This is a genomic window from Micromonospora sp. NPDC005197, assembly GCF_040608295.1.
Taxonomy (GTDB): Bacteria; Actinomycetota; Actinomycetes; order Mycobacteriales; family Micromonosporaceae; genus Micromonospora.
Map to the genome: position 1 here is coordinate 1 of NZ_JBEXHY010000038.1, position 50,629 is coordinate 50,629.

Genomic DNA, 50,629 nt, shown 5'->3' on the forward strand with positions numbered 1-50,629 from the left:
TTTTTTATAAACCCCGGAGTCTTCCTCCAAACCCGCTTCAAGTTGTGGTTTTCGGGGGAAGCCCGCCCCGCGCAGGGATCAAGCCTGACCGCCCGGAGCGGGGCGGGCTGCCCCGGAAACCCCCAACCGCAACCAAAGATCAGACGTGACGCCGCGACTGCACGATCCGGAACCGGTTGGCCACGTACGCCCCGTCCGTCAGCGCCGAGTTGGCCGCCGCGTTCGCCCCACTGCCGTGGAAGTCGGAGAACGCCGCCGACTGGTTGACGAAGACCCCGCCGGTGAGGTTGCAGGACAGGTGCACCCCGACCTCGACCGCCACCGCCTCGGTGGCGTCCAGCACCGCCTCGTCGGTGGAGTAGACCGCCGCCGTGAGCGCGCCCTTCTCCCCGACCGTCCGGCGCAGCAGTTCCAGGCTGTGGGCTGTGGAGTCGGTGGCGATGGCGAACGAGATCGGCCCGAACCACTCCCGGCCGTACGTCTCGGCGTCGTCCGCGCCCAGCTTCACGATGGTCGGGGTACGCACCACCGCGTCGGCGTACGCCGGGTGGGCCACGGCCCGTGACTCCAGGACCGGCTCACCCACCTTGGTGACCTCGGCCAGCCGCTCCAGCACGCCGTCGTTGACGATGGCGCCGGTCAGCTCGACGCCCCGGGCCGGGTCGGCGGTCAGCTTGCCGACCGCCGCGGCGATCCCGCCGGCCACCTCGTCGAAGCTCTTGTGGCCCTGGTCGGTCTCGATGCCACCGGCGGGGATGAGGATGTTCTGCGAGGTGGTGCACATCTGCCCGCTGTAGAGGGTCAGCGTGAAGCCGAGGTTGCGGCACATGCCGGCGAAGTCGTCGGTGGAGTCGATGACCACCGTGTTCAGCCCGGCCTTCTCGGTGTAGACCGACGCCTGCCGGGCGTGCGTCTCCAGCCAGTCGCCGTACTCGGTGGAGCCGGTGAAGTCGACGATCTTGACGGACCGGTGCAGGGCCAGGTCGCTGGCGAGCTTTTCACCGGGCGCCTCGGCCGCCAGCATGATCAGGTTCGGGTCGAAGCCGGCCTCGGCGAGCACCTCCCGGGCGTACTTCACCGTGACGGCCAGCGGCAGCACCGCGCGCGGGTGCGGCTTGACGATCACCGGGTTGCCGGTGACCAGCGAGGCGAACAGCCCGGGGTACGAGTTCCAGGTCGGGAAGGTGTTGCAGCCGATCACCAGCGCCACCCCACGCGGGACCACGTGGAAGGTCTTGGTCATCCGCAGCGGGTCGCCCTTGCCGGCGGCCTTCTCCCAGCCGGCCGTGCCGGGGTGCCGGGTCATCTCGGCGTACGCGTACGCCAGCGCCTCCAGCGCCCGGTCCAGCGCGTGCGCGCCGCCGGCCTGGAAGGCCATCACGAACGCCTGCCCGCTGGTGAACTGCACCGCGTTGGCCAGCTCGAAGATGTGCTTGTGCAGCCGGTCCAGGATCTCCAGGCAGACGCCCACGCGGGCCTGCGGGCCGGCGTCGCGCCAGACCGGGAGCGCGGCGGAGGCGGCGGCGATCAGCTCGTCGGTGCCGGCGTGCGGGTAACGCACCGCCAGCTCGACCCCGAACGGGCTCGTCTCGGTGGCGATCCGCTCGCCGGCGCCCGGCTGGTCGAGCGGAAAATCACCGCCGAGGTACGCCTCGAAGGCGGCCTTGCCGTCGGCGGCGGCGGTTTCGCCGTACACGCGGGGGCTGGGGGACTCGGGATAGGCGGACCAGTAGCCCCGCTCCGTGATCGCGGTCAGCGCTCGGTTGAGGGTGTCGGCGTGCCTGTCGTACAGGGGATGCGGGGTCTCCGTCATGCCAGCCATCATGCAACAGCCAGGTCCGCGAGCAGTAGGGGCGGATGCCAGACAGAGGTTCATGCCTGAGCCAGGTCCGCGAGCAGTAGCGCCGATACCCGTCAGAGGGTGAGCTGCCAGTTGTTCCAGGCGTCCACCGGGCGGAAGCCAAGCTGCTCGTTGATGGCCACCATGTAGCTGTTGCTGGCCGCGTTCCAGGTGTCGATGACGCGTACCGCCGGCTCGTGGGTGAGCAGGTGGTGCAGGTTCTCCGCCTTGGCGATCAGGCCCAGGCGGTGCCCACGGTGGGCCGGGTCGACGATGGTGATCTGCTGGAAGGCGTGCCAGTCGGCGGAGGCGCCCACGTCGAGCAGGGTCCAGGCGACCAGCCGACCGGACGTTTCGTGCCGCATCCCGAGGTGGTAGCGCCGCCGGCCCCGGGCGTCCAACGCGCGCTCGTTGCCCCGGATGCGCTCGGCGTCCACCTGCTCCGGTTCCCACTGCACGTCACCCATCGGCGCGTCCATCAACAGCCGGCTGTCCAGGTAGGCGATGTCCGCCACGTACTCCTGCGGCGTGGTGCCCTGCCAGCAGACCGACCCGTAGCCCTCGGCCCGCGGCTTGGCCTCGGCGAGCGCCGCCCGCAGGGCGACCCGGTCGATGTCGGCGATCTCCAGCCGGCGTCGCACCTCGGCCAGGGCGGACTGCGCGCCGGTCGAGGCGGCGAACGCGTCGCCCGCCCCGGAACGGGCCGCACCGCCGGGCAGCGCGCGGACGGTCATCGCGACCACCCGCTTGCGGCCGTGCTGGCGCAGCAGACGCACCCCGTACTCGTGCAGTGCCCGGCCGACGCCGCGCCGCCGCAGCTCGGGACGCACCGTCAGCTCGGCGGTGGCGTTGTCGGTGTTGTCGAGCTGCGGCAGGTCGAGCTGGAGGTACCCGGCCGGCACACCGTCCAGCCGGGCCAGCGCCCAGAGCGATCGGGTGCCGGGTGCCGGCGTGTGGAACAGCGCGTCGAAGCGACGCCAGCAGAAGGGCGGGAAGTCCGGAAGGTCGACCTCGTTGGCCGCCACCCCGACCCGGTACGCCTCGTCGACCGCGGCCCGGTCGGCGCCGTCGAACGACGTGATGGTGATGCTCATGCCGGGGAGCCTGACAGGCGGAAAAGCGATGGGGCCAGCGAATTATTCGCTGGCCCCATCGGACGTGGTCGGGAGGGACACTCGCACAACGCCTCCGGCGTTGGGTCGCAAGAACTTCAAAAGTCTCCGGCGAAATGCCCTCCCGCACGGAGCATCTTGCGCCGTCCGGTTCCTGCCGTCAAGTCCAGACCGGCGGGTTTTCCATACTCACAGCTAAAACCCAGTTACTGGCCGGTGGGCCCGGCGCGGCCCCAGAGTCAGCCGAGGAGGCCGGCGTCGCGGGCGGCGCGAAGGCTGGGCTTGATGTGGTGGGTCGGGCCGACCTGACTGGCCACCGCGTCGATGGTCTTCAGGCCCTCGCCGGTGTTGAACACGACCGTCTCGGCCGTCGGGTCGAGCCGCCCGGACTCGATCAGCTTGCGCAGCACCGCCGCGGTCACCCCGCCCGCCGTCTCGGCGAAGACGCCTGTGGTGCGTGCGAGCTGGCGGATGCCGGCGCGGATCTCGTCGTCGTCGGCGTACTCCATCCAACCGCCGGTGCGGCGGACCGCCTCCAGGGCGTAGAGGCCGGCGGCCGGGTCGCCGATGTTGAGCGACTTGGCGATGCCGGTGGGCTTGACCGGGGTGATCGTGTCCGTGTCGGCGTGCAGCGCGGCGGCGATCGGGTTGCAGCCGGCCGACTGGGCCCCGAAGACCTTCCAGCCGCCGGCCGGCGCCTCGACCAGGCCGATCTCGACCAGCTCGGAGAACGCCTTGTCAATCTTGGTGAGCAGCTCACCGCTGGCCATCGGGATGACCACCTGGGCCGGGATACGCCAGCCGAGCTGCTCGGCCACCTCGTAGCCGAGGGTCTTGGAGCCCTCCGCGTAGTACGGCCGGACGTTCACGTTGACGAACGCCGTGTCCTCGAATTCGTCGGTCTCCACAAGCTCACCGCAGAGCCGGTTGACGTCGTCGTACGACCCGTCGATGGCGACCAGTTCGCCGCCGTACACGGCGGTGGTGATGACCTTGCCCTGCTCCAGGTCACTGGGGATGAAGACCACCGAGGGCACACCGGCGCGGGCGGCGTGCGCGGCCACCGAGTTGGCCAGGTTGCCGGTCGACGCGCAGGCGAACCGGGTGAAGCCGAGTGCCTTCGCGGCGGTCAGCGCCACCGAGACGACCCGGTCCTTGAACGAGTGGGTCGGGTTGGCGCTGTCGTCCTTGACCCACAGCGGTGCGGTGATGCCCAGCTCGGCGGCAAGGTGCGGGGCCGCCACCAGCGGGGTCAGCCCCGGGTCGAGGGTGACCCGGGTGGCCGGGTCCTGGCCGGCGGGCAGCAGCGCGGCGTACCGCCAGATGTTCTTCGGGCCCGCCTCGATCTGCTCCCGGGTGACCGTGGCCAGGGCCGCGAGGTCGTAGTCCACTTCCAGGGGGCCGAAACACTCGTAGCAGGCGTGCTGGGCGGCGAGCGGGTAGCGGGCCGAACAGGCGCGACAGACCAGGGCGCGGGCGGGGCTGGCGGAGGTGTCGATGCCGGGGGCGGCGAGCGTCGACGTCATGTCGAGAGTCCTCTCATCTTTCCCCGCATCGCACGGTGCGGCGGGGACGGAATTGGCACCTGCCCCGCGGGTCGCTCAGCGGTGAGCGCGCGGGGTGGTTGCCGGGGCGTCGTCGGGCCGTATCCCTCAGCCCCTCTGGATGAGGTATGCAGTTGTGCCGTCGAGTCTAGGCAACGTTGCCTGTCGCCTCCACCGGGTATCCCAGGGAGTGGGTCAGCGAGCGGCCACCGCCACCGGGTCGACCACCGCGGCCGGGTCGGTGACCGCGGTGGGTCGCGGCAGGGACGACGACCGGGTCCGTGCCCTGGTGGCGAGGTTCGCGGCGACCAGGGCGGCGATGGTGATCGCGGCGCCGACCAGCTCGATCGCCTCCGGCCGGTAGCCGCGGACGATCTGCACGACGAAGGTGGTCACCGGGACCAGGTTCATGAACAGGGCGGCGTTGGCGGCGCCCAGCCGCTGCACGCCGGTGTTCCACGCCAGCACCGCGACGACGGCGGCGACGATCACGGCGTACGCCAACTGTGGGGTGATCGCCACGAGGTCGGCGGCGGCCGGCGCGTGCTGCCACCCGACGGCGTCGGCGCCGATGCTCGCGGCCAGCATGGCGGCCGTGCCGGCGAGCGCGGTCAGCGTGGTGAAGCGCAGCGGCGACCAGGCGCCGAACCGGCTGGCGCCGTGGGTGTAGATGCCCCAGCCGAGCACCGCGCCGATCATCATGAGCCCGCCGAGACCGAACTGGCCGAACCCGACAAGGCTCCCGCGGGTGATCACCAGGCCGACTCCGAGGAGCGCCACCAGGGAGAGTGCCAGCAGGAGCGGCTTCGGTCGTACGCCGTCCCGGGCCCACCGGACCAGCTGGGTGATGACCGGCGTGGTGGCCACGAAGAGGGAGATCTGCTGCGGGGCGGCGTGTTCGAGCGCCAGGTTGGTGAGCAGGTTGAAGCCGGCGAAGCCGACGACGCCGAGCACCACCACCTCGACTCCCCGACCGCCGAGCCGCAGCGCCGCGGGGCCCTCGCGGAACAGCAGGATGGCGACCAGGATGACTGTGGCGAACAGGTAGCGGGCGGTGGTCAGGTTGAGCGGATCGACCCGGCTCAGCGCGCTGGCCAGGATCGGGAACATCGCGCCCCAGGCGAGCACGGCGAGCAGCGGATAGGCGGCGGCGCGGGATCGCATCGGCAGCTCCCTTGTTCGAGTATTTTCGAACCAACGACACCGACCATAGGGTGTTGTTCGAGAGTTGTCGAACAAGGGTTACACTGGTCACATGGAGCCGCACGAACCCGACCTGACCGCCGTACCGGTCACCGCCGTGCTGGCCGCACTCGCCGACGACGTGCGGCTACAGATCGTGCGGGCGCTCGCCGAGGGTGGCGAGGCCGCGTGCGGCAGCTTCGACTTCGGCGTCTCGAAGGCGACCCGCAGTCACCACCTCAAGGTGCTGCGCGAGGCCGGCCTGACCCGGACCCGTGCCGCCGGCACGAGCCGCCTGGTCCGACTGCGCCGCGACGAGGTGGACAAGCTCTACCCCGGCCTGCTGGACGCGGTCCTCGCGCCTCGCCCTCCGGCCTGACCCCTTTACGCACGCGTCGCCGAAGCCGACTCGCCGAGGCTCCGGCGACGCAGTGCGCGGGTGCGGTCAGGCGTTCACCGGGCTGGGGTCCGCCATCGATGGCGTCGGGGCGTCGGCGCGTCGCCGGAAGAGCAACGCGTCGAGTGCCCAGGGCCCGGAGCCGAGCGTGGCGACCAGCAGGAACGACCAGCAGAAGAGGGCTGCCAGCTCACCGCCGTTGCGCAGCGGCAGCAGACCGTCCGGCTGGTGCACGACGAAGTAGGCGTACGCCATCGAGCCGGACGCGAGAAGCGCGGCGGGTCGGGTGAAGAGCCCGACCAGCACCAGCGCGCCGCAGATGAGCTGAATCAGGGCGGCCCACCAGCCCGGCCAGGTGCCGAGCGGTACCGCCTTGCCGGTCATCGGGTTGCCGCCGAACAACCCGAAGACCGAGGAGAGGCCGTGCAGCGTGAACAGCAGTCCGATCACGATGCGGAACAGGGACAGGGTCGGCCCGCCGAGCCGAGAGACGTTCATGGAGACCTCCATCGAAGGGAACAGATCTCTTCCATGGTGGGACCTCAAGGTATCGATGTTAATAAATTCCTTGCTAGTGGGAAGGTCCTCGGCGGAAGCACCTGGAGCCCGAGGGTCGGAGTGGGGCTTTACCTACATGCCCCAAACCTGCCAACCATCGGCGCACTGGGAGCGCTCCCGAGCCCTCAACGTACAGCCTGACCAGATATCCGTGCACCCTGTCGAGCTGCCCCAGCGTGGAGCAGGCGGCTGCTATCGGTCCGGCGAAATGTCAAGTTGCCGACTCGACCCGATAGGCGGGACTGCGGCAGCTCGCAAATGTCGGATAGTGTCCGGTCCGACACGGGGCGCGAGATCGCTTCGCATCGAAGGTCGAGGGCGTGCATGGCGAGCATCGAGGAAGTCAAGGCGGCGCTTGCACAGGCCGCCGAGCAGGGCAACGTCACCCAGCAGCAGATCCGCGCCGCAGTCGAGGCCACCGAGCAGACCTTGGCGCGGCTGCGGGCTGTGGCCGCCGGCACCGGACACCCCGCGCTAGCCGAGGCGATCGCCCGAGCCGAGCAGAGCAAGCAACGCCTCGTGGAGGCGATGACGCTGCTTCAGGGCAGCTCGCAGGCCGCCCGAAACTACATGGGCGTCCTCGGCTAACGGGCTTGGTTGCGCTTCGGCTACTGCTTGACTATAGGGAGAAGGCGTGAGTCGACAGACGTCCCGGCTGATGACGGCGGACAACCTCGGCGCACTGCTGTCGCCCCTTGCCGCCGCGACGACCGTTGGCCGAATCACCTGGACGACGAAGAGTCACGCGACCCGCGCGGGGATCATCCGGGTCGACACCTCGATCGCCGCTCTGGCCCCCTGTCGGCTCAGAATGCTAGTGAACTACCTGAAGCCGAGCGAGCCGCAGGTCCAGTACCTCGCCGGTGACGGCCGGACGGCATTCTCGGCTCGCCGGCTCTGCGTCAACACCCCGCACCGCCCGTTCGCCGGCACCCACAAGCATCGGGTTGAACCGGGCGGCGGTGAGGAGGGCGCCTACGAGCCCGACGACATCCCCGTCGTTCCGCTGCAACCACGGGTGTCACCCGGCACGTACCGTGCGATCCTGGAATCATTCGCTGCGGAATGCTTCGTCGCAATCGGGGCCGACTTTGCCTGGTCAGAGCCGTGGGAGGGATGATCGTGGACGCTAGGACGGTCATCGGCGCGGTGTTGCGAGCCACCAATGACAACACGGTCGCCCATCCGTACGGCGATGGACTGCTGGTCGACCTGCCCCTGTCCTACTGTGACGGCGATGGCGTACGGGTCCTGGTCGAGCCGATGGGCACCGGTTTCCGGGTGAGCGACCGGGCCACTGCGGCCACCATGCTGGCGATGGCCGGGGTGAACATCTCCGCCGGCCGCGCGGCCGAGGCATTCGCCGAGATCACCCGCGGCAGCGGCCTGAACGGCGTCAACGCTGTGCCGGGTGAGCTGGCCACCTTCGGAGCTGCCGATGATGTGGGCCGACTGATCCTCAACGTGGCGCAGGCGTCACTACGTGCCGATCAACTGCGGTGGCTCGCTCCCCGTCAGGCCGGCATGCGCTTCGTCGACCGGGTCACCGATCGGGTCATGCACTGGGCGGGCCGCACTCGCAACCTCCAGCGTGACGCTCCGATCCCGCTTGGTTCCGGACGCAGTCGCCAGGTGACCGTCCGAGTAGCTAACGACGGCAAGGCGGCATACGTGCAGGCGCTCAGTCTGCGGGACCCCGACCAGGCTGCCGAGCACTGCTACCACGTCTTCGGTCTGTCGACGATTGCCAAGGAAAGCAGGATCGCCGCCCTCGCCGGCTCTAAACGAGACTGGCCAGCGGCCATCGTCGCCGAGTTGCAGACGGTCAGCGATGTGGAGTTCTTCGACGACCCGTTCAGCCTTGAGCGGCAACTCGACAAAGTCGTTCCGCCCCCACAGCCCGCTCTGCGGGGCTGACTGCTACTGCGTCCTCAGTCCCGTGACGCGAGTTGAGCTGCCTCTGAAAGCAGCGCCTCTAGCTCGGCGTCGGCAAGATCTTCTTCAGTGAAGATCTTCTGGACCGTCGCCGCCTGGATCCGTCCGATCATTTCGGGGCTGACCGTGTAGTCAAGCGAGGGGTCGATGGTTGCCAGGATCAACGACTCGGCGTCGTCGGGTCGGATCTCAGGGCCGCCCTCGTATTGGGCCCGCAGGTCTGCGACAAACTTGATCACTCCGGCCCGGTCTGCGGTCTCGCCAAATCGTCGATCGACCGCCACAAAGAACAGAGCGGCAAGGAACCTGGGGAAGCCGTCCCAGCCCTCGGCATCGAGCCGGGTGCCGACGGACTCGTTAGCAGCGTAGTCGCCCTGAATCATCGTCCGGACGTAATCGATCAGGTCAGGCTTGATCATCGCTGTCCCGTCTCCTCGCTCGTCGAGTGCGGCCATAGTTCCACATCGCCTTGGCGATCACCGCCACGGCACCGGCCGCCATCACCAGCGCCGTCACGGGGTTGTCGATTTGGGGAGACGCTTGAGCTGGTCCGGGCGAGGCCGTGCCAGTGCTCGATCCGCCGCCATTGTCCTGCCTCAGGAACTTGTAGAACTGCTTTGCGCCACTCTCACTCTTCTTCAAAGCGTCTTCGCTGTCGTCCGCCTTCTGGACCTGCCGTCGCCACAGCGTGTCGGCTTTGCTGCCGCGGGCTTCGGCCTCGGTGACCAGACGCTCGCCGGAGGGCGTGGAGGCGTCGACGGACGGGTCGACTGGTGCGGCCCCGGGGGCGATGACGTTTACGTAGGCGGTGATGTGCCGGGCGGCATCGGCCAGCAGCCGCGCGTAGCGACCGGCTTTGTCCCTGGCGACCTCGGCATCTGCGGCAGCAGCCGCCAGCCGTTGATTGGTGCCACCTCGGCGAGCCTCGGCTAAATGCGCGAGCGCTTGTTCGGCGTCCGCCCGCGCACGCGACGCTGTCACCGCAGCGCTGTCGAGGCTTGCTCGTATCGCCACGAGCTGCGCGACCACCTCGCCTATGCTGGTCATCCGAGCTGCGAGCGGTAGTCGCCTACTTTCTCGGCAACGGCATCGAAGCGGCGGCGAGTCGGTTCTACCTCAGCCTGGGCGGAACGGAGCGCACTGTGGGTGCGGGTCACCTCGGCATGCTGACTGCCTCGGAGGACTCGGGCCGCCTCACTGGTCGCTGATTCGGCCTCAGCAATCGCCCGATCGAGGGTTCGGCGTCCTTGGCGGGCCGACTCGATGGCAGCACCAAGGGTTGCTTTCAGCTCGGCAATGCTCATCGGGCAACCCGTCCTCGGTTGAAGTACACCTGGTGACGGTATCGAGTATCGACACGTATCGCAGTCCCGAGCTGAGGGCTAGTCAGCCACGAAGACGCCCAGCCCTTGGTGGCCGTACAAACTCACCGGTCTCGATCAGGATCGTGATGGCTTGCCGGACAGTGGACTGGCTGCCGACGTTGTACAGGTCCGCCAACTCCTTGGTCGAGGGCAGTTTGTGCCCAGGCGGCCACTTGCCGTCGGCGATACGCCTCCTGATGTCGGCGATGATCCGCCGGTAGTGCGGCTCGAACTTCCGTGGTGAGGGCATGCGAGGTACTCCTGGCTAGGCATCCCAACGTCGAAGGACAAGCTCAAGGCTCACCTGCGCACGATCCGGCCGTCACGACGTGCCAGGGTTCTGCTCCTTGACGAACACCCCGCGCCCTGGCGCGCCGACCACGACGCCACGGTCACGCAGGAGCGCCACAGCGCGCGCAGCGGTCGAGAACGACACCGAGTAGAGGTCACCGATCTGCGTGTACGACGGCAGCTTGGCACCCGGCTGGTATTCGCCAGACTCGATGCGAGCGGTGATGTCCGCAGCGATGTCGACGTAGCTCAGCGGGATTGCGGGCATGAGTGGTCCTCCCGGGTTGGCAGCCCCATCTGATCACGCCGCGCGACTCGCCCTCAAGAACATGGTTGACCTATGTCACTAAGTGCAATACCGTTTTTATGAGCCGCCCGGGTTGGCACCAGGGCTGGTTCACCCTCCGGGCAGCCCCGGAATCGAGCTGGGGCAGCGCGCATGGCGGTTCAGGTGTCCCCCATCTGGGCTGGTTGCCGCGCTGCCCCGGCACCCCGACGACCCACGAGGAGGCCCAAACGATGACCGTGACCGAGGCGAGTGCCGCCTGGGAGGTCGAGCAGGTGGCCGGCGAGCTGCACGAGACGTACCTCGCGGTGGCTGCCGCGACAGTCCTGTTGGAGCGGACCAGCGTGGGCTGCGCCCACCCGGCGATCCGGCACGCGCGGCGTCGCGGAGACGACGCGCTCGACCTGGCCGGCGATGCGCAACGGCAGCTCAGCGACGGTGTGAGTCGGCTGCGCACTGCGGCCGGCCAGCCCAGCATCGGGGACCTGGTCGAGGTGCTGGACACCGCCCGCGACCAGTTCAGTGCCGCCGCCGCGCGAGTCGGTCAGCTTCCGGCGCGGATCACCACAGTTCGGCAGCAGCTCGCCGACGCCGGCCAGCCCGACCTGGCCGCCGAGGCGGCGAGCGGGCAGTGGTCCCGGGCCGCCGAACAGCTCGACCTGATGGCCGAGAGCCTGACGGCGGCCGTGGAGGCACTGACGTCGTACACCGAAGGGTTGTCCGGAGCGACCACCTGAAGCCGGCCCGGGGCGGGTGCCGGGCTCCGGCCGGCGCGGGTCCGGACTCCCGCCGGCCGCCCCCGCCCGCCTCGGCGCCACCGCAGCGAAGGGGAAACCATGACGGAGTACGAGGTACCGCCCCGCTGGATCGTGCATCTGCCCACGACGCTGACCAGCGTGGAGGGCGCGCGGGCGCTGGCCGAGGCGCTGCGCGGCTCGCTCGGTCACGTCACCGTCATCGACTTCGGGGAGACGACGCTGAGCGAGGAGGACCGCCAGTTCGTGCGTACCCGGGTCTGGTGCGACCACTTTCTCCCTGGCGGCGGTCGCTGCGCCCTGCCGGCGGACCATGCCGGCGGGTCGTGTCGGGCCGACCGCGGCAGCCCGTGAAAACATGCTCGGATGAGTCCCGAGAGTCGCCGCCGGAAGCGCGCCAAGCCCAGTCGGTCGGGCCAGCAGGTCCTGCTGCGGGCCAGTCCCGCCGAAGCCGGTCAATGCGACTGCCCGGCGTGCTCGGATGCTGACTTCGACCCGCAGAACTTCGTCGACGACTTGGTCGGCGAGGGTGCCAACCTGGTCAAGGCGGATGATCCGATCGAGGCCGAGTTGTTCGCCGCGACGTTCCTCTCCGCCGGTGACCTCGCCCCCGAGGATTTCGCCGAGGCGCTCAACGAGGGCCTGCTGCCGGCCGTCGCCAACATCGCTACGCCCGAAGCGCTCGCGGTCCTGCTCGCGATCGACGCCGTCCGGGAGGGCACCGTCGCCGGGGCCGCCGCCCAACGTCTGCTGGACGCAGGCGTGGCAGCGCCGAGTTGGGCCAGTGAGCTGCGCCAGCCCGTGCGGGTCGGCCCCTGTCGACGGTTCGCTGATCCGGCGGGCAGCGCGTCCATGCTCGTCTGCGACTTCGAGCGGGCCGGTCGATCGTACGGCTTCGTCGTCCACGTCGACCACCTCGACTGTGACGCGGCGGCCGACATCGTGTTCTTTCCCGCCGACGCCCTGGACAAGGTTGTCACCACCATCGCGGAGAACGGCCGTCGTGCCGATCTGACAATCGCCGAGGAATTGTTGGACCCGGCCGAGTTTCGGTGGCAGGTCGAACGGGCCCTCGACGCCCGTGCCGACCACGACCAGGAACGCGACCTCTCCGAGCTCGAAGACGAACTCGCCGACGAGGACGGGCCGGACTACCACCTGCTGGCGGTGCTGCTGCGGGCCCGGATCCGTACGCTGCCCGAGCCGAACCGGCCACCGGCCGAGCACGACGCCGACACCCGTCAGCCCACCCTCGATCTGCTGGAGATGATCAGCCAGATCGCCGGGCAGGCGCAGCAGATCCAGAGCCGCACACGACGGGGCAGCGCTGGGCGGAAGCTGCCGGCGAAACGGAAGAAGTCCGGCCCGGCCGCGCCGATCTACCAGCTCAAGGTGGGTCTGCGGGGGGCGAAGCCGCCGATCTGGCGGCGTTTGGAAGTGCCTGCCGACACCAGCCTGGCCGGCCTGCACGACATCATCCAGGTGGCTTTCGGCTGGCACGACTCCCACCTGCACGTCTTCAATACCGCGTACGGCGACTTCGGGGTCGCCGATCGGGAGCTGGGCCACCGCGCCGAAGCCCCGGTGACCCTGGAACAGGTGGCGCCCGGAGTCGGTGACCGGTTCCGGTACACGTACGACTTCGGCGACGACTGGGAACACGAGATCGTCGTGGAGAAGGTGCTACCTCGCCAGCCCGTCGCGTACCCGCGGTGCACCGGCGGGCGGCGGGCAGCGCCGCCGGAGGACTGCGGCGGCATCTGGGGCTACGCCGAACTGGTCGAGGTGTTGAGCGATCCGAGCCACCCCGAGCACCGCGAGCGGCTGGACTGGCTCGGACTGGCCTCGGCCGCCGAGTTCGAGCCCGCTCGCTTCGACTCCACCGAGATCACTCGGGCCCTGACCGAAGGGCGCGACGGGTGACCGATCCTGCCGGCGATCTCATCCTCTACCGCGCCGACGACGGCGGGTCCGTCGTCCAACTGCGGGCGACCAGGGGGACCGTCTGGCTGACATAAGCGAGGGCGGCGACACACGCTCAGCGAGGACCCAACCGAGTGATCCACTCCAGGTCGGCGATGTGGCGGCATTCGGCCGCCGGGAAAGCCCCACTTCGCCGATCGGGCGAGCGGCGACAGGCCGGACACCCCCACATCGGCGATCTGGCGGGAGAACGGCGGGAGGGCGGCGGCCGGCCGCGCCGGTGGGCGAGGATCGAGGGATGATTTTTCGGAACGCCGTCGGGCGACGGGTCGGCGTGGCGGGCGCACTGGTTCTCGCGCTCACCGCCTGCGTCCCTCGCGATCACGCGGGGCAGGGCGGCGACCCCACCGGCCCGCCGCCCAAGCCCACCTCCGCGCCCAGCGCCAGCCCGTCGGCGAGTATCGACCCGGTGGCCGAGTGCCCGGCGTCCGGCGTCCGAATCCGATCGACCGGAGGAGACGCGGCGATGGGGCTGCGCGCGCTCGGCCTGGAACTGGTCAACTGCGGCGACCGCCCCTACCGGCTCAACGGCTACCCGGTGCTGTGGGTCCTGAACGAGCAGCGCAAGCCGATCATCCTGCGGGTGGTGAACGGGGCGAAGGAGATCACCTCGGGCTTCGATCAGCCGCCGCAGCCGGTCACGCTGCGCAAGGGCGAGAGGGCCGTCGCCACAGTCCTCTGGCGCAACCTGGTCACCGATTCGACAGTGGTGGCCACCGCCGGGGCGTACCTGACGGTCGCGCCCGCCGCCGGTCAGCCGGCCGAGGAGGTCGACCCGGACGGCCCGATCGACGTGGGCAACACGGGCCGGATCGGCGTCAGCGCCTGGCGGAAGGCTACGACGTGATGTCCTTGCGGGTGAACCGCCAGAACGCCAACCCCCAGAACAGCGTCGCGTAGCTGATCGCGGAGATGCAGCCGCGTACCACGTCGTCGGTCTGCACCGGCGTGGAGAGCAGCCCCAGCCAGGCGGTGCTGAAGTGGGTGGGCAGGAAGTCGCGCAGGCCCCCCAGGGCGGTGATCTGGTCCAGGATGCTGGACAGGATCCAGAGCAGGACCGCTCCGCCGACCGCGCCGAGCGCGGCGTCCGTCGTCACCGACAGCAGGAACGCCAGGCCGGCCACCACCAGGAGTACGACCGCCAGGTAGCCGAGCACGGCCAGCAGCCGGAGCAGCCCCTCGGTCGGCTCCAGCTCGGCGGCGACCGTGCTGCGCAGTGGCGACCAGCCGTAGCGCAGGGTCCCGGCGAGCAGGGCGGTGCCGGCCAGCAGCAGCAGGGCCAGCCCCGAGTACGCGAGCGCGACCACCAGCTTCACCGTGAGCAGCCGGGCCCGGGGCACCGGGATCGCGAGCAGGTAGCGCAGGCTGCCCCAGCTCGCCTCGCTGGCCACCGTGTCGCCGCAGAACAGCGCGACGACCACGACCAGCAGGAACGACGCCGACACGAAGATCGAGAAGAGGGTGAAGTTGAGCCCGCCGGAGGTGGCCAGGTCGACCAGGCTGGCGAACTCGTTGTTGCCGTTGTCGTCGTCGCCACCCGAGTTGAACTGGAACGCGACCAGGATGATCAGCGGCAGCAGCACCATGAACCCGAGCGCCAGCTGGGTCCGCCGCCGGGACGCCTGCCGGCGGAACTCCGCCACGAAGGGCATGGTGGCCGAGGGTCGGTAGCCCCGGGCCGCACCGGCCGGGTCGGTGACGCCCACCGGCGCCTCGACGGAAGATCCAGCCATCACCGGTCACCGCTTCCCCGAGAGTTCTCGCCCACCAGGGCGAGGAACGCGTCCTCCAGGCGCCGCCGGGGCACCACCCGGTCCACCCCGATGCCGGCGCGCACCAGCTCCGCCACCACCTCGCTGCGGGCCGTGCCGTTGGTGTCGACCACCAGTTGGCCGTCGCTCTCCGGCAGCACCCGTACGCCGTGCAGCCGGTCCAGCACCGCCCGCGCCGCCACCGGATCGGTGACGTCGAACAGCACGCTCGGCGACTCGCCGACGATCTCCTGCACCGGCCCGGACGCCACGATCCGGCCCTTGTTCACCACCACGGCGTGCGTGCAGGTCTGCTCCACCTCGGCCAGCAGGTGGCTGGAGACCAGCACCGCGCGGCCGTCGGTGGCGTACCGCTGGAGGACCCGGCGCATCTCGGCGATCTGCGGCGGGTCGAGCCCGTCGGTCGGCTCGTCCAGCACCAGCAGCTCGGGAAGGCCGAGCATGGCCTGGGCGATGGCGAGCCGCTGGCGCATGCCGTGGCTGTAATTCTTGATCTTCCGGTGCACCGAGTCGCCCAGCCCGGCGATTTCCAGGGCCGTGTCGAAGTGCGCGTCCTCGGCCGGCCGTCCGGTGGCCTTCCAGTACGCCCTCAGGTTGTCCAGACCGGACAGGTGCGGCAGGAAGCCGGGCCCCTCCACCAGCGCGCCGATCCGGGACAGCACCGGCGAGCCGGGCACCAGCCGACGACCGAAGACGTAGATCTCCCCAGCGGTCGGCTGGGTCAGCCCCATCAGCACCCGCAGGGTGGTGGTCTTGCCGGCGCCGTTCGGCCCGAGCAGACCCACCACCTGACCGGGGTGCACCTCGAAGTCCACGTTCGACACCGCGACGAAGCCGTCCGCGTACTCCTTGCGCAGCGCGCGCACGGCCAGCGGGGTGTCCGCGTACTCCGGATGCACCGAGCGGTCCTGGCGGCGGTGCCGGCGGCGGACCACGGCCACGACCACGACGAGCCCGATCACGATGGCGGCGAGCAGGCCGGCGAGCACCCAGCGCCAGAGCGTCGCCGCGGTGGGGATCGGCTCCCCGCTGACCGTGGGCAGGCTGACCGCGCCGTCCGCGGCCACCGTGTAGACGGTCGGCTCGGCGGGCGTGGTGTACGCCTGGTCGGAGCTGGCCACCACCAGTCGCAGCCGGTGCCCGGCCTCGACGCGGCGGACGATCCCGGGCAGCGTCACGGTGACCGGGCGGGCGTCCTGCACCCGCTGCGGCAGGCCGGTGAGCCGGACCGGGGCGACCAGCCCGTTCGGCAGCGTGGCCGCGCCCTCGGGGTCGACGTCGTAGAGCTTGACGAAGAGCACCGCCTCCCCGGTCGGCGAGGCGGCCCGCACGGTGACGGTGGGTGCGCCCGCCACGTCCACCGCCTCGGTCAGCGGCGCCGACTCGAAGCGCGCGTGCTGGCCGGGCACGTCGCCGGCCACCCCGTCCAGCAGCGAGGTGAGGCCACCGGCGAAGGGGATCGAGGAGATGGCGGCCGGGTTGCCGTTCGGCGGGTTCGCGATCGGCTGCGCCGGACCGGCGACAGTCACCTCCCGGCGGGCGTTGCCGGCGAGGCCCGGATAGTCGGCGCGGCGGAAGCCGGTGGCGACCAGGCCCCGGTCGAGCGCGTCGAAGCCGGCGATCCGCGACCAGGTGAAGTCGTCGCCGGGCGCGTCCCCCTCGCCCTTGACGTAGTGGTCGAGCCACTGGACGGTCAGGAACTTCACCCGGTCTTCGTCCGAGCGGGGTCCACTGCCACCGTCGTGCCCCCCGGTGAACCAGGCGACCCGGACCGGGGTGCCGGCGGCGGCGATGCCCTTCGCGTTCGCGTCCGCCTCACCGAGCGGAAAGAGGGTGTCCGCCTCACCCTGCACCAGCAGGGTGGGGGCCTTGATCCGGTCCAGCACGCCCGCCGGGCTGGACCGGCGCAGCAGGTCCACGGCGGCCTGGTCGGCGCGGCCGGCGGTGGCGATCCGCAGGTACGCGGCGCACACGTCGGCGGCGAATCGCCCGCAGGACGGGTCGGCGGCGCCGGCCGGGGCTCCACCGGGAGCCGTGCCCGGGCCCTCGCCCGGCCCCGGGCTGGGCGGGCCGGCCGATGCCGGCGCCCCCTCGGGCTGGGCTGCGGTCGCCCCGGAGAGCCCGGCCGGGCCACTGCCCACGTTGCCGCCCCCACCGAAGAAGAGACCCGCCCAGCCCTTCTTGAACACGCCCTCGGTCGGTGCCGCACCGGTGCTCTCCGGCAGGAACGCCCGGGACAGGTCATTCCAGGTGATCATGGGGACGATCGCGTCCACCCGACGGTCCTGGGCGGCCAGCAGCAGCGCCAACCCGCCGCCGTACGAGCCGCCGACCACGCCGACCTTCGGATCGCCGGGGGCGTCGGTGCGCACCTCGGGCCGGGCGGCCAGCCAGTCCAGCAGCCGCTCGGCGTCGCGCACCTCGTAGTCCGGGTTGTCCAGGTGGATCTCGCCGCCGCTGCGGCCGAAGCCCCGCGCGGTCCAGGTGAGCACCGCGTAGCCGCGCCCGGCGAACTCCTCGGCGTCCGAGCGCACCGACTCCTTGGTCCCGCCGAACCCGTGCGCCAGCAGCACCGCCGGCACCTTCCGACCGGACGACGCCCCGGTCGGGAGGTAGAGGGTCGTGTCCAGGTCGACGGGCTGGTCTCCGGACGGTCCGGAGCGGACGGTGAGCATCGCGCTCTGGGTGCGTACGCCCGATTCCCGCGGCCACACCGCCCAACCGACGGCGGCCGCCAGCAGCACGACGACCGCCGCCGCGGCGATCGCGCGGCGGCGGGTGGGCAGGGCACGCCGGAACCACGCGGCCGGCGACGGCGATCTCATGCGGCACACGGTACGGGCCGCAGGCTGAGCGTTGGCTGAGATCCGCCGTACGTCCGTCCGGTTGCTCCGATCGGTGATCCATCCCGGTGCGACCGCGCATCCTCCGGCGCGGCCGGGTGAGTTGAGTTCGGATCCCGTGAATTCCGATCTTCCGCGGATATCCCCATCGATCCCTTCATGTCACACGCATCGACGGGACACAGCGTGCTCGGAACCCCGACGAACGGTGACATCGCTCGAACTGACGCAAAACTGACTCACCGGCAACCGGTCGGCCCCCACAGGGTTCGGTTAGTTTTCCGGTCCGGTGGACGGGACTTGTCGGCGAGCCCGACGCCGCGCTGTTCCCCCGCCCGACGCCCGAGGAGACACACCATGACAGTCCCCGCGCCGCGGGCCCGTCGACGGACGTCCATGCTGGGCCGGTCGTTGCCGCTGCTGCTCATCGTCGCGCTGCTGGCGCCGGTGGGGCTGCTCTTCGCATCCACCTGGCGGCAGACCGGCGACGATCGGAGCCTGGCCGACCGCGAACGGTTCGGCGTGCAGTACCTGCGCGCCCTGGCCCCGGTCACCGAGGCGCTGGTGGAAGCCCAGTCCGCGGCCGTCGCCGGACGCCCCGTCCCGGGCGAGCCGCTGAGCCGCGCCGTCGAGCAGGCCGCCACGGTGGACGCCCGCATCGGCGGGCAACTGCGCAGCCAGGAACGGTGGGCCGGGCTACGGGCCAAGGTGGAGGCGCTGCGCGACCGCAGCCCCGCCGACCCGGAGGCCGCCTACACCGCGTACGGCGAGGTCACCGACCTGCTGCTCGCCCTGCACCGCAAGATCCGGGAGAGCTCGGGACTGGGCCGTGACCCGGGCGCCGACTCGTTCTTCCTGCAGGACAGCGCCGGCGAGGAGCTGCCCGAGGCGGTGGTGGGCGCCGGCCGGCTCGCCGACCTGGGCGCGCTCGCCACCCGACGACCGGCCGCCGAACGGGCCCGCAGCCTCATGGAGCTGACCGGTATGCGGGTGTCCGCCCTGTCGCCGGCCGGGGACGTGGTCGACAACCTGCGCTCCGCCGTGGACAGCTCGGAGAGCACCGACCTGGGCGCCAACGTGCTGACCCCGCTGGACGCCTATCAGCGGTCGGTGGAGGCGCTGGCCCTGTACTCGACCCCGAGCGCCACCGGCACCATCGACCAGGGCCAACTGACCGCTGCCGCACTCAACTCGCGCAACGCCGCGCGGCAGCTCCAGCCGGTCATCCTCGGCGAACTGGACGCCCTGCTCGCCGAGCGGATCGACGGGCTGGCCCGGGACCGCTGGCTGGCCGCCGGGGCGGGCGCGCTGGCCTTCCTGCTGCTGGCCTGGCTCGCCGGCATGCTGATCGCCGCCGGTCGACGCGCACGTCGGCGGGCCGCCACGTCGGACGCCGCCAGCCCCGCCGCCCCGCCGCCCGGAGACCCCTGGCAACCGCCAGCCCCGACCGGCCAACCGGCCGACCCTCGACCGCTGCAACCGGTCGGCGCGGCCCACGAGCCGATCCTCGCGCAGTGGGGGCCGTTCGATGCTTCTCGGTAGGCTTCGGATCCGCGGAAAGCTCGCGTTGCTCGTGGTGATCCCCCTGCTCAGCATGGTCGGCCTCGCGGTGCCCGTGGTGCTGGACCGGGTGGCCGCCGCGCAACGCGCCGCCGACATCACCGAGCAGGTGCGGCTCGCCAGCCGGGTCGGCAGCCTCGTCCAGGACCTGCAACAGGAACGCATCCTGTCGGTCGGCTACCTCCTCGGCCGGGTCGAACGCTCCGAGCTGGTCCGCAAGGCCGCCGACGTGGACGACCGGGTGGCCGACCTGCGGGCCGACGGCGGCGACGCGCTGACCGAGCGGGTCGACCACGCGCTCAGCGGGGTGTCCAGCCTCATCGACCTGCGGACGGCCGTGCTGGCCCGAGCCGCGAACCCCGGCCAGGTGATGGACGCGTTCGGCCCGGTCAACCGGGGGTTGATCGAATCGCTGCGGCTGGTCTTCAGCGTGGACACCGAGACGTTGCCGGGCCGCCAGGTGCTCGCCCTGGACGGGCTGCTGCGCGCCGACGAGGGCCTGGGCGCCTGCGCCACCCTGAGCATCCTGGTCAAGGCGATCGGCAGCCCGGACACCACCGCCGGGTACGTGGCGTGCATCGCCGCCCTTCAGGTCGACAACCTGCGCTTCCGCACCCTGATCACGCCCGAGCAGCTCAAGGTGGCCCAGCTCAACGACGCGGCGGTGGCCGCGCGTACCAGCCCCGACTTCCTGATCACCAGCGCCCGGGACCCGGCCGCCGCGGTCCGCGACGTGCCGATGGACGCGCTCTTTCCGGCCGTCCGCACGATGATCCAGCTCGGCCAGTTCGTCGAGAAGAAGCTCGTCGCCGACGTTCTCGCCGAGGTGAAGGCCGACCAGCGGCGGGCGCTGACCGCCGCGTACCTGGTGGGTGCCGCGGCGGCGTTGATCCTGGCGCTGGTGGTGCTGCTCAGCGTGGCAGTCGCGCGGACGGTGGCCCGACCGCTGAGCCAGCTCACCCGCTCCGCCGACCGGGTCGCCCGGGTCGCCGAGGCCGAGCTGGTCCGGGTCACCGACGACGAGACGGAGCACGTCCAGTCGGTCCGGTTGGAGCCGGTGGTCATCCGGTCCAACGACGAGATCGGTGACCTGGCCCGGGCCTTCGACCGGGTGCAGAACACCGCGGCCCAGCTGGTCGAGCGGCAGGTCGCCGGCCGGCGCAACGTGGCGCAGATGTTCGGCCACGTCGGGCGGCGTACGCAGAATCTGGTGAGCCGCCAGCTCGCGCTGATCGACCGGCTGGAGCAGCAGGAGGCCGACGCGGGCCGCCTGGAGCACCTGTACCGGCTCGACCACATCTCCAGCCGGCTGCGGCGCAACGCCGGCAGCCTGGTGGTGCTCTCCGGCTCGGCCGGCGCCGACGCGCACACCGCGCCGGTGCCGCTGGCCGACGTGGTCCGGCTGGCGCTCGGCGAGATCGAGGACTACACCCGCGTCGAGGTGCAGGTGCCGGCGGGCATCGCCGCCGCTCCGGCGGTCGTCGGTGACCTCGTCCTGGCGCTGGCCGAGCTGATGGAGAACGCGACAGTCTTCTCCCCGCCGCACACCCGGGTGCTGGTGGCCGGCGAGACGTCCGGGCGGGGCGCCCGGATCACGGTGGTGGACAACGGCATCGGCATGAGCGAGCAGCGACTGGCCGAGGAGAACGCCCGGCTCACCCGGCGCGAACGCCTCGACCTGGCGCCGACCGAGGTGCTCGGCCTCTTCGTGGTGGGCCGGCTGGCCCGCCGCCACGGCTGGGAGGTGAGCCTCGCCGCCACCGCGGGCGGCGGGGTGACCGCGCAGGTGGAGATCCCGCAGACGTCGCTGGTGCTGCGCCGCGCCGACCGGGCCGGGGCGACGGTCGCCCGGGCGGCCGTGCCGGACCGGGGCCGACGGCCGGCTCTCGACTCCGCCCGCGAAGCCCGCTCCCGCGCCGCCGTCGCGGCACCGGCCGGATTCGACACGGACCTGCTCAGCCGGGCCACCCGCAGCCTGGAGTCGGGCCAGTCCTGGGACGCGTTCGGCGCTCGGGAACCGGTCGACACCGGCGTTTCCGCCGCTACGGCACAGGGTCCAGCCGCCACCGCGGAAAGCCCGGCGACGGCGGCGCCGGGTCCGACCGCCGGCCCCCGGGTCCGGCAGCGGGTGCCCGGAGCCAGCCTCCCCGCCACCGCCGCGCCGACCCGGCCGGTCGACGCCACCGGCGGCGACCCGGACGCCGCTCGCGCGCTGGTCGAGGCGTTCCAGTCCGGCGTACGCAGGGCCGAGCTGAGCGTGCCGCCGGCCGCCGGCCGCCCGGTCGGGCAGTGGTCGATGCGCACAGCCACCGAGCCGGCCACCAGCGCCGGCCCCACGCTGGCGGATCCGAGCGAGACCGTCGACCTGCCCGCCACCCCGGGCGGCCTCGGCCCCACGGTGGCGGACACCGCCGGACTCACCCGGGGCCGTCCCCGACTGAGCCGCCGGGTGCCCGGCGCTAACCTCACGGTCTCCCCACCCTGCCAGCCGTTCAGCCCGCACCCCGGGGACCCGGCCGAGGTACGCGACCTCATCACCGAGTTCGAGGCGGGCGTCGCCCGTGCTCTCCGCGAAGTCAGCCCAGACCGTCGGAACGAAGAAGGATCATCACGGTGACCAGCCCCTTCCTGCACGACAACGTCGACCACCAGAGCCAGCCCGGCGCCGTCGGGGACCTCAGTCCCGAGGCGCGCACGTTCAACTGGCTGTTGGACTCCTTCACCTCCAGCACGGCCGGGGTGCTGGAGGCGATCGCCGTCTCCTCGGACGGGCTGCTGATGGCCATGTCGGCGATCAAGGACCGCTCCAACGCGGAGCGGCTGGCCGCCGTGGTCTCCGGCATGACCAGCCTCGCCGGCGGCGCGGCCAGCTGGTACGCGCTCGGCGGCCTGAACCGGGTGATCGTCGACATGGCCGACGGCTATCTGCTGATCAGCGCGATCAGCAGTGGCTCCGTGCTCGGCGTCGTCGCCGACCGGTCGGCGAACCTGGGCACCGTCGCGTACGAGATGACGCTCTTTGCCGGTCGGGCCGGTGGTGCGCTGACCCCGCGACTGATCGTCGAGCTGAAGAACGCCGTCCAGCAGTGACCCCCGACGTCGCCGGCGAGGACCCGGACCCGGAGCCCGGGACCCGGATCCGCCCCTACCTGCGCACGCCGCACCCGGGTGGGGGCGGCGCTCCGGCGGCGCCAGAGCCGCAGCCGAGCGGTGGCGGCCCGACAGGTCCGCGGCCGTTCGTGCTCACCTCCGGGCGGGTGGCCGGCGCGGATCCGGCGATCGGGCTGGAGACGCAGGTGACCCTGCGCCCGGACGGCGGCCGGTGGACCGACCCACCGGTCGGCCTGCTGGCGCCGGAACTCCAGGCGATCATCGCGCTCTGCGCCGAGCCGATCTCGGTGGCCGAACTCTCCGCCCGGGCCCGGCTGCAGTTCGGCGTGACCCGGGTCCTGGTCGGCGACCTACGGGCCGCCGGGCACCTGGACGTGCACGTCACCGACGCCAACGACGCCTTCGACCCCGACCTCATCCTGCGAGTGATTGATGGACTTCGTGCGATCTCCTGAATGGCCGGGCGTCCCGCTCGGAGGGCTCGCCGGCAACAGCGCCACCGCCCGCTACAGCACGGCCCCGGGGACTCCCCCGGCGCTCGGACGGGCCGCGCCGCCGCCGACGGGGCCGCCACCGCCGTACCGGCCACCGGCCGACGCCGGGCCGACCAACCGGCCACCGGCGGCGCCACCCGTGCCGGTCAAGATTCTCGTCGCCGGCGGGTTCGGCGTGGGCAAGACCACCACGGTCGGGGCGATCTCCGAGATCGCGCCGCTGACCACCGAGGCCGAGATGACCAGCGCCGGGATCGGCGTGGACGACCCCGGCGTACGGTCGAGCAAGACCACCACGACGGTGGCGATGGATTTTGGTTGCGTGACCATCGACCGCAGCCTGAAGCTCTACCTGTTCGGCACCCCTGGGCAGGCACGGTTCGGTTTCATGTGGGACGACCTGGCCCGAGGTGCGCTCGGCGCGCTGGTGGTGGTCGACAGCTCCCGGCTGGACGACTGTTTCCCGGCGATCGACTTCTTCGAGCGGGCCGGGTTGCCGTTCGTGGTCGGGGTCAACGCGTTCGACGGGCGACTCGCCCTGGAACTCGGCGAGATCCGCTGGGCGCTCGCCATCGGCGATCATGTTCCCCTGGTGCAGTTCGACGCCCGGGACCGGCTCTCAGTGCGGGACGCCCTGCTGGTCGTCCTGGACCGGGCGTTGGACCGGGCCACCCGGGACAGGAAGGCCTGAGTCGACCGGCTCCGGCCGTGGCGGGAAGGGGTGAGCTGTGAGGGGCGACCTGGACGAGACGCTGGCCCGGTTGGCCCGGCGCGAGGAGGCGCTGCGCCGGCGGGTCACCGATCGGGACGACACCGCGCCACCGCCGGGCCCGACCGCTGGGCAGGGCGCCGCCACGGGTGGGCGCAACGCCGGGCCCGCCCGGCACGATGGGCGGCACGCGGAACGGGAGAGCCCCGGCGACGTCGTCGGGTGGGGTCCGGTCGAGGAGGTGGCCGAGGCGGTCCGCCAGGTCGTCGGCGCACACCCGGGCCTGGCGGTGACCGTCCGCGTCGAGCACGACGGTCGGACGTACCCGCTGCGGGTCTCCTGGGACGGCCCGGACGTCACGGTCGGCCCGGAGCCGCCGGTGCAACCCCCGCCGTCCTGGCCGCTGTCCGGTCGGACGGTGCCGGCGTGGGCACCCGGCCCGGACGGGTTGACCCCGGACCCGGCGGCCCGTCTGGCCGAGCTGATCCGGCGGGATCCGTCGCTGCTGGATGAGCTGGATCCGCGGCGCTGACCGCCCCGACGAGCTGACGCCGGCTACGGTCGGGCGGTGGCCCAACCCGACCTGACCCTGACGGCGAGCCTGCGGCCCGCGGCGCTGGACGCCCGACGGGGCATCGTGCGGCTGCACCCGGAGGCGCTGACCGCGCTGGGGCTGCGCCCCGGCGACCCGGTGCGACTGACGGGCCGCCGGCAGACCGCGGGGATCGTCGCGGCGGCCGGGGCGGGCGCGAGCAGCGCCCTGCTGTACGCCGACGACCTGACGCTGGGCAACCTGGGCCTGCGGGACGGCGCTTCGGTGCGGGTGTCGCCGCTGCCGCTGACCCCGGCGGGCCGGGTCACGCTGACCGGGCCGGTGCAGGTGGTGGCGGCGGTCAGCCCGGAGATGCTCCGGCTCGCCCTGCTCGGCAAGGTGGTCACGGCGGGCGACGACGTGTCGCTGCTGCCGCAGGACGTGCTGCCGGACGCCTCGACGCGCAGCCTCGTCGAGGCGGCCCGGCGCAGCCTCGCCACCACCGTCGGCTTCGCCTGGACCAGCACCCTGCTCACCGTGGTCGCCGTCGAGGAGTCCGCCGGGTCGTTGGTCACCATGGACACGGTGGTCGCCTGGGAGCACGGGCCGGCCACCCACGGCGAGCCCGTTGGGGCGCCTGGGTTCTGCGCGGCCCCGACAGTGAACGCGACCGGCGACGCGCCGGACGTGGACGAGCTGCCCGGCCTGCGGGCCCAGGCCGAGGAGCTGACCGAGCTGTTGGATCTCGGCTTCCACCATCGGGAGGTGCTGGGCCGGCTCGGCACCACGATCTCGCTGGGTGTGCTGCTCTCCGGGCCGGCCGGCTCCGGGAAGTCGGCGCTGGTCCGGGCCGTCGCGGCCCGGGTGGGCGCCCGCGTCCACCCGCTGTGGGCGCCCGAGGTGGCCGCGCTGACCAACCAGGCGGCCACCGACCGGCTGCGCGCCGCGGCGACGACGGTTCGTGCCGGCGGACCGGCGGTGCTGCTGGTCACCGATGTGGAGGCGTTGGCCCCGGCGGAGGAGCCCGGCCCGCTGGCCACGGTGTTCCGGCAGGTGCTCGCGGAGACCGTCCACGCCGGCGTCGCCGTGGTCTGCACCACCGGTCGACCCGAGGCGGTCGACCCGGCGCTGCGCGCACCGGACCTGTTGTCGCTGCGGATCAGCGTTCCGCTGCCCGACCCGGCCCTGCGCCGTGAGCAGCTCACCGTGCTGACCCGGCAGGTGCCGCTCGCCGACGACGTCCGGCTGGACGAGGTGGCCGGGCGTACCCCCGGATTCGTCGCGGCGGACCTGGCCGCGCTGGTCCGGGAGGCCGGGGTACGCGCGGCGCTGCGGCAGAAGACCGCGCGGACGCCGACGGTGGCGATGGCCGACTTCACCGCCGCCCTGGAGGTGGTCCGGCCGACGACGATGGCCGCGTCCACCCTGGAGCTGGCGTCGGTGACCCTGAACGACGTCGGCGGCCTGGACGAGGTCAAGCAGACGCTTACCGAGTCGGTGCTGTGGCCGCTGACCTATCCGGACACGTTCGCCCGCCTCGGCGTACAGCCACCGCGCGGCGTGCTGCTCTACGGCCCACCCGGCTGCGGCAAGACGTACCTGGTCACCGCGCTCGCCGGGTCGGGGCGGGCGAACGTGCTCTCGGTGAAGGGCGCGGAGCTGCTCTCCAAGTGGGTGGGCGAGAGCGAACGCGCGGTACGCGAGCTGTTCCGCCGCGCCCGGGAGGCCGCCCCGACGCTGATCTTCCTGGACGAGGTGGACGCGTTGGCGCCGGTACGCGGGCAGGCCACCGACGGGGGCACCACGGATCGGGTGGTCGCCGCGCTGCTCACCGAGCTGGACGGGGTGGAGACGCTGCGCAACGTGGTGGTGGTCGGCGCCACGAACCGGCCGGACCTGGTCGACCCGGCGCTGCTGCGACCCGGCCGGTTGGGGCGACTGGTCTACGTGCCGCCGCCGGACGGGCCGGCCCGCGCCGAGATCCTGCGGGCCGCGTCCCGGCACGTGCCGCTGGCGCCCGACGTCGACCTGGCCGCCCTCGGCGCGGAGCTGTCCGGCTTCTCGGCGGCGGACTGCGCGGCGGTGGTCCGGGAGGCGGCGCTCGCGGCGATGCGGGAATCCCTGGCCGCCGCCACGGTCACCGCCGCGCACGTGGCGGTCGCCCGGGAACGGGTCCGGCCGTCGCTCGACCCGGCCCAGGTCGCCTGGCTCGCCGCGTACGCCGCCGGCCGGGACTGAGCGCCGCACCCAACCTTTTGTCGTACCCGGCGCGTTACCAGAGCGGCACATTCCTCGGTGGAGAGATCCACTCGACGACAGGCGGTGTTCCTCACCGTCCGGTACGGGTCAGTCCGTGGGGAGGAGCGGGCCGAGCGGGCCGAGGTCCAGGTTCAGGTCCTCCGGGGCCAGACCGAAGTGCTCACGCAGCCCCACCATCTGCTCCTCCAACGCCATCAGGGTGACTCCGATGCGCTCGACCTGCTCCCCGGTGAGGTCGCCGAGGTCGACCCGGCGCAGCGCCTGCCGCTCCATGAGCTGGCGCAGCAGCTCGACGACGGTGAGCACCAGGCTGGCCAGCCCCCGCTCGACCGAGTCGCGGTCCACCGCGATCCGGCGGTCCAGCGGCGTGACCCGGGGTGGCTGCCACGACTGCGCGCCGAGCGCGGCGGCCAACTCGCCCGCGTCGTCCCGGCCGGTCATCCGACGTCCTCCGGTAGTGCCAGCGCGCCGACCGACGCGACCAGCGCCCGCAACGAGATCCGGACCAGGTCGACGTCGGCGATGGACAACGTGATGTCGCCGCTGATCACCACGCCGGTGGCGAGCACCCGGTCGAGGAGGTCGACCAGGGCGACCGGCCGGTAGGCCAGCGGACCGTCCGCGCTGCTCGGCGCGAGGGCGGCGGTCACCGCGACCCCCGACCGGCGCCGGCGGGCTCCGGCCGTTCCGCCACGAAGGAGTACGCCGGCCACGGCCCGGTCAGCTCCAGCCGGAGGCCCGGATGACGGGAACCCAACGAGCCGACCAGGTCGGTGAAGCGGGGCAGCGTCGCGGTGTCGACGAGGTACGCACCGTTGAGCGCCATCGGTGTGGGCACGCCGGAGAGCCGCCGGTCCTGTGGGGCGTGCCGGCGGCCCGCCACGGCCACCTCGCACAGGGCGACGTGCACGGCGTCCGCGGCGGCGCTCGCCACCTGCTGGTGTTCCTCGCGGGCGGTCAACTGGGCACGTCTGCGGCGCAGGTACGCCGTCCCCACCCCGCCGCTGCCCGCCCCGGCGACGCTCGGCACGGGCGCCCCCGGCACCAGGTAGCCCTTGACGCCCCACTCGCCGCGCCCGGTCAATCGGGCCAGCGTGGCGGACAGCTCGGCCCGCCGGGCCGCGAGCGACGCGGCGACCCGCCCGTCGTCGGTGTGCACTGTGGCGAGTCGGGCCGGCACCACCGGACCCTGTCGGGCGAGGGCCTCGACCACGGCATCGGCGCTGAGCTCGCCGGCCGCCACGGCGGCGTCCAACTCCTCCAGCTCGCGCCGGACGTTGACCGGGTTGCGCTGACGCGACTCGGCCTCCCGGGCCACCACCTTGACCACGGCGGTCAACCCGCGCACCGGGGCGTACGGCAGGGTCAGCAGCGCCCAGAGCAGGTCCACCGTCAGCCCGCCAACTGGTGGGCGTCGACGAAGTCGTACGGGGCGAGCGGCCCGAGCAGCCGCAGCCGCAGCAGGCCCCGACGGTCCTGCGCGTACGCCTGGAGCACCTCGATGAGGGCGTCCTCCCGGTCGGTGTCCACCAGCAGGGCCGCGTGGGCCGCGTCCATCTCGTGGGTGGGCGGGCGCAGTTGCGTGGAGACCACGTACTCGGCCGTGACGTCGAGCAGCCGCCGGTTCTCCGCCTCGCGGCGCAACTCGACGGCCTGGCTGATCAGCTCCCCCAGCCGGATGCGGGGCTCCCGGCTGACCGCCTCGGCACGCCCCCGCACCTGGTCGGCGAGCCCGGCGGCGGTCGGGTTCTCGTCGAGAATGGCGCGCAGCAACGCCCGCTCCTCGAAGCGGCCCTGCACCACGTACTGCACCCGGCCCTCGAACTCGGCGAGCGCCGCGGCGAACCGGTCGTGATGCGGCCGGATCAGGTCGAGCACCGCGTCCGGCCCGGTGACGACAGTGCCGAACCGCACCGGCAGCACCGGCGCCACGACCGCCGTCCCGTCCAGCAGCTCCTGGTACGCCCGCAGGTCCGCCGCCCGGCCCAGCGGCGCGTCCAGCGGCACCTCGCTGACCAGGGCCGCGAGGTCACCGTGCCGGATGACGGTCACCTCGCCGGGCGGGTCACCCACCCCGGCCGCGTCGGGCGTCGCCTCCACGTCCGCCGGCACCAGCCCGTAGATGAACAGTCCGGTCTCGTCCGCCATGTCAGCTCCTCCCGAGGTCCCGCACGGTGCCGGTGGCGTCGTCGGTGAGCCCCCGCACCGAACCGGTGACGTCCCGGACCGCGCCGGTGACACCACCGACGAGGCCGGCCAGCCCTTCGCCCTCATCCAGGGCGAGGTCGAGCCGGTCGACCGCCTCGGCGAACCGCAGGTACGTCTCGATGCTCGCCACCGTCACCCGGGCGTTGATCTCCACGAGGGGGATCCCGATGACCCCGACCGTCACCTGCGCGTCGATCACGATGCCCTTGTCGAGCACCGTCTCCACGACGTCGGCGAGCCCGCCGGCGGAGCCCACACGTTCCAGGGCTCCGCCGACGGCGTCACCGCCGGAGGCGAGCGTCACTCGCCCTCCTCCCGGCGGCGGCGCACCACGGGTCGGCGCGGCGGCTCCGCTCCCCGGCGGACCGGCGGCCGGGGCCGCTGCGGCTCCTCGCGTGGCTGAGGTCGGCGGGCCCGCTCCGGGGCACGACGACGGGGTGGTGGTGGCGGCTCCTCATCGGGCTCGTCCGCGTACCCCTCGTCGTAGCCGTCCTCGTACGCCTCGTACTCCTCGTCGTACTCCGGCTCGGCCGGTCGCCGGGGCGGCCGCTGACGCAGCCGCCCGCCGGGCCGGCGGCGCGGCTCCTCCTCGGCGTACTCCTCGTCCTCCGGCTCGGTCGGGGCCTCGCCGCCCCGCTCCCGGCCGCGCTCCCGCCGCTCCCGCTCCTCGCGCAGACCGGTCTCGTGGTCCTTGACCACCTGGGAGTCGCGGATCTCGCCGCGCCAGCCCTGGACCTGATCCGGGTCGAGCGCCACCTCGGTCATGACGTGCCGGACGAAGTGCTTCAACTCCAGCCGTACCCGCCGGCCCTGGGCCCGCCACAGGTTGCCGGTGTGCTCGAAGAGGCCCTGCGGGTGGTACTCCAGCACCACCAGGATGCGGGTCAGATCGGGGGTGATCTCGTGGAAGCTGACGGTGCCGTCGACCGAGCCCTTCTCGCCCTTCGAGCGCCAGTGGATGAGCCGGTCCGGCACCTGGCGGATGATCGTCGACTCCCACGTCCGGTGCGACCAGAAGACCTGCGCCTTCCAGGTCATCTTCTCGGCCGAGTCGTTCTCCGCCTGCTCGACCTTCTTCATGAAGCTCGGGAAGTCGCCGAACTGCGTCCACTGGTTGTACGCGGCCCGCACCGGGACACCGACCTCGATCGTCTCGACGATGTTGGTGACCTTCTGCTTCTTGCCGCCCTTACCGCCCTTGCCGCCCACGCGGCCGAGAGCCGACATCACCTTCTCCTTACCGCCGGCCACCCCGGCATGCACCATCGCCTTCACCGGTGAGCCGCCCTCGGCCAGCTTCTGCGCGCCGGTGGCGGCGGCGATCAGGCCCGGCCCTCCGCCCTGGCGCGCGTACTCGCTCAGGCGGCCGGTCGCGCCGGTGATCCGCTCCGTCACCACGCTCATCGCCCGATCGCCGATCGCCCCGGCCAGGTTGCGCACCTCGTCGGCCAACTGGCCCCGGAGCTTGTCGCCGAGGCCGCCCGGACTGGTGTCTCCCGCCATGGTCACCGCCCCCGTCGCTGCCCGGCCGCGTCGTTCCGGTCGCTCGTCGCGCCGCGATCGGCGCTCTGGTTGCCGCTGCCGCCCTGGTTGCCGTTGCCGCTGCGGTTGCCGTCGCCGCTCTGACTGCCGTCGCCGCTGCTGTTGCCGCTCTGGTCGCCGGTGCGGCGGCGCAGCGCGTCGGCGGAGCCGCGCAGCCGGCCGGTGAGCGCGTCGACGCCGCTGCCGGCCGCGGCGGTCGCGGCGGATCGACCGGCGTTGACCAGCGGCCCGCCGAGCCGACTCAGGTTGCTCAGCTGCGGGGACGACTGCAGGAGGTCACCACCCCGTTTCAGCAGACCGCCCGGGTCGCGGCTCGCCCGGCCGGCGGCCACCGCCGCGGCCAGAGTCAGCGCGGTACGCAGTTTGCGGCGACGGCCCAGCAGGTAGCCGAAGCCCACTGCCAGCCCGATTCGTGTTCCGGTCTTCATCAGGTCTCCCTCGCTCCCCGGTGGGTCCGGGACGTCTGCCACGCGGGGGCCGGAGAAGGGCTACCGGGGAATAGCGCGCGCCACGCCCTCGATCAGACGTCCCGTATCTGCGGACCCGGCGGGCAGTACCCGGGGGAATTGCCACGAAACCGCTGCGACAATTTCCGTCGGCACTGCGCAGAGACATTCGGAAGAACGACGCCCAACGACACGGACAGGACGTTCAGACGATCCTGAGCAGGGAATACGCCAAGAAAGACGAAGGGGTAGAGCCGATTCAGAGAGCGGGAGGCGTCGAATCGAGGCAGATTTCGGCGTGCACCTTTCCGCCGTCCTCGCGCAGTTTCGCACCGCATTTTTCGAGAACGGCGACCGCGCCGACATTGTCCGACGTCGTGTCGGCGACCACGGCACGCATACCGGCACGGGCGGCGAGGTTGAGCAGTTCCCGCAGGGCGGCCGCGCCGACTCCCTGCCCGCGCGCCGAGAGGCCGAGCCACATGCCGGTCTCCACAGTGCCCGGCTCGTCACAGCGCGTCATCCGGATCATGCCCACCACCTCGCCGCCGACGAGGATCGCGTACATCTGTGAGCCGGTCGGGCCGTCCAGGCCGGCGAAGCTCGCCCGGTGGAACTCACGGAACGCCTCCCGGCGGGCGAGCGACCAGCCAGCGGGAGCCTCGACCGGAGGCATCACCTCGCCCGGCTCGGCCTCGGCAGCCGCTACGGAGAGCAATGGCTCCAGATTCCGCTCGTCCACCGGCTCCAGCCGGACCGCACCCGCCACGTGCCGCAGTCTGCCGGCCTCATCGGCCGAAGTCCACCCCATTGGACATCCACTGGCGGTCCGGCTACCGGTACCGGCCGGTCGGGCGGTCAGGGTGTTTCTCCTCACGCTCCGTCGTCATCTGGCCGATGGCCCGACCGATCCGAACTCGCAGAACACCACCGAGGCGTCGTCGGTGGGCTTGTGCCGGCGCAGCCGGTCGGGATGATCGCGCTCGGCGTCCCGGACCCGAACCAGCAGCGCGGCCGGCCCCTCGACGCTGAGCAGGTCCAGCAGCCCCGCCCAGTCGGTCAGCCCGAACTGCTCGACCGCGCTGGACGCGCCGTCGCTGAGCAGCGCGGCCCGGCGCAGGGCCGCCGGGCCTTGCCGGAGCGCTGTCCCGGTCACCGCGTGGAAGGCCGCGTCCGGGTCGGCGGCAGCGACCCAGTAGCCGTGGGTGCGGTTCATCCGCTCCCGTTGGACGCTCACCGCGTGCCGGAACCGCGTGACCGGGTCCGTCGCACCGGCCGGCACGGTCGCGACCGTCTGCCGCAGGTCGGCCATCGCCGTGTCCAGCCGGTCGTCGTTCACCACGCTGACCTGCCCGCCGACGTCCAGCACCAACGGGCTGTCGCAGAGGACCAGGTAGTCCACCTGGTCGCCGCAGTCGCGCAGCAGGCAGACGGTGCTGGACGGGGTGCCCGGATGATCGAGGTCGCACTGCCCACCGTGATCGGCGCGCACGGCGAGGATGGCCGCGGCCAGGTTGCTCGTCAGGCGGGCCGCCGGACGGGCCGCCTCGGCCACACCGAGCCGGGCGGCCAGGTGTCGGACGTACCACTCCGGCCCATGGACGCAGCCGGTGTCGAAGCCGTCCGGCACGGTCGCGCCGTCCAGGACACCGACCAGTGGGCCGAACTGGAAGACCAGGTCCTCGTTGACCGACCGGCCCGGGGCCGGCGCGGACGCGGAGCGTACCCGCATCACCGGCGTGGCCGCCTCGGCATGGCGCCCTTCATAGCCTGCTCCCTCCATCGGCCCGTGGCCCGCGTGACGTCGACCGGGACGATAGCCCGCGTACCCCTCCGCCCCGGCTGCATTCCTGCCGTATCCGGTATCGCGGCAACCCGGTTCGCCGGCGGCGGCCCGGCGGTAGCGTGACAACGTCTGGCCTTCGAGTTGCGCTTCCGCAGGTGGGAACGCGAGTCGGGGTCGTCCGTCGCGACAGGGGGATCGCAGATGTTGAAGCGGTTGCACGAATCGGGGCTCAAGGCGGAACACATGTACATGGCCGGCTTCGCCAGCATCGGCCTGTCGTTCACCAGCTGGTTCCTCTCCAGGCACCTGGAGCGGGCGGGTGTGGCACGCGCGGACCGGTGGGGCATCTTCATCGGCGAGTGGGCGCCGACGTTCTTCGCCATCGGCAACGGCCTGCAGGGGTACGAGAAGAAGTAGGGCCGGCGGGGTCAGCGACGGCGGTTGCGGGCGCGCGACGAACGCAGCCGGCGGAGCCGGCCGATCAGCACGGGGTCGGCGGCGAGCGCCGCCGGATTGTCCAGCAGCCCGTTGAGCAGTTGGTAGTACCGGGTCGAGGAGACGCCGAAGGTGTCCCGGACGGCCTGCTCCTTGGCGCCGGCGTGCCGCCACCACTGCTGCTCGAAGGCGAGGATGGCCCGTTCGCGTGTGGTCAGGCCCGCCGGGGGCGCGGCCGGTTCGGCGGCCGTCTCGTCGTCCGGCGGTTCGGCGTCGGCCGGCGTGGCGTCGTCGGTGCTCTCGACGGGCGGCGCCGGCCGGGGGGTCGGGACGCTCGGCGCGACACCGCCGGCCGTCGCGCCCGGACGAGCGTCGGTGGACGGCTCGGGAGCGGTCGGGGCGGCGTCGGCGGGCATGACGTTCAGCCTAGCCAGGGCCGACCACTGTCGCAGCAGCCGGCACGGCCGGCTCCGTACGTCGGAAACACCCGACGGTGGGGCCGGCCGCGCCGTTGACTCCCTGGCGTCGATCAGGAGATGTCGCGTCGACGCATCGTCCAGAGCGCCGCTCCGAGGATCACCACGAGCCCGATCGAGAACAGTACGGAGGACTGCTGCCAGGTGATGTCCATGGTGTCCGGCTTGCACTCCCCGGAGTAGGTGGCGTTGCAGGCGTTCCAGTCCTGCAGTGTCACCTTCTTGGTCATCCAGGCCAGCGCGTACGTGGGCAGCAGCCACGCCTCGGCGAACTTCACGCTGGCCATCGACAGGAGGATGCCCAGGCCGAACTGGCCGACCACCATGAGCGCCACGACACCACCGAGGGCCATCGCGGTGTGCCGGCCCAGCGAGGCCAGCGCGAAGCCGATGGTGGTGAGCACCAGCACCAGCGCCACGCCGCGTACCCCGGTCAGAGCGAACGACTGCGAGGCGCCCGAGGTCATCTTCTCGGTGCTGCCCCGGAAGCTGGCCACCGCCCAGAACCCGGCGAACCACAGCACCGCGGCGGGCAGCGTCACCGCCAGGATGCCGGTGAGCAGCGCGGCCAGCTTGGTGAGCAGTACGGTAAGCCGCTTCGGCCGCCAGAGCAGCAGGTTCATCATGCCGCCGGTGCTCCACTCGGCGCCGACGAAGGAGGCGCCGACGACGAACCCGACCAGGGCGAGGATCGCCGCGAACGGGACCAGCGTCTCGTCGAACGTCTTGCGGAAATTGAACGTCGAGGGCAGGAACCACTCCGCCTGGATCTGGTCCCGCGACGGCGGCGTGATCATCGAGCAGTCGTCGGGGTAGCGGCCGCCGTCGTTCGGCGTGCCGGCCGTCTTGGCCTGCTCGCAGTTGACCCGCTCCTGCTCGCTCCAGCGGATCTGCTCCTGGTACTGCTGGTCGGCCTGACGCTCGGCCTTGGCGAGCTGACCGGCGTCGATCTTCTGATTGGTGAAGAAGACACCGACCACCACCGCGGCCAGCACCAGCAGGCCGAGCAGCGTCATGTAGCGGGTGAAGCGCCGCTTGACCAGCCGGCGCAGCTCCGTCCGAAAGAGGCTCACGCGCCCCACCCTCCCGCGGTGGCGCCGGGCTGACCCGTCCCACCAACCTTCATGGACTCGTCGACCTGGCGGTTCTGGCCGGGGACCGGCGCGGTCGCGGTCAGTTCGAGGAAGACGCTCTCCAGGTCGACCGCGATCGGGGCCAGCTCGCTGACGTACAGGTTGTGCTCGGCGAGCAGCCGGGTCACCGTGGCCGGCTTGTCGACGCCGGTCAGCATCAGGTGGTCCGGGTGCCCGGCGACCTTGACCCCGGCCCGGGTGAGGGCCTCGGCGGCCGTCGGCAGGTCGCTGACCGCCTCCAGGCGGACCCGGACCGCGCCGGACGAGTGCTGGGCGAGCACCTCGTCGACCGGGCCGAAGGCGACCCGGCGGCCGAGCGAGATGATGGTGACCGAGTCGCAGATCAGCTGGATCTCGCCGAGGATGTGGCTGGACAGCAGCACGGTCATCCCGGATTCGGCGAGTGTCCGCATCAGCGTGCGCATCTCCCGGATGCCGCCCGGGTCGAGGCCGTTGGCCGGCTCGTCGAGGATGAGCAGCGTCGGGTTCTTCAGCAGGGCGGACGCGACGGCGAGCCGCTGCTTCATGCCCAGCGAGTACGTCTTGACGCGCTCGCCCGCGCGGTCGCGCAGCCCGACCAACTCAAGCACCTCGTCGACCCGCGTGGCGGGCACCTCGCCGGCCCCGGCCAGCAGGGACAGCGTGTCCCGTGCCGAGAAATGCGGGAAGAACTGCGGGCTCTCCACGATGGCGCCGACGTGGCCGGCGACGGTGGGCAGCGCGGCGGGAACCTCGTGCCCGAGCAGCGTCATCCGGCCGCCGTCGGGCCGGATGAGGCCGAGCAGCGTACGCAGCGTGGTGGTCTTGCCGGACCCGTTGGGGCCCAGGAAGCCGTGCACCTGCCCCGCGTCGACCCGCATGTCGAAGCCGTCGAGCGCGTTGCGGGTGCCGCGTCGACGACTCTTGTACGTCTTACGTAGACCTTCGATCTCCAGGACAGCTGGCAAGCTGCACCTCCCCCGATGGTGGGCGTGACAGCGGACACCATACGCGGTATGCAGCGCCGCGCAATACCCGGTATGCATCGACACGCCGATCGATGCGTTTTATTGACGGAGAGTTACCGATCAGGCGCAGACGACCTGCACGCCGGCCGCCCGGAAGGCGTCCACCACCTCCGGGTCCGCCCCGGAGTCGGTCACCAGCGTCTCGACCCGCTCGACCGGGCAGATCCGGGCGAAGGCATGACCGCCCAACTTGGACGAGTCCGCGATTATCACGACCCGCTTCGCGCGGGCCACCATCAGGTTGTTCATGGCCGCCTCACCCTCGTGGTGGGCGGCGGCGCCGAGCTGCGGGTCGATCGCGTCCACGCCGAGCAACGCGACATCCAGGGTGACCTCACGCAGCAGCGCACCGCCCAGCGGGCCGACCAGCTCGAACGACTTCGGGCGCACCACCCCGCCGGCCACCACCACCTTCATCCGCGACCGCACGAGCAGCTCGTTGGCGATGTTCAGCGCGTTGGTCACCACGGTGAGCTGGGCACCCTCGGCGCTGGTGTTCAGGTCCGGCCGCACGGCGAGGGCCCGGGCCACCTCCGTGCTGGTGGTGCCGCCGTTCAGGCCGACCACGGTGCCGGGCGTGACGAGCGCCGCGGCGGCGGCGCCGATCCGCTGCTTCTCGGCCGAGTGCTTGGCCGTCTTGTAGCGCAACGGCAGGTCGTACGAGACGCCGTTGGCGACCGCGCCGCCCCGGGTCCTGGTGATCATCTGCTGCTGGGCGAGCTGGTCGAAGTCGCGCCGGATGGTGGCCTGGGAGACGTCCAGCCGCTCGGCTGCCGCCTCGACGCTGACCCGGCCGTTGTCGGTCAGCATCTCCAGCAGGGCGTTCCATCTGGCGTACCGGTCCACCTCGGGGGCCCTCCCAGTGACTGCACGATCGGTGATTGATTGCGTGCACACTAGTGCGCGAAACTAGCCTGGCGCAAAAGGCTGTTCTGCGCGATCGGCCGGTCGGTTGCCACGGCCGCCCCACTTCGCGCAGAATAACGCGCGAAATACGGGTGTAACGAGCCGTATTGCGCAGACAGGTCGGCCCGGCGAGGAGTTTCCCATGGCGTACGTGGACGCGGAGATCGCGAGCCAGCCCGACTGCTGGCGGGAGGCCGCCGAGCTGTCCCGCGTCGTGCGCGGCGACCTTCCCCGCCCCGGCGAGCGGGTCGCCGTCGTCGGTTGCGGCACGTCGTGGTTCATGGCGATGGCGTACGCCGCCCGCCGTGAGCAGGCCGGCCAGGGCGAGACCGACGCGTTCCAGGCGTCCGAGTTCCCCGCCGGCCGCCACTACGACCGGCTGATCGCGATCACCCGCTCCGGCACCACCACCGAGGTGCTGGATCTGCTCGCCGCGCTGCGCGGGCGTACACCCACCACCGTCATCGTCGGCGACCCGGCCGCGCCGGCGGTCGACCTGGCCACCGCCGCGGTGACCATGCCGTTCGCCGACGAGCGGTCGGTGGTGCAGACCCGTTTCGCGACGACCGCGCTGGCCCTGCTCCGGGCGCACCTCGGCGACCCGGTGACCGCGCTCGCCGCCGACGCCGAGGTGGCGGTGCGCTCCCCGCTGCCGATCGACCCGGCCACCATCGAGCAGGCCACCTTCCTCGGTCGGGGCTGGACGGTCGGCCTCGCTCAGGAGGCCGCGCTGAAGTGCCGCGAGGCGGCCACCTTCTGGGCCGAGGCGTACCCGGCGATGGACTACCGACACGGCCCCATCTCGATCGCCGCGCCCGGCCGGCTCGTCTGGGCGTTCGGCGAGCTGCCCGACGGGCTGCCCGAGGACGTGGCCGCCACCGGCGCGGCCTTCGTGCACAGCCGTACGCACGGCTGGCGCACGGTGCTCGGCAGTTGGTCTGCCGGTCGTACGCCGGTGGACCCGATGGCCGACCTGATCCTGGCCCAGCGCTTCGCGGTCGCGCTGGCGACCAGCCGGGGCCTCGACCCGGACGCGCCCCGACACCTCAGCCGGTCCGTGGTGCTGGCGTGAGCGGTGCCGTGAGCGACGACCGGGTGGTCGTGGCACTGGACGTCGGCGGCACCGGCATGAAGTGCGCCCTGGTCCGGCCGGACGGCGTCGCCGTACGCACCGAGCGACACCCCACCGGTGCCGCGCGCGGCCCGGCCGCCGTGATCGACACCATTCTCGACGTGGCCGACGGGCTGATCGGCAAGGCCCGAGCCGACGGCCTCACCCCGGTCGCGATCGGCATCGCCGTCCCCGGAGTGGTGGACGAGGCACGCGGGGTCGCGGTCTGGTCGGCGAACGTGGGCTTCCGGGACGTACCGCTGCGGGACCTGGCGGTGACGCGGCTCGGGCTGCCCACCGCCCTCGGCCACGACGTGCGCGTCGGTGGTCTCGCCGAGGCCCGGCTCGGCGCCGGGCGCGACGCCGACCACGTGCTCTTCGTGGCGATCGGCACCGGCATCGCCGCCGCGCACGTCGTCCACGGCGTGGCCGCCGTCGGCGCGCACGGCGCCGCCGGGGAGATCGGCCACATCATGGTCCGTCCCGACGGCCCGCGCTGCGGCTGCGGGCGACCCGGTTGCCTGGAGGCGATCGCCTCGGCGGCCGCGATCGGCCGCCGCTACACGGAGCTGGCCGGCGACGGCGCGGTGCGGACACCCGGTGCCGCCGTGACGGCAGCCATCGTGGCCGAGCGAGCGGCCGCCGGTGAGCCCCTCGCCGTCCAGGTCTGGCAGGAGGCGGTCGAGGCCCTCGCCGACGGCCTCGCCACCGGGCAGGCGCTGTTCGACGTGTCGACGATCGTGCTCGGCGGTGGCCTGGCCCAGGCGGGCGACGGGCTGCTCGGCCCGCTGCGGGCGGCGCTGCACGAGCGGATGACCTTCCACCGAGAGCCGCGGGTGGTCGCGGCGGCCCTCGGCGACGAGGCGGGCTGCCTCGGCGCCGCCCTGCTCGCGCTGGACGCCGCGGGCGTCCGGGACACGGACGCCGCCCGCGTCCTTGACCATCAGGAGGAGCGATGACCGTACGGGTGAACGGCCGAGTGGTGACCCCGACCGGTGTCATCCGGCAGGGCTGCGTCGAGTGGGACGGCGATCGGATCACGGCCGTGGCCGAGTATCCGTCGGTCCGCGACGGGCACTGGATCCTGCCGGGCTTCGTCGACATGCACACCCACGGCGGCGGCGGACACACCTTCACCACCGGGGACGCCGACCAGGCGCGCGCGGCGGCCGGCTTCCACCTGGCGCACGGCACCACCACGCTGCTGGCCAGCCTGGTCAGCGCGCCCTTTCCGGTGATGCGCTCGGCCACCGAGGCGTTCGCGCCGCTGGTCGACGAGGGGGTACTGGCGGGCGTCCACTTCGAGGGCCCCTACCTCTCCGCGGCCCGTTGCGGCGCGCAGAACCCGGAGTATCTGCGCGACCCGTCCACGGACGAGCTGACCGAGCTGATCGAGCTGGGTCGAGGCGCGATCCGGATGGTCACCCTCGCCCCGGAACGCGACGGCGCGCTGGAGGCGATCAAGCTGCTCACCACCCACCGCGTGGTAGCGGCCGTGGGCCACACCGACGCCACCTACGAGCAGACCCGCGCCGCCATCGCGGCCGGCGCGAGCGTGGGTACGCACCTGTTCAACGGCATGCGGCCCGTGCACCACCGCGAGCCCGGCCCGGTGGTGGCCCTGCTCGACGCGCCGACCGTGATCTGCGAACTGGTCGCCGACGGGGTGCACCTGCACGACGGCATACTGACCTTCACCACCGCGACCGCCGGCCCGGACCGCGTCGCGCTGATCACCGACGCCATGGCCGCCGCCGGGATGGCCGACGGTGAGTACGAGTTGGGCGGTCAGGCCGTCACGGTGACCGACGGGGTGGCCCGGCTCGCCCGCGACGGCGCGATCGCCGGCAGCACGCTGACCATGGACGCGGCGCTGCGGCACGCGGTGCACGCCGGGATCCCGATGGCCGACGCCGCCCGGATGGTGGCCACCACCCCGGCCCGCGCCATCGGCCTGGGCGACCGGGTCGGCGCCCTCCAGGTCGGCCTCCGCGCCGACCTCGTCGTGCTCGACGACGACCTCAACGTGGTGCGGGTGCTGCGCGGCGGCTCCTGGGTGGAGTGAAGCGCCGAGGCCGGCGGGCGGCGGCGGGCGGCACCGGACGGCGACGGGCGGCGGCAGGCACGGCGGTCGCCGCGAAGCGGAGGCCGGGTCAGCCCAAGGCGGGGACGTCGACGCCGAGCACGGCCTGCTCGTCGGGGCGGTGCACCAGCACGTCGGCCAGGTACGACTGCACGGCGGGTGCCATCCCGACGTCCCGGCCGGCCTGCTCGGAGAGCAGCCACTTATGCTCGATGATCTGGGCGAACAGCTCCTGCGGCTCCAGCTTGCGGCGCAGGTTCGCGGGCACGGCCCGGACCACCGGCTCGAAGACCTCGGTGAGCCAGCGGTGCGCCGCCTGCTGCTCGTCGGTCAGGTCGCTCTCCGCCCGGTACGCGTCCAGGTCGTTGAGCAGCTTGCGGGCCTGGTTCTCCTCGGCGTCCAGACCGGTCAGCCGCAGCAGCCGCCGGGTGTGGTAGCCGGCGTCGACCACCTTCGGTCGCACCAGGTAGCGCCCGTCGTCGATGGTCGACATGGCGACCTCGGCCACGTCGAAGCCCAGCTCGTTGAGCCGGCGGATGCGGCCCTCGATGTCGTGCCGGGCCTCCCGCTCGACCGCCTGCTCGTAGGTGATCTCGTGCCAGAGCCGCTCGTAGCGCTGCACGACCTCCTCGCAGACCACCTCCGGGTCGATGGACTCGTGCAGCAGGCCAGCGGCCTGCAGGTCCAGCGCCTCACCGAAGATGTTCACCCGGGCGATCTCCAGGTCCTCGCCGCGCTGCCCGTTGGAGAGCGAGGTGTGCAGGGCGCCCGTCTCCGCGTCGACCAGGTAGGCGGCGAAGGCGCCCGCGTCGCGGCGGAACAGCGTGTTGGACAGCGAGCAGTCGCCCCAGAAGAAGCCGGTCAGGTGCATCCGCACGATCAGGGCGGCGAGCGCGTCGAGCAGCCGGCTCATCGTCTCCGGGCGCAGGGTGTGCGAGAAGAGCGCCCGGTACGGCAGCGAGAACTGCAGGTGCCGGGTGATCAGCACCGATTCGAGGGGCTCGCCGTCCTCGGTCTGCCGGTCGGCGACCACCGCCACCGCCTCGACCGACGGGAAGTCGATGCGCTCCAGGGCCCGGAGCAGGTCGTACTCCCGCTCGGCGATCCGCTCGCGGGTCTCCTTGAACGCGTAGACGTAGTCGCCCAGGCGGACAAAGCGGACGATGTGTCGGGAGATGCCCTGGGGGAGGGCCACCAGGTGCTGGGCAGGCCACTCTTCCAGCGGTGTCGACCAGGGCAGGTCGAGCAGCGCCGGGTCCACGAGGGCAGACGTGATCCGCACGGGCACAAGCATGACGGGTCGCCCCCCGCATCCGCCTCACATCGTGGCTGGGCCCACAGCGCCGAACACCCCGGCCTCGCGTCGGCCCGGTAGCGTGGTCGCGTGCTCAAACCCACGGCGGTACGACGTGACCTGCGGCTACGGCCCGTCCGCCCGGCCGGTTGGTGGTTCGACGCCCTGCTGCTGGCCGGGCTGGTCGGGTTGACCGTCGCCCTCGTCGGCCACCAGCTCTTCGGGCTGGACCGGGCCGTCGCCGACTGGGCCGACGCGCACCGACCGACCGTCGCCTACTGGGTGGCCCGGGTGCTGAACCTGCTCGGCCAGGGCACCCCGCTGACTCTCATCGCCGCGGGGCTGGGCGTGCTGCTGGCCGTCCGGCTCCGCTCGGTGCGGCCGATCCTGCCGCCGGTGGTCGCGTTCGTGCTGACCTATCTGACCATCGGCCCGTTCAAGGTGTGGACCGCGCGCGCCGCACCGAGCGCCAGCGTCAAGGAACCGTTCCTGCCGCCCGAGCAGACCCTGCCGCTGTTCCACGACGATCTGCCGGTGCGATTCGCCCAGTCCTACCCGTCGGGGCACGTCGCCAACGCGATCGTCTGGTACGGGGGCATCGCGCTGCTACTCGCCCCGCTGGCTCGCAGCTTCGGCCGGCACCTGCCGGGCCGGCTGATCACCGTGATCCGCATCGTGCCGCCGCTGGTCGTCCTCACCACCACCACCTATCTCGGCTGGCACTGGCTGACCGACTCGGTGGCCGGGCTGCTGCTGGGGCTGATCCTGGACCGGCTGCTGCACCGGGTGCCCTGGGACGATGTGCCGCTCCCCGGCCGGCTACGCACATGGGACCGGCCGTTCACCTCGTACCCCTAGGGTTTCGGTCCGTGGATCAACTGGCGCGGCGGCTCGGCGTACCCGATGCGGTTGTCATCGGGTTGGGCTCGATGCTCGGCGCGGGCGTCTTCGTGGTCTTCGGCCCGGCCGCGGCGGCGGCCGGCGGCTCCGGGTTGCTGCCCGCGCTGGTGCTGGCCGGCTTCGTCGCCTTCTGCAACGCGACCAGCTCGGCCCGGCTGGCGGCCCGCTACCCAGAATCCGGCGGCACCTACGTCTACGGCCGGGAACGCCTCGGACCGTTGGCCGGCTTCGTGGCCGGCTGGGGTTTCGTGGTCGGCAAGACGGCGAGCTGCGCGGCGATGGCGTTGACCATCGGGGCGTACCTGTGGCCGGGGCAGGCGCGGTTGGTCGCGGTCGGCGCGGTGCTCGCGGTGACGGCTGTGAACCTGCGCGGCATAGGAGGTCCGCGACCCGCAGCGGACCATCCCCCGCGCGGTGCCGCTGGCACTCGGCGCGGTGCTCGCGATCTACCTGGTGCTGGCCGTGGTCACGCTCGGCGTGCTCGGCGCCGACCGGCTGGCCGCTTCGGCAGCGCCCCTGGTCGACGTGGTGACCGCCGCCGGACTGCCCGGCCTGGCCTGGGTGGTCCGCGCCGGGGCCACGATCGCCGTCGTCGGGGTGCTGCTGTCCCTCGTCGCCGGAATCGGCCGGACCACCCTCGCGATGGCCCGCCGCCGCGACCTTCCCGGCGCGCTGGCCGCCGTGCACCCGGTGCACCAGGTGCCGCACCGCGCCGAGCTGGCCGTCGCCGCCGTGGTGATCGTGGTGGTGCTGCTCGGTGACGTCCGCGAAGCGATCGGCTTCTCCAGCTGCACGGTGCTCGTCTACTACGCGATCACCAACGCGGCGGCGCTCACGCTGGGCCGGGATCGGGAGCGGAAGCTACCGGTGCAGGTGCTCGCCGGCCTGGGGCTGGTCGGTTGCCTGCTGCTCGCGGTCAACCTGCCGCTCAGCAGCGTCCTCACCGGGTTCGGCGTGCTCGCCGCGGGCGTCGCCGGGTACGGCCTGCGGCAGCGGAGTCGCTGAGAGGTCCGCCGGGCGCGGCACCGACCTCGTCGCCGACGGCGGGATCGGCTCGCCGCCGGGCGCAGGCCCGGTCGGCCGGGGAACCGGACCGGTGCGGGCGGGCGGGGCGCACTGGGTGGTCAGCCAGTCCAGGCCACGTCGGCGGGCGACCACGGTGAGCCGGTCACCGGCGAAGATCACCTGTCGCGGGTCGAGGTCCCGCCACCAGATCGTCTTCGCGCCGCCGGCCGGGGTCCGGGCGATCAGCCGGACCTGCCCGTCCCGGTTGACCAGGTCCAGGGGTCGACCGTCCAGCTCGGAGCCGGCGGCGACCGGCACCTCGGCGACCGGCAGCGCGTGCCGGTCGACCGGAATGGTGGTGATCACCGCGCGTTCGGTGAGCGCGCCGATGAAGGCCGGTGCGGCCAGGTAGGAGACCGATCGGGACACCCCGAGTGCGAAGGTCTCCTCCACCCGTTCGGCGAAGTCACCGTCGAAGAGCCGCAGCACCACCCGCAGGTCGTCCCGGAGGTCGCGCGCGGCCAGGGCCGCCTCCAGGTTGGCGACGTCGTCGGTGGACGCCACCACCAGCGCCTGGCAGTCGGCCACCGACGCGGCGGTCAGGGTCTCGGGCAGGGCGGCGTCGCCGACGACCAGCGGCACCTCCAACTGGCGGGCCAGGGTCGCGCCGCGCGGCTCCGGATCCTTGTCGATCGCCACGACCTCGACGTCGTACTCGCGGAGCTGTGCCATCACCCGGGTGCCGACGTTGCCCAGGCCGATCACCACCACGTGCCCGGCGCGGGCCGGTTGCAGCCGGCCGGTGTGCAGGGCCAGCCGGGCGTTGACGATGCCGTCCACGACGACCGCGGTGATCAGCGGGATCAGCGCCAGCCCGGCCAGGTTGAGCACCACCTGCATGATCTGCGCGTCGGCCGCCTTGCCGGTGTCCGGGTCGGCGCCGCTGAGCGTGGTGACCAGCGTCAGGTAGAGCGCCTCCAGCGGGGAGACGTCCTCGGCCCGGGAGATCAGCGCGCCGAGCACCACGATGACCGCGAGCACCAGCATCACCGCGATGCCGATCTTGCGGGTGGCGAAGCCGCGTACGGCCCGCAGCAGCACCGCGACCGGGCGGCGACGCCGCCGCGCCCGGACCAGCCGCCGGGCGGCGACCTCGGTGCCCGGCGGCTGCCCGGTCGCCTCGGCGAGCACCAGGTCGGCGCCGGCCTGCTCGGCCGGCAGCAGCTCCATGCCCTGCTCCGAGTCGGGGCGAGCCAGCGCGCACACCACGTCCTGCGGCCGGACGTCGGCCCGCCGCGCCACCCGCAGCGTCTTGTCCCGATGCTGGAAGGAGCTGGGGTCGACCTCGCCGAGCGCGGCGGCCACGAACGCCGGCGCGGCCATCTCGGCGTCGGAGAGCACCTCGACGGGCGCCTTGAGCAGCTTGCGTACGCCATCGGCGAGGGTGCCGTTGAACATCCGCAGCACCTGGCGCACCCGCTGGTCGACGGCCTGGGCGCAGAGCGCGGCGTGCAGGTTGCCGACGTCGTCCTGGTGCAGCAGGGCCAGGCCGGTCGCCCCGGCCAGCCCGGCGGCCTCGAAGGTCGCCACGTCCAGACGCTCCGAGCGGACCACGCGGACCCCACGCAGCCCGGCCACGTCCGGCCCGTTGCGGCGGTAGCGCTCCGGCACCACGACGGTCACCCGGACGCCGCCGGCCGGGAGGTCGGATTCGACCATCGCACGGGCCACGTAGTAGGCGAGCGCGTCCCGGCCGCAGATCACGTAGTGCGGACGCGGATCACCGGCGGCGCGTAGCCGCCAGTTCCACTCGACCGCCCGTCGCGCCCGGTCCCGCCACGGCTCCGCCATGCCCGGATCGTAACCAGCACGACCACACTGGGCGACCCCGCCCGGATCATCCCGAGCACGCATGTCGACCAGGCATGTCGACCGGGGCGGCGGGTAGAGCACCGGGATGCAGACCTTCCTGCCGTACCCGGACTTTCTGGCCAGCGCCCGCGCGCTGGACCAGAAGCGGCTGGGCAAGCAACGGGTGGAGGCCATCCAGGTGCTCCGCGGCCTGACCCGACCCGGGTACGGGTGGCGCAACCATCCGGCGGTGAAGATGTGGGCCGGGTACGAGGAGGCGCTCACCCGCTACGGGCTGGACATGTGTGCCGTCTGGACCGAGCCGGGACGGGCCGACACCTGCGCCACCACGCTGACCGTCGACCTCGCCGCCGCCTGCGGGGCCGGCGTCGTACGCACACAGGACGAGCTGGCCCGCGCTGGTGACCTGCCGCCCTGGCTCGGCCGCGACGACCTGCACCTGAGCCACCGCTCGTCGCTGCTGCGCAAGGACCCGGCGCACTACCGCCCGATCTTCGGCGCCGACGTCCCGGAGGATCTGGAGTACGTCTGGCCCGCGTCCGACCGCGAGCGCCGCTGCCTGCCGTAGGGGAGACTGGGCCGGAAGAGGGAGGTGCGCGTGGCGCTGTCGCGTGTGGTGGGTCGGCTCATCGGCGTACGTCAGCACCAGGTGGACCCGGGCGGAGGTGGCGCCGACCGCGTGCCGGGACCGGTCGCGGCGGTCGTGGTCGGCGGTGGGATCGCCGGATTGTCGGCGGCGGTCGTGCTCGCCGAGCGGGGCGTGGCGGTGACGGTGCTGGAGGCGGCGCCCACGCTGGGCGGGCGGCTCGGCGCGTGGCCCGAGGCGCTCGGCGACGGCGAGCAGCAGAACGAGCACGGGTTCCACGCGTTCTTCCGGCAGTACTACAACTGGCGTTCCATCCTTCGTCGCGTCGAGCCCGACCTGGGCTTCCTCAAGCCGATTCCGGGTTACCCGATCCTCAGTGCACAGTGGCCGACCGAGGAGTTCGGCAGGCTGCCGCCCGCGCCGCCGGCGAACCTGCTGGCGCTGCTGCTGCGCAGTCCCAGCCTGCGCCTGGCCGACCTGCGGTCGATGGACCGGGACGCGGCGTTGCCGCTGCTCACCTACGACCCGGTCCGCACCTACGCGGAGTTGGACGACACCACCGCCGACGAGCTGCTGGCCTCGCTGCGACTGCCGGACCGGGCGCGGGCGATGCTGTTCGAGGTCTTCTCGCACTCGTTCTTCAACCACGAGGCGGAGATGTCGGCGGCCGAGATGGTCGCCCAGTTCCACTTCTACCTGCTCGGCAATCCGGAGGGGCTGGCCTTCGACTGCCCCGACGAGGACTATGCGACCGCGATCTGGCAGCCGCTGACGAGGCACGTGGAGAAGCACGGCGGTCGGGTGCTCACCGCGTCCGGCGCCACGGGGGTGCACCGCGACGGCGAGGGTTGGCGGGTGACGACCACCGACGGCGGCAGCCACCCGGCGGCCCACGTGGTGCTCGCGGTGGATCCGCCGGCCCTGGCCGCGCTGGTGGCGGCCTCCCCCGACCTGGTCGGGCGGGCACCGGAGCTGGCGGCGCGGATGCCCCGCTTCGGCACGCCCGGCCCGCCGTACGCGGTGGCGCGGTACTGGTGCGACGGGGACGTGGCGGCCGACCGGGCCGTGTTCAGCGGCGTGTCGCGACAGCCCACACTGGACTCGGTGACGCTCTACCACCGGCTGGAGAACGAGTCGCGCCGCTGGGCGCGACAAACCGGCGGTTCGGTCGTCGAGCTGCACGCGTACGCCTGTGAGCCCGGTGTGCCGGCCGAGGAGCTGGCCGAGCGGATGCGCCGCGAGCTGGTGGCGCTCTGGCCGGAGGCGGCTGACCTGCGGGTCCGGGAGCTGCGCGCCCGGGTGGAGGCGCAGGCGCCGGCGTTCACGCCGGGCAGCCACGCCTGGCGTCCGGGGGTGCGCACCGAGGCGCCCGGCGTCTATCTGGCCGGCGACGGGATCGCCACGGACTTCCCGAGCGCCCTGATGGAACGCTCCGCGGCCACCGGGATCATCGCGGCGAACCACATCCTGCGCGCGGAGGGCGCCGCGGCCGAGCCGGTGCGCTCGATCCGGCCTCGGGGCCTGCTGGCCGGGCGGGCCACCCCAAACCGACAAAAAGCAACATAAGCGACGGTACGCTGCCGTACGCTCGAATGATCATCCGTCGATCGGCCGGGCGGGAGGGCAGCGGCGATGTCACCACTGCACCGCGTCGGCGCCCAGAGCGTTCCGCTGACCGAGGAGACCGGCCGGGACGACGCGTACCCGCTGCTCCGCGACGAGCGCGCCTGCGTCGTCACCGCGCTGCGGCTGGGCTGGTGGATGGCGGACGCGTACCACCACGGGCAGCACGCCGAACCCGGTCCGACCGTCCCGGCCCACCCACCGGCCAAGCTCTCCAACCTGACCGAGATGTCGCTCCCGCGCCGGATGCGGATGTACCTCGACGGCGTGGACGTCGCGCTGGCCCAGATCTCGGCGCTCACCCGGCACACCGGGCCGCTGCCGGACACGTCCGCCGCCCGGACCCGGCTGCCCGACCTGGACCGGCTGCCCGACCTGGAACAGCCCGACACCGCCGACACCGAACCGCTGCTGCTCGCCCTCGACGACCTCAACGTGGACGTGCTGCGCTGGGCGATGGCCACCAACCTCCGGGTCGGGCTCGCCTACCGGCTGGGCCGGTCCCTGGCCGACACGGTCCGGCCCGGCGACGCCGCCCAACTGCTGCGGCGCTTCGACGGCCGGCAGGTCCAGCTCAGCCGGTGGCTGGACGAGCTGGCCAGCGTGCTGCCGCCGTACTCGGCCGCTGTGGTACGCCGCTCGCTGGCCGCCTGGGCGGTCGCGGTGGAACGGGCCGGCCAGGGCGATCCGGCGGAACCCGAACCGGCCGAGCTGAGCCGCGAGCTGCGCAACCAGGGTGACCTCTGGCGCGGCGTGCTCACCGGCGGCCTGCATCCGCGCGACCTGCTCGACGAGGAGGACTACGCGGTGGTCGCCCGGAACCTGATCATCCGGGACCGACGGCTGGTGGCCCAGGCCGCCCGGGGCATCTTCTGGCCGGTGCTGGTGCCCCTGCTGGTGGTGCTCTTCGCGGTGGTCGGGGTGAGCGCCGCCGCCGCGGCCGGTTCACCGACCACGCGGGCCACTGTCGCCCTGCTCGGTCTGGGCGCCGGGCTGGCCGCCATCTGGCGTTCCGTCTCCGGCCCCGCACTGGCTGTGGCGGGCGAGGTCAACCGGCCGCTCCTGGACAGCGAACTCACCGCGCGGATGGCCCTGCGGCTGGACCGGCCACTGGCCAACGCCCGTCGCGCGGCGGGGGTCGCTCCAGGGGCCCGGCGCGCTCCCCGGACCCGGCGCGCTCCCCGGACCCGGCGTCAGGGTCGTCCCGAGGAGCCGGGCAGCCCATCGAAATACGTTGCCCGACTCTCCCGTACCGACCTACCGTGATCGCGCAAGGTCAACCACCGCCGCGGGAGCAGAACATGACGAGGTCGCACGTCACCACCGTGCCGTCGTCGACGCTGCCCGGCGACGGTTGGCGAGCGAAAGGCCCCCGGGCGGGCCGGCCGGACTGACGCGTACCCGTACGCGCCGAGCCGCCCCGTCCGAACGCCGGACCGGGCGGCTCTTCGCTGTCCGTCACCAGCTGAAAGGAGTCCCCGGTGGACGCCGTCCTCGTCATCAACGCCGACCTCGGCCCGTTGCACCGGGTCACCGTTCAGCACGCCGTCCGGATGCTCTGCCGTCGGGTGGCCGAGATCCACGAGGCGGAGCCGGACCAGGTGATCGGCGTCTTCCCGCTGCCCCGAGTGGTGCGGTTGGTCCGCTACGTGGTCACCCGGTGGCGGTTCAGCTCCGGGCCGGCCTGGTCCCGGGCCGGGGTGCTACGCCGCGACGAGCGCTGCTGCGCGTACTGCGGTGGGGCGGCATCGACAATCGACCACATCCTGCCGCGCTCGCGGGGCGGCCGGAACACCTGGCGAAACACCACCGCCGCCTGCTACGGCTGCAACCAGCGCAAGGGCGACCGCACCCCGGCGGAGGCGGGCATGCCGCTGCGCCGGGAGCCGGTGAACCCGGGCTGGGCGTCGCTGGCCGGGCGGTGACCGACCGGCCGGCGGGAACGGGGGGCCGCGTCGGGGTACGCCCCGGCGCGGCACCCGCCGGCCCCCGGGTCAGACGTCGCGTTCCTTGACCTTCGGCTTCGGGCGGCCGCTCGCGCAGTGCACACGGATCTCGCTGCTGTGCTCAGCCGAGGTCAGCTCGACCTGGACCTGCTTCGCCGGGCCGGGGTCGTAGGGCGCCGCCCGATAGCCCGACGCGGGCGTCACCGTGAGCAGTTCGGCCGATCCCCCGAGGCAGCGGACGGTGACCGTTCCGCCCTGGGCCTGCACCGTGACCACCGCAGGGTCGGTGGGCGTGGGCGTGGGCGTGGGTGTGGGCCTGGACGGCGTCGGTGCCGGAGTGGACCTTCCGCCCGAACCCGTCGATGGGCTGGTCCGGGGAACGGCCGGGGTGTTCCGGGCCGACGGGCCGGCCGGCGGACGGGCGGCGGACGGTTCGGGCTGTGCGACGGTCTGCGGCAGCCCCACAGTGGTGGTGCCACCCGTGCCGATGCCGGTTCGTGGAATGGGCCCGTCGTGCTGCCGGGTGCCGTAGTCGCCCAGCGACCCGGCCACCGCCACCGCGGCGATCACCGCGCCGCCGACCGCAAGCGCCACCCGACGCCGACGCCAGGAGTGTCGCTGGGAGGCATCGGTCGGGTCGGCGGTGACACCGGCGGAGGGCTCGGACGGCCCGTCGTCGACCGGCTCGTCCTCGTCAGCCGCCGGCCCGCCCTCGGTCGCTCCGCCCGCGGCTGCGGCTACATCCGCCGTCGCCGGCCCGGCGGCAGCTCCGAGCAGGATGCGGGCCGCGTCGGCGGCCGAGGGCCGGTCGGCGGGATCGCGGGCCAGGCACCAGCGGTAGAGCCGGTGGATCTCGGCGGGGACTCCGTCGATCTCGGGCAACGGGTCCGGTTCGACGTGGACGTGGGCACGGAGCATCGCGGTCTGCGCCTCGGTGGCCCAGGGCAGCCGACCGGTGAGCGTCCGGTGCAGGAGCAGGCCGAGGGCGTACACGTCGCAGGCCGGCAGGACCTCGCCGGCCGCCAGGCGCTCCGGTGCGAGGTAGGCGGGCGTACCGAGCAGCCGTCCATCGAAGTCGATCTCGGGGTCGCCGACGGCCGCCGCGATACCGAAGTCGAGCACCTTCGCGCCGGTGGGGGTGAGCATCACGTTGCTCGGTTTCACGTCGCGGTGCACCAGCTCCTGGGCGTGCGCGGCCGCGAGTGCCGTGGCCACCTCGGCGCAGACCCGCAGCGCGGCGCGGGGTGGCAGCGGACCGGCGGCCAACCGTTGTTCGAGGGTGACGCCGTTGAGCAGTTCCAGCACCACGAACGGCACCTGGACGCCGTCGACGACCGACTCACCGAAGTCGTAGACGCCTGTGACGTACGGGTGCGACAACCGGGCCGCCGCCTTGGCCTCGGCCCGGATCCGCTGTCGGGCGTTGGCGTCCGAGGCGACGAGCACCTTCACCGCCACGTCCCGTTCGAGCACCTCGTCGTACGCCCGGTGGACCGCGGACATGCCGCCGCTGCCGAGGCGCTCCAGGAGCCGGTAGCGGCCCGCAAGCAACCGATCACGCTGCACGACGGACAGCCTGCCGTACGGCCCGCAGCGGACACCACCCGGGATCGAGGCTTCGCAATGGATGGGTCCGCGGTGGCTGCGGCGAAGGGCTCTGGCCATCCACTTTGGCTGCCCGCCGTGTCGATGTGCTGTTGAGCGGTATACCTCAGAGGTATGAATATGACTCTGAGGTATACC

General features: G+C 72.6%; 49 protein-coding genes, 3 pseudogenes and 1 riboswitch. Of the genes and pseudogenes, 25 read left to right on the forward strand and 27 right to left on the reverse strand.

Translation table 11 applies throughout. The features are described 5' to 3' along the window. Positions 1-139 precede the first annotated feature (139 nt). From paaN to ABZU46_RS15280, 4 genes are all read right to left on the reverse strand, one after another. Positions 140-1,813, reverse strand: coding sequence for a phenylacetic acid degradation protein PaaN (gene paaN / locus ABZU46_RS15265; protein ID WP_354857999.1), 1,674 nt, complete (start codon positions 1,811-1,813; stop codon positions 140-142). Positions 1,814-1,914: 101 nt separating this feature from the next. Next, a complete protein-coding gene (locus tag ABZU46_RS15270; protein ID WP_354858002.1) occupies positions 1,915-2,934 on the reverse strand; it encodes a GNAT family N-acetyltransferase in 1,020 nt (339 codons plus the stop codon). Between the two features lie 257 nt (positions 2,935-3,191). Then, positions 3,192-4,478: a threonine synthase gene (gene thrC / locus ABZU46_RS15275; RefSeq protein WP_354858004.1), complete on the reverse strand. Its 1,287-nt coding sequence runs from the start codon at positions 4,476-4,478 to the stop codon at positions 3,192-3,194. Between the two features lie 10 nt (positions 4,479-4,488). After that, a riboswitch (SAM riboswitch) is annotated at positions 4,489-4,624 on the reverse strand. Between the two features lie 67 nt (positions 4,625-4,691). Then, on the reverse strand, positions 4,692-5,660 hold the full coding sequence (locus ABZU46_RS15280; protein WP_354858006.1) for a DMT family transporter: 969 nt from the start codon (positions 5,658-5,660) through the stop codon (positions 4,692-4,694). Between the two features lie 91 nt (positions 5,661-5,751). Here ABZU46_RS15280 and ABZU46_RS15285 point away from each other — a divergent pair, with 91 nt between their 5' ends. After that, positions 5,752-6,057: a metalloregulator ArsR/SmtB family transcription factor gene (locus ABZU46_RS15285; RefSeq protein ID WP_354858009.1), complete on the forward strand. Its 306-nt coding sequence runs from the start codon at positions 5,752-5,754 to the stop codon at positions 6,055-6,057. A 66-nt stretch (positions 6,058-6,123) separates the two neighbouring features. Here the strand turns inward: ABZU46_RS15285 and ABZU46_RS15290 are convergent, their stop codons facing one another. Continuing rightward, entirely contained in the window at positions 6,124-6,573 is a 450-nt protein-coding gene (locus ABZU46_RS15290; protein ID WP_354858012.1) for a DoxX family protein, read from the reverse strand. Between the two features lie 384 nt (positions 6,574-6,957). On the opposite strand from ABZU46_RS15290, the gene ABZU46_RS15295 reads away from it, so the two are divergent. The 3 genes from ABZU46_RS15295 (at position 6,958) to ABZU46_RS15305 (ending at position 8,550) form a co-directional block, all read left to right on the forward strand. Then, complete coding sequence (locus ABZU46_RS15295) at positions 6,958-7,221, forward strand: hypothetical protein (protein WP_354858013.1); 264 nt, start codon at positions 6,958-6,960, stop codon at positions 7,219-7,221. A 70-nt stretch (positions 7,222-7,291) separates the two neighbouring features. Next, positions 7,292-7,753: a hypothetical protein gene (locus ABZU46_RS15300; protein ID WP_354858015.1), complete on the forward strand. Its 462-nt coding sequence runs from the start codon at positions 7,292-7,294 to the stop codon at positions 7,751-7,753. A gap of 2 nt (positions 7,754-7,755) precedes the next feature. Further along, a complete protein-coding gene (locus ABZU46_RS15305; protein ID WP_354858017.1) occupies positions 7,756-8,550 on the forward strand; it encodes a hypothetical protein in 795 nt (264 codons plus the stop codon). A gap of 14 nt (positions 8,551-8,564) precedes the next feature. Here the strand turns inward: ABZU46_RS15305 and ABZU46_RS15310 are convergent, their stop codons facing one another. The 4 genes from ABZU46_RS15310 to ABZU46_RS15325 all read right to left on the reverse strand — a co-directional run bounded on the left by ABZU46_RS15310 (position 8,565) and on the right by ABZU46_RS15325 (position 10,491). Further along, positions 8,565-8,987 (reverse strand): hypothetical protein, encoded by a 423-nt coding sequence (locus ABZU46_RS15310; protein WP_354858020.1) that lies wholly within the window; start codon positions 8,985-8,987, stop codon positions 8,565-8,567. Next, positions 8,974-9,597, reverse strand: coding sequence for a hypothetical protein (locus ABZU46_RS15315; RefSeq protein WP_354858022.1), 624 nt, complete (start codon positions 9,595-9,597; stop codon positions 8,974-8,976). Before ABZU46_RS15315 ends, ABZU46_RS15310 begins: the two co-directional genes overlap by 14 nt. Before the next feature lie 357 nt (positions 9,598-9,954). After that, the gene (locus tag ABZU46_RS15320; RefSeq protein ID WP_354858024.1) at positions 9,955-10,182 is read right to left on the reverse strand and encodes a GntR family transcriptional regulator; all 228 of its coding nucleotides are present in this window, start codon (positions 10,180-10,182) and stop codon (positions 9,955-9,957) included. A gap of 72 nt (positions 10,183-10,254) precedes the next feature. Beyond that, the gene (locus ABZU46_RS15325) at positions 10,255-10,491 is read right to left on the reverse strand and encodes a winged helix-turn-helix domain-containing protein (RefSeq protein WP_354858026.1); all 237 of its coding nucleotides are present in this window, start codon (positions 10,489-10,491) and stop codon (positions 10,255-10,257) included. Between the two features lie 251 nt (positions 10,492-10,742). On the opposite strand from ABZU46_RS15325, the gene ABZU46_RS15330 reads away from it, so the two are divergent. The 4 genes from ABZU46_RS15330 to ABZU46_RS15345 all read left to right on the forward strand — a co-directional run bounded on the left by ABZU46_RS15330 (position 10,743) and on the right by ABZU46_RS15345 (position 14,094). Further along, the gene (locus ABZU46_RS15330) at positions 10,743-11,246 is read left to right on the forward strand and encodes a hypothetical protein (RefSeq protein WP_354858028.1); all 504 of its coding nucleotides are present in this window, start codon (positions 10,743-10,745) and stop codon (positions 11,244-11,246) included. 99 nt (positions 11,247-11,345) lie between these two features. Continuing rightward, positions 11,346-11,618, forward strand: a complete 273-nt coding sequence (locus tag ABZU46_RS15335) for a hypothetical protein (RefSeq protein ID WP_354858030.1) — start codon at positions 11,346-11,348, stop codon at positions 11,616-11,618. A gap of 12 nt (positions 11,619-11,630) precedes the next feature. Next, positions 11,631-13,187, forward strand: a complete 1,557-nt coding sequence (locus ABZU46_RS15340) for a plasmid pRiA4b ORF-3 family protein (RefSeq protein ID WP_354858032.1) — start codon at positions 11,631-11,633, stop codon at positions 13,185-13,187. 298 nt (positions 13,188-13,485) lie between these two features. Beyond that, the gene (locus tag ABZU46_RS15345; protein ID WP_354858035.1) at positions 13,486-14,094 is read left to right on the forward strand and encodes a DUF4232 domain-containing protein; all 609 of its coding nucleotides are present in this window, start codon (positions 13,486-13,488) and stop codon (positions 14,092-14,094) included. On the opposite strand, the gene ABZU46_RS15350 is transcribed toward ABZU46_RS15345, so the two are convergent. Both ABZU46_RS15350 and ABZU46_RS15355 read right to left on the reverse strand, forming a co-directional pair. Further along, positions 14,084-14,980 (reverse strand): ABC transporter permease subunit, encoded by an 897-nt coding sequence (locus ABZU46_RS15350; RefSeq protein ID WP_354858036.1) that lies wholly within the window; start codon positions 14,978-14,980, stop codon positions 14,084-14,086. The genes ABZU46_RS15345 and ABZU46_RS15350 overlap by 11 nt on opposite strands. Then, positions 14,980-17,844 carry an alpha/beta fold hydrolase gene (locus tag ABZU46_RS15355; protein ID WP_354858039.1) on the reverse strand — a complete coding sequence of 955 codons (2,865 nt, stop codon included), beginning with the start codon at positions 17,842-17,844 and terminating at the stop codon, positions 14,980-14,982. Before ABZU46_RS15355 ends, ABZU46_RS15350 begins: the two co-directional genes overlap by 1 nt. Positions 17,845-18,219: 375 nt before the next feature. Here ABZU46_RS15355 and ABZU46_RS15360 point away from each other — a divergent pair, with 375 nt between their 5' ends. The 7 genes from ABZU46_RS15360 to ABZU46_RS15390 are packed head-to-tail and all read left to right on the forward strand — an operon-like array spanning position 18,220 to position 26,506. Beyond that, positions 18,220-19,404, forward strand: coding sequence for a hypothetical protein (locus ABZU46_RS15360; RefSeq protein ID WP_354858041.1), 1,185 nt, complete (start codon positions 18,220-18,222; stop codon positions 19,402-19,404). Further along, on the forward strand, positions 19,391-22,039 hold the full coding sequence (locus ABZU46_RS15365) for a nitrate- and nitrite sensing domain-containing protein (protein ID WP_354858042.1): 2,649 nt from the start codon (positions 19,391-19,393) through the stop codon (positions 22,037-22,039). Before ABZU46_RS15360 ends, ABZU46_RS15365 begins: the two co-directional genes overlap by 14 nt. Further along, entirely contained in the window at positions 22,036-22,512 is a 477-nt protein-coding gene (locus tag ABZU46_RS15370) for a roadblock/LC7 domain-containing protein (protein WP_007465863.1), read from the forward strand. The genes ABZU46_RS15365 and ABZU46_RS15370 overlap by 4 nt, the downstream gene beginning before the upstream one ends. Further along, the gene (locus ABZU46_RS15375) at positions 22,509-22,988 is read left to right on the forward strand and encodes a DUF742 domain-containing protein (RefSeq protein WP_354858044.1); all 480 of its coding nucleotides are present in this window, start codon (positions 22,509-22,511) and stop codon (positions 22,986-22,988) included. The genes ABZU46_RS15370 and ABZU46_RS15375 overlap by 4 nt, the downstream gene beginning before the upstream one ends. Beyond that, positions 22,966-23,718 carry an ATP/GTP-binding protein gene (locus ABZU46_RS15380; RefSeq protein ID WP_354858046.1) on the forward strand — a complete coding sequence of 251 codons (753 nt, stop codon included), beginning with the start codon at positions 22,966-22,968 and terminating at the stop codon, positions 23,716-23,718. Before ABZU46_RS15375 ends, ABZU46_RS15380 begins: the two co-directional genes overlap by 23 nt. A 37-nt stretch (positions 23,719-23,755) precedes the next feature. After that, a complete protein-coding gene (locus ABZU46_RS15385) occupies positions 23,756-24,268 on the forward strand; it encodes a hypothetical protein (RefSeq protein ID WP_354858049.1) in 513 nt (170 codons plus the stop codon). A 36-nt stretch (positions 24,269-24,304) separates the two neighbouring features. After that, entirely contained in the window at positions 24,305-26,506 is a 2,202-nt protein-coding gene (locus tag ABZU46_RS15390) for an AAA family ATPase (protein WP_354858051.1), read from the forward strand. A gap of 108 nt (positions 26,507-26,614) precedes the next feature. Here ABZU46_RS15390 and ABZU46_RS15395 read toward each other — a convergent pair whose 3' ends face one another. The 9 genes and pseudogenes from ABZU46_RS15395 to ABZU46_RS15435 all read right to left on the reverse strand — a co-directional run bounded on the left by ABZU46_RS15395 (position 26,615) and on the right by ABZU46_RS15435 (position 32,455). Further along, positions 26,615-26,968 carry a gas vesicle protein K gene (locus ABZU46_RS15395; protein ID WP_354858052.1) on the reverse strand — a complete coding sequence of 118 codons (354 nt, stop codon included), beginning with the start codon at positions 26,966-26,968 and terminating at the stop codon, positions 26,615-26,617. Further along, complete coding sequence (locus ABZU46_RS15400) at positions 26,965-27,177, reverse strand: gas vesicle protein (protein ID WP_354858054.1); 213 nt, start codon at positions 27,175-27,177, stop codon at positions 26,965-26,967. The genes ABZU46_RS15395 and ABZU46_RS15400 overlap by 4 nt, the downstream gene beginning before the upstream one ends. Further along, entirely contained in the window at positions 27,174-27,917 is a 744-nt protein-coding gene (locus ABZU46_RS15405; protein WP_354858056.1) for a GvpL/GvpF family gas vesicle protein, read from the reverse strand. The genes ABZU46_RS15400 and ABZU46_RS15405 overlap by 4 nt, the downstream gene beginning before the upstream one ends. Positions 27,918-27,919: 2 nt before the next feature. Further along, positions 27,920-28,675, reverse strand: a complete 756-nt coding sequence (locus ABZU46_RS15410) for a GvpL/GvpF family gas vesicle protein (protein WP_354858059.1) — start codon at positions 28,673-28,675, stop codon at positions 27,920-27,922. Positions 28,676-28,823: 148 nt separating this feature from the next. Continuing rightward, a pseudogene (gene gvpJ / locus ABZU46_RS15415) lies at positions 28,824-29,039 on the reverse strand (gas vesicle protein GvpJ); the annotation flags it as partial. Then, the gene (locus ABZU46_RS15420; RefSeq protein ID WP_354858060.1) at positions 29,036-30,238 is read right to left on the reverse strand and encodes an SRPBCC family protein; all 1,203 of its coding nucleotides are present in this window, start codon (positions 30,236-30,238) and stop codon (positions 29,036-29,038) included. The gene ABZU46_RS15420 and the pseudogene gvpJ, both read right to left, overlap by 4 nt. A 2-nt stretch (positions 30,239-30,240) precedes the next feature. Further along, complete coding sequence (locus ABZU46_RS15425; RefSeq protein ID WP_354858063.1) at positions 30,241-30,705, reverse strand: hypothetical protein; 465 nt, start codon at positions 30,703-30,705, stop codon at positions 30,241-30,243. Positions 30,706-30,982: 277 nt separating this feature from the next. Beyond that, positions 30,983-31,492: a GNAT family N-acetyltransferase gene (locus tag ABZU46_RS15430; protein ID WP_354858066.1), complete on the reverse strand. Its 510-nt coding sequence runs from the start codon at positions 31,490-31,492 to the stop codon at positions 30,983-30,985. 117 nt (positions 31,493-31,609) lie between these two features. Next, positions 31,610-32,455 (reverse strand): hypothetical protein, encoded by an 846-nt coding sequence (locus tag ABZU46_RS15435; RefSeq protein WP_354858067.1) that lies wholly within the window; start codon positions 32,453-32,455, stop codon positions 31,610-31,612. 255 nt (positions 32,456-32,710) lie between these two features. On the opposite strand from ABZU46_RS15435, the gene ABZU46_RS15440 reads away from it, so the two are divergent. After that, the gene (locus ABZU46_RS15440; RefSeq protein ID WP_234583345.1) at positions 32,711-32,926 is read left to right on the forward strand and encodes a hypothetical protein; all 216 of its coding nucleotides are present in this window, start codon (positions 32,711-32,713) and stop codon (positions 32,924-32,926) included. Positions 32,927-32,937: 11 nt separating this feature from the next. Here ABZU46_RS15440 and ABZU46_RS15445 read toward each other — a convergent pair whose 3' ends face one another. The 4 genes from ABZU46_RS15445 to ABZU46_RS15460 form a co-directional block, all read right to left on the reverse strand. Beyond that, positions 32,938-33,360, reverse strand: a complete 423-nt coding sequence (locus ABZU46_RS15445) for a DUF3263 domain-containing protein (RefSeq protein ID WP_354858068.1) — start codon at positions 33,358-33,360, stop codon at positions 32,938-32,940. Between the two features lie 113 nt (positions 33,361-33,473). Further along, entirely contained in the window at positions 33,474-34,493 is a 1,020-nt protein-coding gene (locus ABZU46_RS15450) for an ABC transporter permease subunit (protein WP_354858071.1), read from the reverse strand. Then, complete coding sequence (locus tag ABZU46_RS15455; RefSeq protein ID WP_354858073.1) at positions 34,490-35,500, reverse strand: ATP-binding cassette domain-containing protein; 1,011 nt, start codon at positions 35,498-35,500, stop codon at positions 34,490-34,492. Before ABZU46_RS15455 ends, ABZU46_RS15450 begins: the two co-directional genes overlap by 4 nt. Before the next feature lie 120 nt (positions 35,501-35,620). Next, positions 35,621-36,406 carry a DeoR/GlpR family DNA-binding transcription regulator gene (locus ABZU46_RS15460; protein ID WP_007465896.1) on the reverse strand — a complete coding sequence of 262 codons (786 nt, stop codon included), beginning with the start codon at positions 36,404-36,406 and terminating at the stop codon, positions 35,621-35,623. A 202-nt stretch (positions 36,407-36,608) separates the two neighbouring features. On the opposite strand from ABZU46_RS15460, the gene ABZU46_RS15465 reads away from it, so the two are divergent. Genes ABZU46_RS15465 through nagA form a run of 3 tightly spaced genes read left to right on the forward strand, consistent with a single transcriptional unit; the run spans position 36,609 to position 39,642 of the window. Continuing rightward, a complete protein-coding gene (locus ABZU46_RS15465; protein WP_354858075.1) occupies positions 36,609-37,538 on the forward strand; it encodes a sugar isomerase in 930 nt (309 codons plus the stop codon). Further along, a complete protein-coding gene (locus tag ABZU46_RS15470) occupies positions 37,535-38,536 on the forward strand; it encodes an ROK family protein (RefSeq protein ID WP_354858078.1) in 1,002 nt (333 codons plus the stop codon). Before ABZU46_RS15465 ends, ABZU46_RS15470 begins: the two co-directional genes overlap by 4 nt. Continuing rightward, on the forward strand, positions 38,533-39,642 hold the full coding sequence (gene nagA / locus ABZU46_RS15475; protein WP_354858081.1) for an N-acetylglucosamine-6-phosphate deacetylase: 1,110 nt from the start codon (positions 38,533-38,535) through the stop codon (positions 39,640-39,642). The genes ABZU46_RS15470 and nagA overlap by 4 nt, the downstream gene beginning before the upstream one ends. A gap of 88 nt (positions 39,643-39,730) precedes the next feature. On the opposite strand, the gene ABZU46_RS15480 is transcribed toward nagA, so the two are convergent. Beyond that, positions 39,731-40,954 (reverse strand): DUF4032 domain-containing protein, encoded by a 1,224-nt coding sequence (locus ABZU46_RS15480; protein ID WP_007465906.1) that lies wholly within the window; start codon positions 40,952-40,954, stop codon positions 39,731-39,733. Between the two features lie 120 nt (positions 40,955-41,074). Between ABZU46_RS15480 and ABZU46_RS15485 the strand changes: the two genes are divergently transcribed. After that, a complete protein-coding gene (locus tag ABZU46_RS15485; RefSeq protein WP_354858097.1) occupies positions 41,075-41,812 on the forward strand; it encodes a phosphatase PAP2 family protein in 738 nt (245 codons plus the stop codon). An 11-nt stretch (positions 41,813-41,823) separates the two neighbouring features. Continuing rightward, positions 41,824-42,859 (forward strand): annotated as a pseudogene (locus ABZU46_RS15490) (APC family permease). A gap of 54 nt (positions 42,860-42,913) precedes the next feature. Here ABZU46_RS15490 and ABZU46_RS15495 read toward each other — a convergent pair. Continuing rightward, positions 42,914-44,710, reverse strand: a pseudogene (locus ABZU46_RS15495) (NAD-binding protein); the annotation flags it as partial. A 106-nt stretch (positions 44,711-44,816) separates the two neighbouring features. Between ABZU46_RS15495 and ABZU46_RS15500 the strand changes: the two are divergent. The 4 genes from ABZU46_RS15500 to ABZU46_RS15515 all read left to right on the forward strand — a co-directional run bounded on the left by ABZU46_RS15500 (position 44,817) and on the right by ABZU46_RS15515 (position 48,865). After that, positions 44,817-45,299, forward strand: a complete 483-nt coding sequence (locus ABZU46_RS15500; protein ID WP_354858084.1) for an MSMEG_6728 family protein — start codon at positions 44,817-44,819, stop codon at positions 45,297-45,299. A 30-nt stretch (positions 45,300-45,329) separates the two neighbouring features. Continuing rightward, on the forward strand, positions 45,330-46,883 hold the full coding sequence (locus ABZU46_RS15505; RefSeq protein ID WP_354858086.1) for an FAD-dependent oxidoreductase: 1,554 nt from the start codon (positions 45,330-45,332) through the stop codon (positions 46,881-46,883). A gap of 66 nt (positions 46,884-46,949) precedes the next feature. Next, positions 46,950-48,206, forward strand: a complete 1,257-nt coding sequence (locus ABZU46_RS15510; protein ID WP_354858089.1) for a hypothetical protein — start codon at positions 46,950-46,952, stop codon at positions 48,204-48,206. 215 nt (positions 48,207-48,421) lie between these two features. After that, positions 48,422-48,865, forward strand: a complete 444-nt coding sequence (locus ABZU46_RS15515) for an HNH endonuclease (protein WP_354858092.1) — start codon at positions 48,422-48,424, stop codon at positions 48,863-48,865. A 69-nt stretch (positions 48,866-48,934) separates the two neighbouring features. Here the strand turns inward: ABZU46_RS15515 and ABZU46_RS15520 are convergent, their stop codons facing one another. Then, a complete protein-coding gene (locus ABZU46_RS15520; protein WP_354858094.1) occupies positions 48,935-50,452 on the reverse strand; it encodes a serine/threonine-protein kinase in 1,518 nt (505 codons plus the stop codon). Between the last annotated feature and the right edge of the window lie 177 nt (positions 50,453-50,629).

Coding starts and splice junctions, on each gene's coding strand:
- ABZU46_RS15345 (WP_354858035.1), top strand. CDS start 13,486: ATGATTTTTCGGAACGCCGTCGGGCGACGGGTCGGCGTGGCGGGCGCA.
- ABZU46_RS15285 (WP_354858009.1), top strand. CDS start 5,752: ATGGAGCCGCACGAACCCGACCTGACCGCCGTACCGGTCACCGCCGTG.
- ABZU46_RS15310 (WP_354858020.1), bottom strand. CDS start 8,987: ATGATCAAGCCTGACCTGATCGATTACGTCCGGACGATGATTCAGGGC.
- ABZU46_RS15445 (WP_354858068.1), bottom strand. CDS start 33,360: ATGCCCGCCGACGCCGCCCCGACCGCTCCCGAGCCGTCCACCGACGCT.
- ABZU46_RS15300 (WP_354858015.1), top strand. CDS start 7,292: ATGACGGCGGACAACCTCGGCGCACTGCTGTCGCCCCTTGCCGCCGCG.
- ABZU46_RS15480 (WP_007465906.1), bottom strand. CDS start 40,954: ATGCTTGTGCCCGTGCGGATCACGTCTGCCCTCGTGGACCCGGCGCTG.
- ABZU46_RS15440 (WP_234583345.1), top strand. CDS start 32,711: ATGTTGAAGCGGTTGCACGAATCGGGGCTCAAGGCGGAACACATGTAC.
- nagA (WP_354858081.1), top strand. CDS start 38,533: ATGACCGTACGGGTGAACGGCCGAGTGGTGACCCCGACCGGTGTCATC.
- ABZU46_RS15360 (WP_354858041.1), top strand. CDS start 18,220: ATGACAGTCCCCGCGCCGCGGGCCCGTCGACGGACGTCCATGCTGGGC.
- ABZU46_RS15320 (WP_354858024.1), bottom strand. CDS start 10,182: ATGCCCTCACCACGGAAGTTCGAGCCGCACTACCGGCGGATCATCGCC.
- ABZU46_RS15350 (WP_354858036.1), bottom strand. CDS start 14,980: ATGGCTGGATCTTCCGTCGAGGCGCCGGTGGGCGTCACCGACCCGGCC.
- ABZU46_RS15270 (WP_354858002.1), bottom strand. CDS start 2,934: ATGAGCATCACCATCACGTCGTTCGACGGCGCCGACCGGGCCGCGGTC.
- ABZU46_RS15500 (WP_354858084.1), top strand. CDS start 44,817: ATGCAGACCTTCCTGCCGTACCCGGACTTTCTGGCCAGCGCCCGCGCG.
- ABZU46_RS15410 (WP_354858059.1), bottom strand. CDS start 28,675: ATGGCGGACGAGACCGGACTGTTCATCTACGGGCTGGTGCCGGCGGAC.
- ABZU46_RS15340 (WP_354858032.1), top strand. CDS start 11,631: ATGAGTCCCGAGAGTCGCCGCCGGAAGCGCGCCAAGCCCAGTCGGTCG.
- paaN (WP_354857999.1), bottom strand. CDS start 1,813: ATGACGGAGACCCCGCATCCCCTGTACGACAGGCACGCCGACACCCTC.
- ABZU46_RS15465 (WP_354858075.1), top strand. CDS start 36,609: ATGGCGTACGTGGACGCGGAGATCGCGAGCCAGCCCGACTGCTGGCGG.
- thrC (WP_354858004.1), bottom strand. CDS start 4,478: ATGACGTCGACGCTCGCCGCCCCCGGCATCGACACCTCCGCCAGCCCC.
- ABZU46_RS15435 (WP_354858067.1), bottom strand. CDS start 32,455: ATGCGGGTACGCTCCGCGTCCGCGCCGGCCCCGGGCCGGTCGGTCAAC.
- ABZU46_RS15365 (WP_354858042.1), top strand. CDS start 19,391: ATGCTTCTCGGTAGGCTTCGGATCCGCGGAAAGCTCGCGTTGCTCGTG.
- ABZU46_RS15380 (WP_354858046.1), top strand. CDS start 22,966: ATGGACTTCGTGCGATCTCCTGAATGGCCGGGCGTCCCGCTCGGAGGG.
- ABZU46_RS15510 (WP_354858089.1), top strand. CDS start 46,950: ATGTCACCACTGCACCGCGTCGGCGCCCAGAGCGTTCCGCTGACCGAG.
- ABZU46_RS15290 (WP_354858012.1), bottom strand. CDS start 6,573: ATGAACGTCTCTCGGCTCGGCGGGCCGACCCTGTCCCTGTTCCGCATC.
- ABZU46_RS15335 (WP_354858030.1), top strand. CDS start 11,346: ATGACGGAGTACGAGGTACCGCCCCGCTGGATCGTGCATCTGCCCACG.
- ABZU46_RS15395 (WP_354858052.1), bottom strand. CDS start 26,968: ATGACCGGCCGGGACGACGCGGGCGAGTTGGCCGCCGCGCTCGGCGCG.
- ABZU46_RS15280 (WP_354858006.1), bottom strand. CDS start 5,660: ATGCGATCCCGCGCCGCCGCCTATCCGCTGCTCGCCGTGCTCGCCTGG.
- ABZU46_RS15425 (WP_354858063.1), bottom strand. CDS start 30,705: ATGAAGACCGGAACACGAATCGGGCTGGCAGTGGGCTTCGGCTACCTG.
- ABZU46_RS15295 (WP_354858013.1), top strand. CDS start 6,958: ATGGCGAGCATCGAGGAAGTCAAGGCGGCGCTTGCACAGGCCGCCGAG.
- ABZU46_RS15355 (WP_354858039.1), bottom strand. CDS start 17,844: ATGAGATCGCCGTCGCCGGCCGCGTGGTTCCGGCGTGCCCTGCCCACC.
- ABZU46_RS15325 (WP_354858026.1), bottom strand. CDS start 10,491: ATGCCCGCAATCCCGCTGAGCTACGTCGACATCGCTGCGGACATCACC.
- ABZU46_RS15420 (WP_354858060.1), bottom strand. CDS start 30,238: ATGGCGGGAGACACCAGTCCGGGCGGCCTCGGCGACAAGCTCCGGGGC.
- ABZU46_RS15330 (WP_354858028.1), top strand. CDS start 10,743: ATGACCGTGACCGAGGCGAGTGCCGCCTGGGAGGTCGAGCAGGTGGCC.